The organism is Kocuria sp. CPCC 204721 (genome assembly GCF_040980945.1).
Taxonomy (GTDB): domain Bacteria; phylum Actinomycetota; class Actinomycetes; order Actinomycetales; family Micrococcaceae; genus Kocuria; species Kocuria marina.
Window position 1 is genome coordinate 114,843 of sequence record NZ_JAVKPO010000001.1, and the last position, 56,860, is coordinate 171,702.

The following is a 56,860-nucleotide window of genomic DNA, read 5'->3' on the forward strand; positions in this document are numbered from 1 at the left end:
CCCGGACATCCACTGGGTGCTCGCCCTGCGGTTCGTGCAGGGTCTCGCCGGGGCGGCGGGCGTGGTGATCGCCCGGGCCGTGGTCTCGGACATCGCCCACGGCCACCGCGCGGCCCAGCTGTACTCGGTGCTCGCACTCATCACGTCCCTGGCACCCGTGGTCGCACCGCTCGCGGGCGGTGTGATCGCGACCGTGGCCGACTGGCGCGTGGTGTTCTGGGTGCTCGCGATCTTCGGGGCCGTGATGCTCGCGTGCTCCGTGTTCATCGTGCCGGAGACCCTCCCGCCGGGGCAACGCTCGCGGGGCGGGCTGGGGCGCATCCTGCGCAACGCCCGGCAGATGATCAGTGATCGGCACTTCACGCTCTACGCCCTGAGCTTCGCCTTCGCGTTCGGTGCGCTGTTCTCCTACATCTCCGCGTCCTCGTTCGTGATCCAGAACGTGCTGGGCTTCAGCGCCCTGGTCTACTCCGTGATCTTCGCGATCAACGCGTGCGGTTCGATCACCATGGGAGTGGTCAACACCAAGCTCGTGGGCAGTCGGGACCCCTCCTTCCTGTTGCTCGTGGGGGTCACGGGACTCGCAACCTTCTCCGTGCTCAACATGGTCCTGGTGGTGCTGGGCGTGATCGGAACGATCACCCTGGTGCTGTTGTTCCTGGCCCAGTCCTGCATGGGACTCGTCCTGGGCAACGCCGTGGCCATGGCCCAGCGCCAGGCCCAACGGCTGCACCTCTCCGGCACAGGTTCTGCCGTGGTGGGCATGGCCCAGTTCATCCTGGCCGGGCTCGTCACGCCCCTCACGGGCCTCGGCGGGGAGTACACCGCGGTGCCCATGGTGCTGAGCATGGCGGCGTGCGCCATGATCTCCGTGGGGCTGGTCCTCACGGCGCGCCGGCAGGGGACGCCCGTCGGGTGAATCACCCGGCGCTGCAACGTCGTTCGTCGGGCGGACGTCCCGGCCGCGTCGTCCGGAGGGCGAATGTCCCGACCCGGCGGTGTCGCCCGTCGGGTGAATGCCCGGACCCGGCGGCGTCGTCCCGCGAGCCGTGCGACATGGCCCCCGCTCCGCGCGCCGACGGGCCCGGAACCGCGCGGGATGTGGTTCACTGTCCGGGACAGTGACATTGTTCACACACCGTCCGTGGCATCCTGCCCCAGTTGAACGAGAGACACCTTCATGCTCGATTCGCTCCAATCCATTCTCGACACGATCGGCGGGTTCGTGTGGGGGCCGTTCCTCCTGATCCCGCTGCTGCTCGGAACGGGCATCTACCTGACCATCCGGCTGTCCGGACTGCAGATCACCAAGTTGATCCCCGCACTGCGCCTCGCGTTGTTCGAACGCAAGGACAAGGACGCCCCCGGCGGTGACGTCTCCCAGTTCCAGGCATTGACCACGGCGCTCGCCGCGACCGTGGGTACCGGCAACATCGTGGGCGTGGCCACGGCCATCTCGATCGGCGGCCCCGGCGCCCTGTTCTGGATGTGGGTCACGGGCGTGCTGGGCATGGCGTCCAAGTACTCGGAGGCCTTCCTGGGCGTGCGGTTCCGCACCCGAGACGCCAAGGGCGAGATCTCCGGCGGTCCGCAGTACTACCTGTTCCGCGGGATCCCCAACGGTTTCGGCAAGTTCCTCTCCCTGTTCTTCGCGATCGCCGCGGTGCTCGCGTCCTTCGGGATCGGCAACATGACCCAGGGCAACTCCATCTCCGCGAACGTGGAGTCCTCCTTCGGTGTGCCCGTGTGGGTCACGGGCCTCGTGCTCGCGGCGCTGACGCTGCTCGTGCTCGTGGGCGGGATCAAGTCCATCGGCAAGGTCACCGCCGCGCTCGTGCCTATCATGATTGTCTTCTACGTCCTGGGCGCGCTCTACATCCTGGCGGTCAACATCGAGTCCGTTCCCGCGGCGTTCGGGAGCATCTTCAGCACGGCCTTCACGGGGCACTCCGCGGTGGGCGGCTTCGCCGGATCCGCGATCATCCTGGTGGTGCAGATGGGTGTGGCCCGCGGCATCTTCTCCAACGAGTCCGGCATGGGGTCCGCGGCCATCGCCGCAGCGGCCGCGCAGACCACTCACCCCGTCCGTCAGGGTCTGGTGTCCATGACCCAGACGTTCATCGACACCATCATCGTGGTGACCTGCACGGGCCTCGTGATCGTGACCACCGGCGTGTGGGACCAGGGCAAGGACTTCGCGGCCACCATGACCGGGGACGCCTTCAGCCATGGGCTGCCCGGCGGGTGGGGCCACCTGATCGTGACCCTGGGCCTGATCCTCTTCGCGTACTCCACGATCCTGGGCTGGGCCTACTACGGCGAGCGCTGCATGGAGCGCCTGTTCGGCCGCAGGTCCGTGATGCCGTACCGCGTGTTCTTCTCGCTGATCGTGTTCGTGGGCTGCAGCGTGCCGTTGGCCATCGTGTGGTCCTTCGCGGACCTCATGAACGGGCTCATGGCGCTGCCCAACCTGCTGGGTCTGCTCATCCTCTCCGGGCTGATCGCCCGCGAGACCAAGCACTACCTGCGCAACGACCCGCAGTTGCGCGCGGACAAGCTGCAGATCGACGGGTTCATGGAGGGCCGCCCCGGGGCCATCGACAGCTACGTCTCCACCGACTCCGGACGCCCGGACCGGGCGCAGCGCGTGCGTTGACCGCCGCTCCGCCCGCTCGCCGAGCTTGTCGGGGCCCTCGGTCCCGACGGCGCTGAACAGCCAGGGCCCGAAACGGCATGTGATCCGCGGATCACCTGCCGTTTCGGGCCTCAGCTGTTCCCGACACCCGGGCGCAGGCCCCGCTACGGTTGGGCGCCCGCCCGGGAGTACCCTCTGACTCCATGACGAACAGCTCCACCGCGGTGTCGCCGCCGCACACGCACTCCGAGCCCAGCAGGGGCCTGAGCAATCGACACATCCAACTGATCGCGATCGGCGGTGCGATCGGCACCGGGTTGTTCATGGGATCGGGGCGCACCATCTCCCTGGCGGGCCCGGCCGTGGTGTTCATCTACGTGGTGATCGGTTTCTTCCTCTTCTTCATGATGCGCGCCATGGGCGAGCTGCTGCTGTCCAATCTGCGCTACAAGACCTTCGCGGACTTCGCCGCCGATCTGATCGGCCCGTGGGCGGGGTTCTTCGTGGGTTGGTCCTACTGGTTCTGCTGGATCGTCACGGCGGTCGCCGAGCTCGTGGCCATCACGGGCTACGTCCAGTTCTGGTGGGCGGCCGTCCCGCTGTGGCTGCCCACCGTCCTCGTGGTCCTCATCGTGTTCCTGCTCAACGCCGTGAGCGTGAAGAACTTCGGGGAGATGGAGTTCTGGTTCGCGCTCATCAAGATCGTGGCCATCCTGGCCCTGATCGTGGTGGGCGCGATCATGGCGCTGACCCACTTCGCATCCCCGGACGGGCACACCGCCCAGCTCGCGAACCTGTGGAACGACGGCGGGTGGTTCCCGAACGGCGCCATGGGCGTGGTCGCGGGGTTCCAGATCGCGGTCTTCGCGTTCGTGGGCATCGAGCTCGTGGGCACCACCGCGGCCGAGGCCCGTGATCCCCGCACGACCCTTCCCCGGGCGATCAACTCCGTCCCGGTGCGCATCCTCATCTTCTACGTGGGATCCCTCCTGGCCATCCTGGTGGTCACCCCGTGGCGCTCGATCAACCCCGAGCAGTCCCCGTTCGTGGCCATGTTCGCGCTGGCCGGGCTCGCGGGCGCCGCGTCCGTGGTGAACTTCGTGGTGCTGACCTCCGCGATGTCCTCGTCCAACTCCGGGGTGTTCTCCACGTCCCGGATGATGTTCGGTCTCTCCGCGGAGGGCAGCGCACCCGGGATCTTCAAGGGGCTCAACCGCGTGGGCGTACCCGTGCGGGCCCTGTACCTCACGGCGGGCATCCTGCTGCTGACCATCCCCGTGCTCTACGCGGGGGACTCGATCATCGAGGCGTTCACGCTGATCACGTCCGTGGCGTCCCTCTTGTTCGTGTTCGTGTGGTCCATGATCCTGACCTCCTACATCCGCTACCGCACGAAGTTCCCCGAGCGCCACGCCACCTCCGAGTACAAGATGCCCGGCGGCGTGGTGATGTGCGCTGTGGTGCTCGCGTTCTTCGTGTTCGTGGCGTGGGCGCTGAGCACGGATCCCCAGACCGCCACGGGGCTGGTCGCGGTGGCCGCGTGGCTCGTGGTGCTGGGAATCTCGTGGGCCTTCGTACGCCGCACGGAGTCCCACCGGCAGACCTTCGAGTGGTTCAAGCAGGAGATGGCCCGCCCCGTGGAGCATGAACACCCGTCCCGATAGAACACACCTGGCCCCCTGTTCAGCACGCACCCCATGCTTAAGCTGGGGACATGACTCGACTGCCGGAACCCCTGTCCCTGTCCTGCGCCGACGGCTCGGGATCCGTCCTGAGCTACGGCGCGCACGTGGTGTCGTGGGCACCGGAGGATCACGAGCCCGTGCTGTGGGTCTCTTCCCGTTCCTACAACGAGACGGGCAGAGCGGTCCGCGGCGGTGTCCCCATCTGCTTCCCGTGGTTCGGCCCCGGGCGCACGGGGGACATGGACCCCGCACACGGGTTCGCGCGGATCACCGAGTGGCAGCTCGCCGAGCAGGGGGAGGACACCGAGGGTCACGCCTACGCCGAGTTCACCCTCACGCCCGCGGACGTGGCCGAACACCTGCGCGAGACGTTCCCCCACGAGTTCGAGGCCCGGTTCCGGGTCACCGTGGGCGCCCGCTTGCGTATGGCGCTCACCGTGACGAATACCGGCACCGGGATCTTCGACTTCGAGGAGGCGTTGCACAGCTACCTCCACGTGGGCGATTCCCGGCGCGTGAGCGTGACCGGCCTCGACGGTGTCTCCTACTACCACAAGGTGGCCAAGGAGCAGCGGCGCCAGAGCGGGGAACTCACGATCACGGGCGAGACCGACGCCGTGTTCGCCCATCGCGGCGAGGTGCGGGTTTCCGACCCCGAGCTCGGTCGCACCCTCGTGATCACCAAGGAGGGCTCGGACAGCACCGTGGTGTGGAACCCCTGGGCGGACAAGTCCGTGGCCATGGCGGACTTCGCGGACGACGAGTGGCAGCAGATGCTGTGCGTGGAAGCGGGCAACGTGATGGGCTCCCCGGTCCGGCTCGCCGCCGGCGAGTCACACACCCTCGTGCAGAGCATCGAGGTGCAGGAGCTCACGGCGCAGGATCCCCTCGCCCACGACGCCTGAGCGGGCACCCGTCGCCCACGGCACCTGAGCGCGCTCTCGCCACGCGACGTCGCTGGCGCCCGCCGAGAGCGCCGCTCGGCCCGGCCCGCACCCCGCGGGGAACGCCCCGGTGTGGGAATGCCCCGGGGCGAAAGCCCCGGGGTGCGGGACCGTCAGTCGCGCTCGGCGGACGACGCCGCGGCGTCGCCCCCCGGTGCCGCACAGGTAGCGGCCCCGGCGCGCGGGGACTCGGCGGGCGGGACCACGGGCAGCGTACCCGTCTCCGACAGCGCCGGGTTGGCCGAGGAGAGGTCCACCGTGTGGTGGATCTGGGCGTCCAGGGCACCGGGGTGGGTGCCCATGAACGCGTCGATCTGATCGGTCGTGGCGTTGAACTTGGGATCGTTCTTCAGATACAGGTTGGTCTCCCGGACCACCAGGCCGGAGAGGATGATCAGCCCGATCAGGTTGGGGATGGCCATGAGCCCGTTCATGATGTCCGAGAAGGACCACACGAGCGTGAGCGGGGCGAGGGCGCCCAGACCGGCCGCGAGGGAGAAGATCACGCGGTACACGATGGCCGCTCGGGCCCCCGCGAGGCGTTCCACGTTGCGCTCGCCGTAGTACGCCCACCCCAGGACGGTGGAGTAACCCAGCAGCACCAGGCAGATGGTGACCACGATCCCGCCCCACGAACCGGGCAGGCCCGTGGAGAACGCCACGGAGGTCATGGTCGCGGTGTCCGCGCCGTTCCACACCCCGGTCGTGAGGATCACGAAACCGGTGATGGAGATGACCACCAGGGTGTCCACGAAGGTCTGGGTCATGGACACGAGACCCTGACGCACGGGGTGGCTCGTCTGCGCCACGGACGCGGCGATCGAGGCGGTGCCCATGCCGGACTCGTTGGAGAACAGGGAGCGGGCGGCACCCATCTGGATGGCCATGAGCACCGTGGAGCCCACGAAACCGCCGGCGGCACCCATGGGGGTGAACGCGCCGGTGAAGATGAGGCGCAGCGCCTCGGGGATTCCCTGGTAGTTCACGCCGATGATGTACAGCCCCGAACCGATGTAGAGCACGATCATGAGCGGGACCATGTATGTGGTGACCTTGGCGATCGACTGGATCCCGCCCAGCAGGGCGAGCCCGGTGCCCACGGCCAGGACCACGGCGGTGATCACGGGGGAGACGTTGAAGGTGTGTTCCAGGTTGGACGCGATCGCGTTGCCCTGGGTCATGTTGCCGATCCCGAACGTGGCTACCACGCAGCACACAGCGAACATCACGGACAGGAAGCGGCCGAACTTATTGGGGATGCCGCGGGCCAGGTATACCTGCGGTCCGCCGGTGAGCTGACCGGCGGTGTCCCGGGTGCGGAAGCGCACGCCCAGGAAGCACTCTGCGTACTTGGACGCCATGCCGAACAGCGCGGTGATCCACATCCAGAACAGGGCGCCGGGGCCGCCGATGGACATGGCCGCTGCCACACCCACGATGTTGCCCGTCCCCACCGTGGCGGCCAGCGCCGTGGACATCGCTGCGAAGGAGGAGATGTCGCCCTTCTCCCCGGTGGCCCGGGAACGGCGCCCGAATCCCAGGCTCATGGCCTTGGTGAAGAGTCGGAACTGGATGCCGCGCAAGCGGAACGTCAGGAATATCCCCGTTCCCAGCAGCAGGGGGATCAGGAGCCACGGCCCCCAGATCAGGTCACGAACGAAGTCCAGATTGTGTTGGAGGGTTTCCATGGGGGTACGGAGCTTTCCGTGAGCAACGGTGCGAATTGCTGACTAACGTAGCAGCTCGGCGCGCGTCCCGGGGGCGCGGTCCCGGCAGGGAAGACGACGACGCCGCAGTGGCGGACCACTGCGGCGTCGTCGGGAAAGCGTGGTGCTTGCGTTACTTCTGCAGCACGAGGGCCGCGCCGATGGCTGCCAGGAACGCGTCCTTGGACAGCGTCAGGCCCTGCTCGGACGGGCGGATGCCATCCTCCTGGGTCATGTCCGAGTTGCGGAAGTACATGCTCAGCAGCCCGGCGCTGAAGGCGAGCAGGCCCGCGCCGGCCAGGCGCTTGGACACGAACGGGGTCAGCAGGGCGGTGCCCAGGGCCAGTTCGGTGCCGGCGATGAACTTGGTGAAGGTCTGGGAGTCCCAGTCCGCGAACTGGGGGACACCGGTGGAGGCGAACTGCTTGAGGCCCTCGGCGGACTCGGCGTCCATGCCGAGCTTGCCGTAGCCGGACTGGAGCAGGAACGCGCCGGGGACACCGCGCAGAATGGCGTTGGAAATGCGCATGACTGAGCCTTTCGTCGGGAAGTGCGGTGGGGGCGGAGCAGGGCCCTGGGTACCCACCGGGGATCGCTGTTCATCCTAACAGCGGGCCTTTTCACGGCGGCGGGGTGGGTGCAACATGCCGACAGTGAACGCACGGACGCCGCCCACGGTGCGATGTCTACTGTGGTGCCACATCGCGCGCCCTCGGAAAGGAGAACCATGGACATCGAGACCATGAAGAAGATCCTCCTGGTGCTGACCAGCCAGGACACCCTGGGAGACACGGGGGAGGCCACCGGTTACAACGTGGCCGAGGCGTCCCACCCGTGGAAGGTCTTCCGGGACGCCGGCTATTTCGTGGACTTCGCCTCGATTGCCGGGGGTCAGCCCCCGCGTGACGAGGTCCAGGAGGACGACCCCGTCCAGGTGGAGTTCACGCAGGATGAGACCGTCAAGGCGTCCCTCTACAACACGCCGCGGGTCTCCGTGGTGGACCCCTCCCAGTATGACGCCGTCTACCTCGTGGGCGGGCACGGCACCATGTGGGACTTCACCGGGGACGCGGACCTGCAGAAGCTCATCGCGTCCGTCTACGACTCCGGTGGCGTGGTGGGCGCGGTGTGCCACGGCCCCTCCGGCCTCGTGGACGTGGAGCTCGGCACGGGCGTGGCGTTGCTGTCCGGGCGCAAGGTGGCCGCGTTCACCAATGCGGAGGAGAAAGCCGTGGGCAAGCAGGACGTGGTGCCGTACCTGCTCCAGGACAAGCTCGAGGAACAGGGTGCCACGGTCAAGCTCGCCGACAACTGGGAGGAGAACGTCCAGGTGGACGAGCGCCTCGTCACGGGGCAGAACCCCCAGTCCGCCGCGGGTGTGGCCAAGGAGATGACCAAGCTGCTCACCGAGGTCGTGCGCGAACAGAAGGCGGAGGAGGAAGAGGCCGCCCAGAAGCTGCGTGCGGAGCGGGACGCGGAGAAGGCCGCGGAGGACGACGAGTGACGGCGTCCTGACTCATTGCCGCACGCCCTGGTGGTCGGCGGCGACACGGGTGAGACTGGAAGCGGTCCCCATGGATTCGACGCCAGGAGTTGTCATGCCAGAGTTCACGTCCCGTGTCGCGCTGGTCACCGGCGCCGCCTCCGGTATCGGTGAGGCCATTGCCAAACACCTGGCCCGGCAGGGCGCCAAGGTGGTGGTCACGGACATCGATGCCACCGGGATCGACGACGTGGTCCAGGCCATCATGGCGGACGGCGGGGACGCCGCCGGGATCCGTCAGGACGTCTCCAAGCGCGAGGACGCCGTGGCCGCCGTCGACTTCGCGGTGCAGACCTACGGCGGACTGCACTACGCCGTCAACAATGCTGGCGTGGGCGGGCAGATGGAGGCCCTCGGGGAGACCGATATCGAGGCGTGGGAGCGCACGCTCGCGATCGATCTCACCGGCGTGGCCTACGGGATGCACGCCCAGCTGCCCGTGATCGAACAGCACGGGGGAGGGGCCATCGTGAACATCGGCTCCATCCATTCCACCGTGGCCACTGCCGTGGGCAACAGCGCGTACACCGCGGCCAAGCACGGTCTGGTGGGTCTCACCAAGCAGACGGGCGTGGACTACGCCCGACGCGGCGTACGCGTGAACGCGGTGGGTCCCGCCTACATCGACACCCCGCTGCTCAAGAACCTGCCCCCGCAGATGCTGTCGGAACTGATCGACAAGCACCCCATGGGGCGGCTGGGCACCTCGCAGGAAGTGGCTCAGCTGACCACGTTCCTGCTCTCGGACGGCGCGTCCTTCATCACCGGGGGCTACTTCCTGGTGGATGGCGGGTACACGGCGGTCTGAGTAGCGGCGACACCCGCGGGTCACGGGTGTTCCGGCACGCGTGTAGAATGGTCAGGTTCCCCCGTACACATTGCGGGGTAGAGGCGCGCCGGTCCGAGGCGCGCAGTTCGCGCCCCAACATGGCGCGTGCGCGCGGAATCGTTTCGCGCGGACCAACCTGAAAGACGTTCTTTGTCTCATTCCTTTGAAGACCTCGGTGTATCCGAGGCGCTTTCCGCTGACCTCGCCCGCGTGGGCATCACGGAAGCTTTCCCCATCCAAGAGAAAACTCTCCCCGATTCACTGTCCGGGCGTGACGTGCTCGGCCGCGGCCGCACCGGCTCGGGCAAGACGGTCGCGTTCGCGCTGCCGCTCGTGTCCCGGCTCGCGGGACTCGCCCCCGGTTCGTCCCGCGTGGCCCGCCGGGCGAACCGCCCCACCGGCCTGGTGCTGGCTCCCACGCGTGAGCTCGCGACCCAGATCGATCGCACCGTGGCCCCCCTGGCCAAGGCCGCGGGGCTGAACACCACCGTGATCTTCGGCGGTGTCTCCCAGAAGCACCAGGAGAAGGCGCTCGCGGGCGGTGTGGACATCGTCGTGGCCTGCCCGGGCCGGCTCGAGGACCTCATCAAGCAAGGTCTGCTCACGCTCGACGACGTCCGCGTGACCGTCCTGGACGAGGCCGACCACATGGCCGACATGGGCTTCCTGCCCGTGGTCACCCGGATCCTGTCCCGCACCCCCAAGGGCTCCCAGCGGTTGCTGTTCTCCGCGACGCTGGACAACGGCGTGGACATCCTGGTCAAGAAGTTCCTGAAGGACCCGGTGCTGCACTCGGCGGACAACGCCCAGGCCGCGGTGACCACCATGGACCACCACGTCCTGGTCACCGACAGCGATCACAAGCAAGCGCTGATCGAGACCCTCGCGTCGGGCACCGGTCGGCGGATGATGTTCACCCGCACCAAGTACCGCGCCAAGAAGATGGCCAAGAAGCTCAGTCAGGCCGGGATCCCCGCGGTGGACCTGCAGGGTAACCTGTCCCAGGGCGCGCGGGACCGCAATCTCGCCGCGTTCTCCGCGGGTGACGTGCGGGTCCTCGTGGCCACGGACGTGGCCGCGCGCGGTGTCCACGTGGACGACGTCGAACTCGTCGTGCACATCGACCCGCCCGCCGAGCACAAGTCCTACCTGCACCGTTCCGGCCGCACGGCGCGGGCCGGCGCCTCCGGGTCCGTGATCACGATCGCGACCACCGAGGAGCGCTCGGACGTCAACAAGCTCATGAAAAAGGCCGGTGTCACGCCCCGCGTGGACCAGGTCGCACCCGGTTCCGAGGTCGTGAAGGACCTCGTGGGCGAGCGCGCCGAGCGCGTTGCGCCGGGTGCCACCCCGACCGGCGCGACCGGTGGCTCGCCTTCCGCTTCCCGTTCCGGCGGGGGTGCCTCCGGGTCCCGCCGCGGTGGCCGTGGCGGTTCGGGCCGGGGCCGCGGTCGCGGTTCCGCTCAGGCCGCCGGACGCGGCAACGGTGCTCGTTCCGGCGACGCCGGTGCCGGGCGCGGTCCCTCGAACGGGCGTTCGCAGGCTCGCTCCAGTGAACGACGCCGCGGTGGCAGCGTCGATGGCGCGGCCTCCGGTAGCGCACGCCCCGGCGCGTCCCGCTCCGCCCGCGGTGGTTCCGCCCAGCGCGGCCACGGGGCGGACCGGGTTCCGGACCGCGCCACGGCGGCGGCGCAGCGGCGTCGTGAGAACAACCGGGCGGGTCAGCCCACTCGCTGATCGCTCGGCGAGGGTCGCCGCGAGCGCTGTCCCACCTCGACCCCGGGGTGGAACGGTGCTCGCGGAACTGCGCTTCCCAGTGGAGAACTCCCGGTCTGATGAGTCATCGGACCGGGAGTTCTCTATTGCTGGTTCGGGTCGGGGCGGTTCCGGCATCATGCCCGCGGGCCTACTCCGGAGGAGTGAGCGAGCGCAGGAAGTCCAGGGTGACGTCCTCGTGCGCGTTGACGAACACCCGGTGCGGGCCGTCGGGGACGGGCTTGTCACCCGGGACGACCACCACGGTCATGCCCGCGGCAACCGCACTGCGCACCCCCGGTTCCGAGTCCTCGATGGCCACGCAATTCCGCGGGGCGACCCCGAGCAGTTCGGCACCCGTGAGGTACGGTTCGGGATCCGGCTTGGGACGGGTCACGTCGTCCTGGGAGACGATCCGGGTGAGCACGTCCGGGGCACCAGCGGCGGTGGTCCCCGCGACCGAGCTCAGCGCGTTCGTGACGATCGCCGCCGGGATACCGGCCTCGCTCAGTTCGCTCAACAGCGAGCGCATGCCGGGCAGGAAGGGTACACGGTCGTCCATGCTGTCGATCACGTGCTCGGCGAGTTGCTGCGTGATGTCCTCGACGGAATCGGTGGCCCCGCGTTCCACGAATTTGCGGGCCGCATCCGGCACGGTCCCCCCGAGGGTCGCGTGATCGTCCTCCACGGTCCAGCTCTGGTCGTACCGCTGCGCGACCTTGCGCTTGGCGGCCGCCCATTGGGGCTCCGTGTCCACGAGGGTGCCGTCGTGATCGAAGAGCACAGCCAGGGGGTAGGTCATGGCCACCTTTCGGAAGCATCGGGGGTGGGATATGGGACCCCAGTTTACCGGCGAACCCCGGGGCCGGAGGCGGCGTCGTCGGGATGCCGCCGCGCTATGCAGGGGCCAGACCGCGCAGGAAGTCCAGGGTGAGCGCCGCGTGATCGGCCACGTGCACGATGCCGGGTCCGGGCAGGACCTGCTGCACCCCCGGGACCACGACCGTGGTGATCCCCGCGGCCACGCCGGACGCCGCGCCGGAGGGCGAATCCTCCACGACCACGCACGCCCCGGGCGCCACGCCCAGACGCCTGGCGGCCTCGAGGTACGCGTCCGGATCCGGTTTGGGCCTGACACCCTGGGCCACCTCCTGGTCCCCGATGATCACCCGGAACAGGTTGTCCGGGGCCAGGGACGCGGTGTAGCGGGCCACCTCGGAGGTCGCGTTCGTGACGATCGCCGCGGGGATCCCGGCACGGTCCAGGTCCTCCAGGAGAGGTACGACCCCGGGAATGAACGTGGGCGGGTTCTCCTCCAACACCGCCTGCAGCACCCCGTAGAACTCGCGGTAGACCTCGTCCAGCGACCCCGGTACGCCCAGCGCGCTCAACCGCTCCACGGTGGTCGCGAGCGGCCTGCCCAGGGTGTCCTGGGTGTCCCGCTCGGTCCATTCACCCCCGTGCGCGGCCACGATCCGCTGCTTGCCCAGTTCCCACAGCGGTTCGGTGTCCACCAGGGTGCCGTCATGGTCGAAGAGGACGGCCTGCGGGAAGTCGTGGGTGCTCATGACCCCACGGTACGTGCCCGCCCCGACACGGACCGCGCCCTACGATGGACGTATGAGTGCTTCCGATCCCGCGTCCGCCCATCACAGACCGGGATCCGCGCTGTCCGGCGCCTTCCCGGTAATCATGATCGCGGTGGCCGCGGCGTTGGCCCTGTGGGTCGGCTTCGGCCGGGGCGTCGCGGGTCTGCTCGGCTCCCTCACCCCGGTCTACGCGGCGGCGATCGGGCTGCCCATCCTGCTGTTACACGTCATCGCGGCGGCGCTGTTCCGTCGGGACGCACTCAGCTACCCGTCCCACGCCATGAGCCGGCGGGGCATGCTCACTGCGGTGGCCTCATGGGCGATCACGCTGTGCTTCGGGTTCTTCCTCCCGGATTCCACCGCCCACGGTATGCAGTCCCTGTTCACCCATGCGGTCGGGGCCGAGTACGTGGAGTTGAGTTACGGGTTTGTCAACATTTTCGGCGTGCTGTCCGTGGCGCTCGCGGTCGCCCTGGTGTTGCTCGCGCTCACGGATCTGCGCGTCACGGCGCGCCGGCTGCGCGGTGAGCCCCTCACGGAGGACGAGCGCCTGGACCGCCTTGAGGCGCACCCCCGCGGTCTCGACGCTGCCTCCGACGCCGACGCCGACGCCGACGCCGACGCCGACGCCGCCGGTGCCGGGCCCGCGCCGGCGAGCGCGACGTCGTCGTCCCGGGAACGACCGTGACGGTGCCGCTGCGCACGCCGCGACTCATGCTGCGTGCCTACCGCGCGGACGACGCCGCGTTCGTGCGTGACCTGTATGCACGCGCCGAGGTGCAGCGCTACATCGGGGACGGCACGCAGCGCGTGGGCTCGGACGGGCAGGCCCGGGAGAAGATCCGGGGCTGGGACCAGGGCTATGCGCACGAGCCGGTGCTCGGTGTGTGGGCTATCGTCGACCCGGTCGGCGCCCTCGCGGGGACCCTGCTGCTCAAGCCCATCCCCGATTCCGGCACGAACACCGCGACCGACGTGGAGGTCGGGTGGCATCTGCACCCGCGCGCGTGGGGACGCGGATACGCCACGGAGGCGGCCCGTGCCGTGCTGGCCCACGCCTTCGAGCACGGTCAGGACCGGGTGGTCGCCGTGACGCACCCAGCCAACCGGGCGTCGCAGGCCGTGTGTCGTCGCCTGGGCATGACCCACCGCGGTCTCAGCCGAGCGTACTACGACGCCGAGTGCGCACTCTTCGAGCTCCGGGCACCCACCGCGCACGAAGGGGAGGCAGCATGAGTGATCCCGATCTCGTGATCGGTGCGGACGGTCTCGCCCGGCCCAGATGGGCGGCCTCGGACCCACTGCTCAGGGAGTACTACGACCACGAGTGGGGCGTGCCGGTGCGGGACGAGACCAGGCTGTTCGAGCGCGTGACGCTCGAGGCGTTCCAATCCGGGCTGTCATGGCGCACGGTGCTCGCGAAACGGCCGGCGTTCCGGGAGGTCTTTCACGGCTTCGACCCGGAGGCCGTGGCGGCCATGGACGAACGGGACGTCGAGCGGCTCCTGGGGGATGCGCGGATCATCCGCAACCGGCGCAAGATCGAGGCGACCGTGACGAACGCGCGAGCCACCGTGGCTCTGCGCGAAGACGGCGGTCTGGCGGACCTCGTGTGGTCCTTCATGCCGAGCAGTACCCCGCATCCCGATCGCTTCGCGGACGTCCCGACCACCTCGGATGAGAGCAGGGCCCTGTCCCGCGAACTGAAGCGGCGCGGGTTCGTGTTCGTGGGCCCCACGACCATGTACGCGCTCATGGAAGCGATCGGGATGGTGGACACCCACTTGGTGGGCAGCCACCGCCGCAGGACCTCTGGGGTCTGGACGTGAGACCGGGTGCCGCGGGCGCTATCGATCACGACGGCGCAGATAGCTGCGGCCGTCGGAATCCCTGACCATCTCGTAGTCGTCCTGGAGGTTGCGGTACCAGTCCTGGGCCTCGGGGGTCATCTCGGTGTTGCCCCGCAGGTTCATGGAGCTGCGGTTGGCCGGTCCCACGAAGCGCATCACCACCTTGTTGAAACGCTGCAGCCGACTCGGCTTGCGCGGGGTGGTCTCATCGGACGGTGAATCGGTGTCCACGGCGGGTTCCTTTGGAGACTGCGGGTGGGGAGAGAACTCTGGGGAGCGCACGCGCGTCCCACCTCCATTATGCCCGACGCAGGGGTGAGAAAGGCCCGAGGGCCCCTGACCGTTCCCGGTCAGGGGCCCTAGGGTGCGATTACGAGCGGATCAGGCCCGCTGCGTGTCGTCCTTGACGTTTTTGGCGTGCTCCTGCGCGGAGCCCTTGAGCTGGCCGGCTTCCTGCTGACCCTGCTCCTTGACCTCCTGGGCGCCGGACTGCGCGGTCTGCTTGACCGACTCCGCAGCCTCCTTGGCCGGTTTTTTCAGGTCGTCCGCGATCTCCTGCGCGGCTTCCTTGGTGGAATCCATGGCGCTCTGCAGGTGCGGCTGGGCGCGGTCGGCGGCCTCGGCCACGAGCTCCTGCTCCTTCTGGCTCGAGGGCAGCAGGGAACCGATCAACCAACCGGCACCGAGGGCGATCAGGCCCGCGGCCATGGGGTTGCCACGGGTCTTGGCCCGGGCGGCCGCCGGGGCGTTGCTGATGGCCTCGCCGGCCTGGTCCATGCGGTGGGAGGCCTCGTCACGAAGGTCGCGGCCTGTGTCCCGGGCGTCCTCTGCGGAGCCCATGATGGACTCACGGACGTCCTGGATCTTGTGGCGGGCCTTGCTCTTCTGACGGTCGACCACCTTTTCCGGGGTCACCTTCTCCGCCACGGCGTCCACGTCCGCATTCAGGCGTGCACGGGTGGCTTCGATATCGGCGCGGATCTGATCAGGGTTCTGCTGGCTCATCGGGTCTCCTTGGAAGGCTTCACGGTATCCGGAATTTCGCTGACGGTTTCGCGGGTTCGGGGCAGCGGGTCCTTGGTGGCCTGGGCCATCTTGCGCTTGCCGCGGTCCAGGTTCTTCTTGCCCACCGCGGCGAGGATCGCGGCGATGATCGCCCAGATGACCGCCACGATCACGGCCGACCAGCCAAGACCCACCAGGTTGCCCAGGGCCCACATGAGGGCCAGGGATAGGAACAGGAGCACGAAGTGGCCGGCCACACCGGCGCCTCCCAACAGTCCCGCGCCCTTACCTGTGACCTTTACGGAGTCCGTGGCCTTCTGGATCGCCATGTTCGCCTCGGCCTTGGCCAGCGCGATCTCCTGCTGGATCAGGGTGGTCAGGTTGGTGCTCAGAGACTTGAACATCTCACCGAGCGACTCGTGCTCCGCCCGCTCTTCGGGTTCCGACGGGGGAATGGGGTGACTCATCGACGCTCACTGCCTTGTCCGGGGTAGGTGGTGCCGGGGACCTGGGTGTCGCCCTGACCGGGGTACGTGGTGCCGGGAACCTGCGCGTCGCGCTGATCCGGGTAGACCGTGCCGGGAACCCGGTCGGTGTAGGTGCGGGTGCCCTCGCCACGGGTGTCGTTGCGGTACGCGTACGTGTCACCCGTGCTGGGGGTGCCGTACGCGGGTGCCTGGGTGCGGGCGACGGTGTCGTGGTGGTCGTTGCCGATCTCGTCGCTGTCCTTGGCGCTGCGCGTGGCGCGCCCGGCGAGCAGACCGATGCCGGCCGCGATGGCCAGGAAGGTCCCGGGACGGCGGGCGGCGAAACGGCGTACGTCACCGAGCAGCTGCTGCGGGTCCTTGTTCTCCAGCGAGGACGCGAGGGAGTTCACGGTGCCCGAGGCGTTGCCGAGCAGGCCACTGACGTACTCGGTCTCCGGCTTCTTGCCCTGGGAGATGGCGTCCACCTCGTCGCTCACGGAGCGGACGGTCGATGCGAGGCGCTCCTGCTGCGGGCCCACGTAGCCCTGTAGGTCCTCCTTGAGGCGGCCCCACAGGTCGTGCGCCTGGCCCATGGCCTCGTCCTTGGCGGCGACGGCCTGCTCCTTGGCGGTCTCTTTCACGCGGCGGCCGGATCCAGCCGCCTCGTTCTTGAGCTGTTGCGCCTCGACCTTGCCGGATTCCGCGGCGACGTCCTTCTTGGACGGGACCTCGGTGGAACCCTGGGAGTGGGTCTGTTGACCAGCTCGACGCTGATCGTTGTTGTTGCTCATAGTGGCACCTTTCCTGCAGTATGTGGTCGATTTAATAAGGTTACATATTATCGAGGGCTCAGTATAGAGCATTCGATAATCCACTTCCACCCGAAGGGGCCGAAAATGCGGAATAAAAAATGAATTAACAAATCATTTCGCACTGAGCAGAATGTCGGGCTTCCCGTACCAAGTTGAGCGTGGTAGACTCAAGTTAACTGAAGTCAACGTCATCACTACTGTCGGAAGGAGCCGCCGTGGACACCAAGTTCACGACCAAGTCCCAAGAAGCCCTGAGCGCTGCAGCGTCGAACGCCGCGACCGCGGGCAACCCCAACATCGAGCCCGCCCACGTCCTCAAGGCGCTCATGGACCAGCGCGACGGCGTGGCCGTCGCCGTCCTACAGGCCACCGGTGCCAACGCGGACGCCGTGTCCATCAAGGCGAGCAACATCATCCACGAGATGCCCAGCGCATCCGGGACCTCCACGGCCCAGCCCCAGCTGAGCCGCACCGCGCTGCAGGCACTGCAGGCTGCGGAGAACTACGCGCGTGAACTCAAGGACGAGTACGTCTCCACCGAGCACCTGCTCTACGGTCTGGCCGCGGGACGCGACAAGACCGCCGAGGCGCTGCAGGCTGCGGGCGTGACCACGGAGGCGCTCGCACAGGCCATCCCGCAGGTGCGCGGTGACCGACGGGTCACCAGCCCGGACCCGGAGGGGACCTTCCAATCCCTCGAGAAGTTCGGCACGGACCTCACGGCGATCGCCCGCGAGGGGAAGCTCGATCCCGTGATCGGGCGTGACTCGGAGATCCGCCGCGTGGTCCAGGTGCTCTCGCGCCGAACCAAGAACAACCCCGTGCTGATCGGTGAGCCCGGTGTGGGTAAGACCGCCGTGGTCGAGGGTCTCGCCCAGCGCATGGTCGCAGGGGACGTACCCGAGTCGCTGCGCGGCAAGACGCTGATCTCCCTGGACCTGGGGTCCATGGTGGCCGGCGCCAAGTACCGCGGGGAGTTCGAGGAACGCCTCAAGGCCGTCCTGGACGAGATCAAGAAGTCCGAGGGTCAGATCGTCACCTTCATCGACGAGATCCACACGGTCGTGGGTGCGGGTGCGTCCGAGGGGTCCATGGACGCGGGCAACATGCTCAAGCCCATGCTGGCCCGCGGTGAGCTGCGCCTGATCGGTGCCACCACGCTGGACGAGTACCGCGAGAACATCGAGAAGGACGCCGCCCTGGAGCGTCGGTTCCAGCAGGTCTACGTAGGGGAACCCTCGGTCGAGGACACCGTGGCGATCCTGCGCGGGTTGAAGGAGCGTTACGAGGCGCACCACAAGGTGCAGATCGCGGATTCGGCCCTCGTTGCCGCCGCCCAACTGTCCCAGCGTTACATCCCCAGCCGTCAGCTCCCGGACAAGGCCATCGACCTGATTGACGAGGCCGCGTCCCGGTTGCGCATGGAGATCGATTCCGCCCCGGAGGAGATCGACGAGCTGCGCCGCTCCGTGGACCGCTTGACCATGGAGGAACTGGCCCTGGACGGGGAGACAGACCCCGCGTCCGTCGAACGTCTGGCCGCTCTGCGCCAGGACAAGGCGGACAAGGAGGCCGAGCTGGATGCCCTCAACGCGCGGTGGGAGGCCGAGAAGGCCGGACTCAACCGCGTGGGTGACCTCAAGGCGCAGATCGACGACCTGCGCTCGCAGGCCGAACGCGCCCAGCGCAACGGTGACCTGGGGGAGGCCTCCCGCTTGCTGTACGGCGAGATCCCGGCTCTGCAGAAGGACCTGGACGCCGCACAGGCGCAGGAGGAGGCCGGGGCCCGGCATGACACCATGGTCTCGGAGGAGGTTACCGCGGACGACATCGCCGAGGTGATCTCCGCGTGGACCGGTATCCCCGCGGGCAAGATGCTGCAGGGCGAGTCCGACAAGCTGCTGCACATGGAGCAGCTGCTGGGCAAGCGCCTGATCGGGCAGAAGCCGGCCGTGAGTGCGGTCGCGGACGCCGTACGGCGTTCCCGCGCGGGGATCTCGGACCCGGACCGCCCCATCGGCTCGTTCCTGTTCCTGGGTCCCACGGGCGTGGGCAAGACCGAGCTGGCCAAGTCCCTCGCGGACTTCCAGTTCGACGACGAGCGCGCCCTGATCCGCATCGACATGTCCGAGTACTCGGAGAAGCACTCTGTCTCACGCCTGGTCGGTGCCCCTCCGGGGTACGTGGGCTACGACGAGGGCGGGCAGCTGACCGAGGCCGTGCGGCGTCGTCCGTACTCGGTGGTGCTGCTCGACGAGGTCGAAAAGGCCCATCCCGAGGTCTTCGACATCCTGCTGCAGGTCCTGGACGACGGTCGCCTGACCGACGGGCAGGGCCGCACGGTGGACTTCCGCAACGTGATCCTGATCCTGACCTCGAACATGGGCAGCCAGTTCCTGGTGGATCCCACCATGGACGAGGAGGCCAAGAAGAACGCCGTGATGGGCGTGGTCAACGCCTCGTTCAAGCCGGAGTTCCTCAACCGGTTGGACGACATCATCATGTTCGACCCGCTGAGCACCGAGGACCTGGCCAAGATCGTGGACATCCAGGTGGCCCAGCTCGCGCACCGTCTCGAGCAGCGGCGCCTGTCCTTGGAGGTCACGCCCGGGGCTAGCGAGTGGCTGGGTATCACGGGCTACGACCCCGCCTACGGTGCCCGCCCGCTGCGTCGGCTCGTGCAGCGCGAGATCGGTGACCGCTTGGCGCGCGGGCTGCTCTCCGGCGCCATCACGGACGGGGACACCGTGCTCGTGGACGTCAACCCGGACGTCGCCCAGGACGGCCTGACTGTCACCGCTTCGCACGGCGACGACCCGCAGGACGACGACGCCGCGCACGCCCACGACGCCGCGGCGCGGGACAGCGGCGACGACGTCGTCGACGCGGAGATCATCGACGAGTGACACCCCGGTCACCGCGGATGCGTCCGCGGTGACCGCGACCGCCCGAGGAGCCTAGTGCTGCTCGGGCGGTCGTCCGTTCCGGGGCGACCGCTCATCCACGGTGGGCCTCTCGCCCGCGGCCGGCCGCTCGTCCACGTAGGTGTCCTGACGGTAGTCGTACTCCACGGGCTGACCGTTCTCGTCGGTGCGCTGGTACCACGAACTCATGCGCTCCCCCGTGGAGTCCACGTCGTGACCGGCCGCGGCGGGGCCCTCCTGGTGGCGGACCTCCAGGGCGAAATCGTCCCCGTGCTCGTCCATGCCCTGGCGTACCGCGTTGTCGAGCGCCGTGCGCGCGTAGTGGTGGCGCAGACTCATGGGATCGGTGGAGAGGTCCCGCAGGAACGCCGGGATCAGGGCCAGCAGGATCACCGCGAACGGCAGCGCCGCCACGGTCACGAGGTCCTGCAGACCCTGCAGGGCGTTCGCCCCGCCCACCGCGAGCATCACGGAGGACACCCCGGCCAGGGCCACACCCCAGAAGATGATGATCTTCCGGTCCGGTTCGGGCTTGCCCTGCTGGGACATGGACGCCATCACGAGCGTCGCGGAGTCCGCGGACGTAATGAAGAAGACGGCCAGCAGCACGATGATCGCAATGGGCGTGATCTGCGCGAACGGCAGGGCGTCCAGGACGCGGAAGAGCATGTCCTCGGGGGACGCGGCACCCGCGATGTCCACGCCGTCGCGCTGCAACCAGATGGCGGTGCCGCCGAAGACCGAGAACGCGAGCACACAGATCACGGTGGGTGCCAGCAGTACCACGCTCACATACTGGCGCAGGGTGCGCCCGCGGGAGATGCGGGCCACGAACACGCCCACGAACGGCGCCCACGAGACCCACCATGCCCAGTAGAACAGGGTCCACGAGCGCATGAATTCCTCGGCCTCCGTGCCCCAGGACGCGGAGAGGGACAGCATCTGGAACATCTCACCGAAGTACGTGCCCACGACCGAGGGGATGAAGTTCAGCAGGAACACGGTCGGGCCCGCCACGAACAGGAAGAACGCGACCACGGCCGCGAGCACCATGTTGAAGTTCGAGAGCCTGCGGATCCCCTTGGCCACGCCGGAGACCGCGGAGATCAGGAACACGCACGTGAGCACCGCGATGATCGCGATCAGCACCGCGTTGCCCACCTCACCGAGACCGGTGATGATCTGCAGACCGCGGCCGATCTGCAGCGTGCCCAATCCCAGGGAGGCGGAGGTCGCGAAGAGGATGCCCACGATCGCGAACATGTCGATGAGCCGCCCGCCCACGCTCAGGTGCGCGCCCTGGCCGAAGATCGCGGACATCAGCAGGGGCCGCCCACGGCGATAGCCCGCGTAGCCCACGGCCGCCCCCACGAGCGCGTAGATGGCCCACGCCTGCAGTCCCCAGTGGAAGATGGTCTGTGCGAGTGCGGAATGCATCGCGTGGTAGCTCTCCGCCGCGGCGCGTCCCGGGGGAGGGGTCATGTAGTACGTGACGGGTTCGTAGATACCGAAGAAGATGAGCCCCACGCCCATCCCCGCCGCGAAGAGCATGGCGATCCACGACCCCATGGAGTAGGCCGGTTCCTCGCCGTCCTTGCCCAGGGGGATCCGGCCGTAGCGTGAGAACCCCACGAAGAGCAGGAACAACAGCATCACGGCGGCCAACAGGGTGAAGACCCATCCGCCGTAGGTCACCACCGCGTTCAGTGCACCCTTGGACACCGTGGTGAGCGATTCGGTGGAGACCGCACCCCACACCACGAACCCCACGATCAGTGCTCCGGCGACCCCGAACGTGATCTTGTCCGTGCGGTAGCGCACCCGCTGCTCCTCCACCGAGACCCCGGGGACCAGGCCCGGGTGGGTATCATGGGGATACGGACTCTCGGAGGGCGGGACCCTCCGCGGGGATGAACTCATGGCGAACCTGCTCTGGTGCGGGGAATGTGCGGACTGCGCCGCCGGGGCCGTTTCACTGTACCGGCCGGATTCGCCCCGCGAGTTTCCTCGAACGACGCCGTGAGGGCCCGGGATTCGCCCGGGGTGGACGCACGGGGTGCGGGTGCGCGAGAAGCGTACAAAACATGTACCCTGGACACACGAAAAACTGACAAGACACTCCGGGGCCGTACTGTGTGCTCAACACGGTACCGCCGATCGGACACGAGACGCAGAGGGGGTCACGCCATGGGGCGCGGCCGTCAAAAGGCGAAGGCGACACGACAGGCGCGGGAGATGAAGTACTTCAGCCCGCAGACCGACTATTCGGCGTTGCAGCGGGAGTTGCGCAGCAGCAAACCGTCCTCCCGAGCCATGGATCACGAGGAACGTCCCGAGGATGAGGACGACTACTCGACCTACGCGGAGAAGTACTCGGACTACGACTGATCCGCTCGCCGCGCCACCGCGGCGGCGTCGTCATCGTGACCAGCAGAGCAAGGAACCGCCCACACGAGCGTGTGGGCGGTTCCTTGCGTGCCCGTCGCGTCGCGGGCGCTCGGTGCGCGTTCAGAGGGCGTAGTCACCTGTCATGAGCACGCCGCCGCCGGCCACGCCCTTGGCGCCTTGCACCCAGTCACTGCCGTGGCGGGAGGCATCCGGGTCCACGGGACCCACGCGGCCCATGATCCAGGACGGCAGCCCGCGTTCGGTGAGGTGGGCCACGGCGGCGTCGGCCACGGCGGGGTCCACGATCGCGACCATGCCCACGCCCAGGTTGAGCGTGCGCTCGAGGTCCGCCAGGGGCACCTGACCGAGCTGCGCCACGAGCTGGAACACGGGCGGCAGGGACCACGTGGAGCGCTCCACCGTGGCCTGCAGGTCCGCGGGCAGAACACGCGCCAGGTTGGCCGCGAGACCACCGCCGGTCACGTGGGAGAAGCCGCGCACGCCGTGGCCCGTGGTGCCGTCCGGACCGTTCACGGGGAACGCCCGCGCGAGGTCCAGGACGTCCGCGGCGTAGACGCGCGTGGGTTCGAGCAATTCCTCGCCCAGGGTCCGGCCCAGTTCGCTGACCTGGCGGTCCAGCTGCCAACCGGCCACGTTGATGACCCGGCGCACCAGGGAGTACCCGTTGGAGTGCAGCCCGGAGGACGCCATGCCGATCACGACGTCCCCGTCACGCACGCGCTGCGGGCCGAGCAGTTCGTCCGCCTCGATCACGCCGGTGGCCGCACCGGCGACGTCGTACTCGTCCACGCCCAGCAGCCCGGGGTGCTCGGCGGTCTCTCCGCCCACGAGGGCGGTGCCCGCGGCCTCGCACGCCGCGGCGATGCCCCGCACGATGTCCGCAATGCGTTCCGGGACCACCTTGCCGGTCGCGATGTAGTCGGTCATGAACAGCGGCTTGGCGCCCACGACCACGATGTCGTCCACGACCATGCCCACGAGGTCCCACCCGATGGTGTCGTGGACGTCCAGGGACTGGGCGATCGCGACCTTGGTGCCCACGCCGTCCGTGGACGTGGCCAGGTAGGGCTTGCGGTAGCCGGTGAGCTCGGAGACGTCGAAGAGCCCGGCGAAGCCGCCCACGCCGCCCACCACGCCGGACGTGTGGGTCGCCTTCACGGCGGACTTCATGAGTTCGACGGCGCGGTCCCCGGCCTCGACGTCCACCCCCGCGCTCGCGTAGGTGACGGCTTCCGTGCCGTGGGCTCGGGACTGGCTCATGCGGTGGTCTCCTCGTGGGCGGTGTCGGTGCGCGGTGCTGGGTCCACGAGGTCCTCAGAGGGTTCCGCGTGAGCCCCGGGGGATTCCAGCACGGACTTGCCGAGCCGGTCCGCCTTGGGCAGGGCCGTGGGGTAATCACCCGAGAAGCACGCGGTGCACAGGGTGGAACGGGGGCGGGCGGTGGCCTCGATCATCCCCTCCTCGGAGATGTACCCCAGGGAATCGGCGCCCAGGGAGGCGCGGACGTCCTCCACGGCGAGCCCGTTGGCGATCAGCTCCGCGGGGGACGCGAAGTCGATGCCGTAGAAGCACGGCCACTTGATGGGCGGGGAGGAGATCCGCACGTGGATCTCCGCCGCCCCCGCTTCACGCAGCATGCGCACGAGGGCCCGCTGGGTGTTGCCGCGCACGATCGAGTCGTCCACGACCACCAGGCGCTTGCCCGCCACGATCGAACGCAGGGGGTTGAGCTTGAGCCGGATCCCGAGCTGACGGATGGTGTCCGAGGGCTCGATGAACGTGCGGCCCACGTAGGAGTTCTTCACGAGTCCGTGTCCGAACGGGATGCCCGAGGCCTCCGCGTATCCGATCGCGGCGGGGGTCCCGGACTCGGGGGTGGGCATCACGAGGTCCGCGTTCACGGCGTGCTCGCGCGCGAGTTGTCGGCCCATCTCCACGCGGGACTCGTACACGGAGCGCCCGGCGATCGTGGTGTCGGGGCGGGCCAGGTACACGTACTCGAACACGCACCCCGCGGGCTTCGCCTCCGCGAAACGGCGCGAACGCAGGCCGTTCTCGTCGATTGCGATGAACTCACCGGGTTCCACCTCGCGCACGAGGGAGGCGCCCACGATGTCCAGCGCAGCGGTCTCGGAGGCCACGACCCAGCCGCGTTCCAGTCGGCCCAGCACGAGGGGACGCACGCCCAGGGGATCGCGCGCGGCGTAGAGTGTGGCCTCGTCCATGAACGTGAGACAGAAGGACCCCACGAGCCGGGGCAGCAGCATCATGGCCGCCTCTTCGAGCGAGTTCAGGGGGTGCTCCGCGAGCAGCGCGGTGATCAACGCGGTGTCCGTGGTGTTGCCCCGGGCGATCTCACCGCGGGACGGGAACCCGGACTTGTCGAGCAGCAGGTCGTAGAGCTCGGCGGAGTTGGTCAGGTTGCCGTTGTGCGCGAGCGCGAGCGTGCCGTGCGGGGTGGCACCCAGGGTGGGCTGGGCATTGGCCCAGTGGGACGCACCCGTGGTGGAGTAGCGCGCATGTCCCACGGCCAGGTACCCCTTGAGGGTGTTGAGCGTGGTCTCGTCGAAGACCTGGGACACGAGCCCCATGTCCTTGTAGACCGAGATCCGTTCCCCGTCGGACGTCGCGATGCCCGCGGACTCCTGCCCGCGGTGCTGCAGCGCGTACAGGCCGTAGTACGTCAGTTTGGCGACGTCCTCGCCCGGGGCCCACACGCCGAACACGCCGCACGCGTCCTGGGGGCCTTTTTCTCCGGGCAAGAGGTCGTGAGAGAGTTTTCCGTCAGCTCGAACCACGCAGACAGTGTCTCATGTGCCGGGGCGCTCGTCCGCCCCGTGAAGATCCTGGACCTCCGCGCTCACGTGCCGGGAGCGTTTGAGGGAGATCCGGTCCAGGACGAGTGCCACCACGGCGCCCACGGTCGCACCCACGATCAGGAACGTCATGAGGAAGAACCCGATGATGGCCCCGCGGGTGTAGGCGAGCGATCCGGGGCCCAGCGCCCCCACGAGCAGTCCCGCGATGGCCCCGACGGCCGCGCCCGTGATGAGGAACGCGACCATGTTGGGGGCGCGGCGCACCGTCATCCGTTCGGTGGCGGAACCGGGCTGCGGGGCGGGCGCGGGCGTCTCGGGATCGGCGGCACTCATGGTTTCCAGGTTATCGCGCATCCGGGCGTGCGCGGGCCACGCGATGTCGTCGGTGGGGCGTGGGTGCTGCCTCAGCTGAACAGCGGGAGCCACGCGCTGAGGTCGGTGCGCGTCCCGGACGCCGCGACGCTGCCCTCGCGGACGCTGTCGGTCCACCGTGCGCGTCCGGTCGCGAGCGCGAGCCACGTGGTGGCGTCGGTCTCCACCACGTTGGGTGGGGTGCCGCGCGTGTGGCGCGGACCGGGGACGCACTGGGTCACGCCGAAGGGCGGCACGCGCACCTCCACGGAATTGCCCTCCGCGCGACTCGCGAGTTCCTCGAGGCAGTAGCGCACCGCGGTGGCCGTGGTGCGGCGGTCGGCCTCGTCAGGGGATTGGCGCCAGCGCGCGAGCGCGAGGCTGCCGTCCGCCGGATCGACCTTGCGTCGGATCGTCATGGCCCACCTCTGGGATCGTGGATCTCGGATTGAGGATCGGGGGGGCCGGTCAGCCCAGGAGTTCCCGCAGCGGCTCGGCGAGCTCGATGGCACCCACGGGCCGCCCGGCCCCGGTGATCGGGTGCGTGACGCGTTCGAGGACGCGATCGGCGTCGGCCCGGGAAATGGCACCCGCGTGCGCGAGCAGCGTGAGGCCCACGAGTGAGTTGGCGCGCGAGGAACCGTCCAGCATCTTGATGGCCACGGACCACCCGGAACGGGTGCCCAGCCCCAGCACGCCCTCCGCGCCGAGCTTGGTGATCACGTCCAGCTCCTCCATGATCACGGTGTTCGAACGCCCCGGGCCCTGGACGTACTCGGGGTAGTCGAGCATGGACGTGGCCACGGTCGCGGCGCGGGCGTCAGCCTGGACGTTGCGTGCGGCGCGCCCCAGCGTGGAGTACATGCGGGCTAGGCCGGTGAGGGTGATCGCCGTGAGCGGTGCACCGCAGCCGTCCACGCCCACGTGCTGGGCGCGCTCGCCGGAGAACTCCTCGATGGTCTCGATCACGAGCTGCTGCAGCGGGTGCTCGGGATTCAGGTAGGAGTCGATGGGCCACCCGTTGGTCACGCACGCGAGCAGGAACGCCGCGTGCTTGCCCGAACAGTTCATGCACATGCGGTTGCGGCCGCGTTCGGTGCGGATCAACCACGCGCGCGTGTCCTCGTCCTGGGGCCAGTCCGGCGGGCACTGCAGCGCCTCGGGGCCCAGCTCGGCCGCCTTGAGGATCGAGTTGACCGCGTCCAGGTGGTCGAACGTGGCGGTGTGCGACGCCGCCGCGATCGCCACCTGCTCGCCGCGCAGCGGGGCCCCGGCCTTCATCGCGGCGATCGCCTGGAACGGCTTGAGGGTCGAGCGCGGGAAGATCGCCTCGTCCGGAGCGCCCACGGAGAACGCCACGGATCCGTCAGGTGCCAGCACCACGGCGGATCCGCTGTGCCGGGACTCCACGAAGCCGCTGCGTTGCACCACGGCGAGTTCCACGGCCTGGTCCGAGCTGAAGGTCTGCATACCTTCCAGTATGGCAGCGTGGCCCGCGCAATCGTTGCCCGGGCGGGGGCTGTGGCCGATACGCTGAGCGCGTGAAGGTTTTGGTGGTGGGCCCAGGGGGCCGCGAACACGCGATGATCACGTCCCTGTTACGGGACCCGCACGTCAGCGAGGTGCACAGCGCACCCGGTAACCAGGGGATCGCCCAGGACGTCCCGGTACATCCCCTCAACGCGCAGGACCCGGAGGCCGTGGTCGCGCTGGCTCGGGAGTTGGACGCGGATCTCGTGGTCGTGGGACCGGAGGCACCGCTCGTCGCCGGTGTCGCAGACGCCCTCACTCGTGCGGGCATCCCCGTGTTCGGTCCGTCCGCACAGGCCGCGCGGATCGAGGGCTCCAAGGCGTTCGCCAAGGAGATCATGGCGGCGGCGGGTGTCCCCACCGCGCGATCGGTGGCCACGACGGATCTCGCGGACGTGCGGGCGGCCTTCGAGCGTTTCGGTGCGCCCTACGTGGTTAAGGACGACGGGTTGGCTGCGGGCAAGGGCGTGGTGGTCACGCCGGACCGGGACCGTGCCGAGGCCCACGCGCGCGAATGCCTGGACGCGGGCGGTGCCGTGGTCGTCGAGGAGTTCCTGGACGGCCCGGAAGTGTCCCTGTTCGTGCTCAGCGACGGCGAGAACGTGGTCCCACTGCAACCGGCCCAGGACTTCAAGCGCGTCCGCGACGGTGACCAGGGCCCCAACACGGGTGGCATGGGTGCCTACACGCCACTCGAGTGGCTGCCCGAGGGGTTCACGGACGAGGTCGTGCGCCGCGTGGCCCGCCCCGTGATCGACGAACTACGACGCCGCGGCACCCCCTTCGTGGGGGTGCTCTACTGCGGTCTCGCCGTGACCGAGCGCGGCATCCAGGTCATCGAGTTCAACGCGCGCTTCGGCGATCCCGAGACCCAGTCCGTCCTGGCGGTGCTCGAAACCCCGCTGGGCGAACTGCTGCTCGACGCCGCGCAGGGCCGGTTGTCCGAGCGCGAGGAGCTTCAGTGGGCCTCCGGCGCGTCCGTGACCATCGTGCTCGCGGCCCACAACTACCCGGGCGCCCCGCGCAAGGGAGACGTGATCACGGGGCTGGCCGAGGCTGCCCAGGACCCGGACACATGGGTCATCCACGCCGGCACAGACCGCAACGCCGCCGGGGAGATCGTCTCGGCGGGCGGGCGCGTGCTCGCCGTCGTCTCCCGCGGGGCGGACCTGCGGGAAGCGCGCGAGCGTGGCTATCGTGGGATGGAGCGCATCACCCTTCCCGGATCGCACTACCGCACCGACATCGCACTGGCCGCGTCCGAGGGACGGATCACGGCCCCCGGGGGCCAACCGGGTCCCGGCACCACGGACGCCCCGGGCGGGACGCCGGGTCGCACCGGGGCGCCCACCGCGACCACAGCAGAGGAGCAGGCATGAGCGAGCACGGCACACCCCTCGAGATCCCGGGCTGGAAGCACGTCTACTCCGGCAAGGTCCGGGAACTCTACGTCCCGGACGAGTCCCGCCTCAGTGCCACGGGTGTGGCGATCCACGACGACGCCGAGTACCGGGCCGGTGCCGTGCTCGTGGTCGCGAGCGACCGGATCTCCGCGTTCGACCAGGTGCTGCCCACCACCATCCCGGACAAGGGCGTCATCCTCACCCAGTTGTCCCTGTGGTGGTTCCAGCAGTTGGACGGGATCGCGAACCACATCCTGACCACGGACGTTCACGAGTCCGTGCGCGGTCGCGCGGTCGTGTGCAAGAACCTGTCCATGTTTCCCGTGGAGAACATCGTGCGCGGGTATCTCACCGGCTCCGGGCTCAAGGACTACCGCGCCACCGGGTCGGTGTGCGGGATCGAGCTGCCGGAGGGCCTCGAGGACGGCGACCGGCTGGAGCAGCCCATCTTCACCCCCACGGGCAAGGCCGAACTGGGGGAGCACGACGAGCCCATCACATATCAGGAAATGGCGAACGTGGTGGGCAATTCCGTGGCGGACCGGTTGCGGGAGCTGTCCCTGAAGATCTACTCGAGCGCCGAGCGGATCGCCCGGGAGCGGGGGATCATCGTGGCGGACACCAAGGTGGAGTTCGGCCTGGACTCCTACCGCGGGGCCATCACCCTGGGGGACGAGGTGCTCACCCCGGACTCCTCACGGTTCTGGGACCTGGAGACCTACAAGCCGGGCCGCCCGCAACCGTCCTTCGACAAACAGTACGTGCGGGACTGGTTGCGCTCGGACGCCTCCGGATGGGACGGCCAGGGCCCCGTGCCCGAGCTGCCCGAGGAGGTCGTGGCCAAGACACGCGAGCGCTACGTGGAAGCGTACGAGCGGCTCACCGGTCGGGTGTTTGACGCCCGCGGCCCGTTCTTCGAGGTCGCCGGCCCGCCCGAGTACTGATCCGGCCGAGTACGGATCCTGCCCGGCGCTAGGTCGGCGGCAGCGCGGGTCCTACTTCGTCGAGACTGATGCCTCGGCGCGCTCACGCGCCGGTGCTCACCGGCCGTCCCAGCGTCCGGTGCGCATATCCACGCGGACCCAATGGGCGTCGGTCTCGCGCAGGGGCGTGCCCTCGCGTTCGTAGTGTTCCCGCGCAGTGATCTGCAGGTGGTCGGGCAGCGTGCCGTCCGCGCGCACCACACGCCACCACGGGACGTCCGTCCCGGCCAGGCCCATGGCCATGATCCGCGCCGCGAGCCGCGGGGTGCTCAACCATGCGAGTTCCGCCACGTCCCCGTAGCTGAGCACCGCGCCCGGTGGGATCGTGACGACGACGCCGCGCACGGCCTCGACCGCGTCCGTCCCGGTCCTCGGGGCGTCCGGGGTGTCACTCACGCGACCGGGATCCGCACGTCCAGGTGCCACACGGCATTGCGCGGACCGTACTCCACCTGACCGTTGAGCAGGGCGACCCGTTCCTGGATGCCGCGCAGCCCGAACGCGGAGGTCAGTTCCCTGCGCCCGGAGTCGGTGCCGGCACCCCGGCGGATCTGGTTCTCGGCGTGGACGTGCACGGCGCCGTCCCGGACGAACACCCGCAGGGCGCACCGGGAACCCGTGGGCGCGTACTTGATCATGTTGGTCGAGGCCTCCTGCAGCACCCGGGCCGCGGTGCCGCGGATGGACGTGGGGATCTCGTCCAGGCCGTCACCCAGTTCGAGCTCCGGCACGAGTGCGGCGCGTTCGAGGCTCGCCGCGAGTGCCCGGGCCACGCCGTACAGGGACCCCGTGGTGAGCCCGGAACTGCTGTCCCGCTCGTCCGGGGCGCCGGGGGAGTCCCGCAGGATGTGCAGCAGCGTGCGCAGCTCATGCAGCCCGGAGCGGGCGGCGGAGTCCATCATGTCGATCGTGCGGTGCAGTTCCCCGGGGTCCTGCTGCCGGTGGGACCCCGCAGCCTGCATGGTCACGAGGGTCAGTTCGTGCGCGACCACGTCGTGCAGGTCCCGGGCCAGGGCGAGCCGTTCCTGCTCCCGCAGCCGCTGGTGGGTGACCTCCAGAACCGCGAGGCGGCGGGTGTTGAGCCGGTACTGGGTCACGAAGAACCGCACGGCCGCACCGATCAGCGCGGACACACCCAGGGGGATGCCCACGGTCCACACGAAATCGGAATTGCGCAGCACCCCCGCAGACACGACTATCCACGTGGCGGTGACCGCGAGGTGGGCCAGCGCGGTCCCGCGGGAGAGCATCGCGAGCACCGCGACCATCACGACGCACCCGCACAACAGGGCCAGGGCGTAGTCGTGCAAGACCGTGGCCAACACGTACGACAGCGTGATGGCCACGGCGCTCGCGAGGGGCGACCATGCGAGCAGCGCCACGGCCCCGTAGCTCAGGACCAGGAAACTGCTCGAGAGCACGGCGGGTGCCGGGGGCATGAACGACCACGGCATGGACCGCAGGTCGTCGAGCAGTGCCACCGCGGCGAAGAGCACCACGACGACACGCAGCCAGCTCGGCATACCGCCGGATCGAGGGGCGGGGTCCACCCCGATAGCAGTACCCCCCGGGATCACCGGTTGGGGCAGAGAACGGGCCAGTAGTGGCAGATCACGTTCGTGGGGCCGCGCGGGACCGTGGGGGACGCGGCGTGCGCCGGCGCCGCGCTGAGGATGAGGGCTCCGCTCAGCAGGGCCGCGGTGGCGGTGCGCACCCAGCGTGTGCGGGTGGAAGTGGTGGTGGTCACGGGGGACGAGTGCTCAGTCATGCGCTCAGTTTATGATCAGGCCATGGATTTGTGCAGGCTTCTCTTGGTGGACGATCATCCGCTCATGCGTGACGCCCTCGCGAACCTGTTCCGCGCGGAGCCGGGTTTCGAGGTCGCGGGGGAGGCCTCGGACGGCGCGGAGGCCGTGGCCACGTGCCTGGAACTGCGCCCTGACGTGGTGCTCATGGACATCCGTATGCCGGGGATGGACGGGATCGAGGCCACCGGGGAGATCGTGCAGCGCTGCCCGGAGACCAAGGTGCTCGCGCTGACCACGTTCTCGACCCTCGAGTACGTGGTCCCCGCTCTGCGCGCGGGGGCCTCCGGGTACCTCGTCAAGGACGCCCGGCACGACGAGATCGTCTCCGCCGTGAGCCTGATCCGCGAGGACGAACTCGCGCTGTCCCCGTCCGTGGCCAGCTCGCTGGCCAACAACGTGTTGGGGGACGTCCCGGTGCCCTCCGTGCGCCGCGGTCACCTGCGCGCGGCGGCGGCCGGCGCCGTCGAACCCGCATCCCGGGGACCCCACCCGGACGCGCCCAAGCTCTCGCCGCGCGAACTCGAAACGCTCGAGTGGATCGCCAAGGGGCTCAACAACAATGAGATCGCCGAGCGCATGTCCGTCTCGCACGGCAGTGTGAAGGCCTACGTGTCCCATCTGTGCGAGAAACTCGCGGTGCGGGATCGGGTCCAGGTGCTCATCTCGGGCATCCAGTGGGGCCTTGTGCATCCCGAGCTGGACGACGAGCGGTACCCCGCCTGACCTGATTCCCAGGTTACCTTCAGGTTCACGCTCGAAGACTGGCCGAATGGCCATGGTGGCGCGGGTCCCCGGTACGGCACAGTTAGTGGTGGACATCGGAAGAGATGTCCACCGCTCCACGGGGGTCGAGCGAGTGTACGGCGTGCGGCCCCGAGTAGGAGCGGACCGCTGAACTCGCGGCGGGGGTCCTCGTACCCCCTTGTGACAGAGCTCCGCGAGGCCTGGATCACCTCGCGTGCAGTTCCGAGGTCCTCCGTCGCGTCAGCGGGCCAGGGCGGATGCAAGCCTGACCCCGGCGCCTCCCGGCCAGGAGGCGCCGGGGGTTTTTCCTTTGTCAGGGGAGTGCCGGGGAGTTTTCGACGTGCGGGTCAACGGCGCCCCTTCATCGATCCGACGCTGACGCCCGGGTCGGTCGTAGCCGGTCCCGGGACCGTTCGCTGCCGGGTCGTTCAGTCCCGTTCGGCTCGGTTTCTACCCGGCTCAGTCCCGTCCAGCTCAGTCCTGCCGGGCCCGGTCCTGTTCGGCGCGGTCGTGGTTGGCTCGGTGCTAGTCGGCCGTGCCGGTCGCACCCGGCACGAAGCCGTAGAACCACATGATGTGCTCGCGCAGCAGGCGCGCGGTCAGGGCGCCGTCGCGTTCGGTGGTCGCGCGCAGGATTGCGCGGTGCTGTTGCTGCAGGTGCGCGCGGATCTCCGGCCAGCCCGTGACCTTCGCGACCGTCTCCTGGACGTACCCGATCGTGGCCTCGCGCAGGGACGCCATGATCGTCTCGAGCACCACATTCCCGCTCAGGGATGCGAGGCGCACGTGGAACTGCGCGTCCAGCGCGTGGAACTCGGCGTCGCTCACCTCGGGGTCGTCCATGCGGTCGAGCAGTTCGCCGGCCTGCGCAAGGATCTCGTCCCGGTGCGGATCGGTCGACGACGCCGCCTCAAGACTCGCATGGCTCTCCAGCAGCACCCGTGTGCCCACCACGTCCGCGACCGGCAAGGAACGGGTGGCAATGTGCATCCGCAGGGCCCAGCCGAGCGCCGCGGAAGGGTCCGAGATCACGGAGGCCCCGGACTGCGGGCCCGAGCCCGTGGCCGTCCGTACGAGCCCCATGGCCGCGAGGATCCGCACGGCCTCCCGTACCGACGCCCGGGAGATGCCGAAGTCCTCGGCGAGCGCGCGTTCGGCGGGGAGCTTGTCGCCCACGTGCAGCCCGCCCGTGCGCAACTGGTGTTCGAGCCAGTCCAGCACGAGGGTGTAGGCGGGGGTGGTGCTCATTGATTCCTCTCGGGGCGGGTCCGTGGTCCGTTGCGGCGAGGTGCCGCCGGACCGGTCTCCTCACGGTGCCCACAGGGTTGCGGGTGCCATGGCGTGCTGAGCCCCATGGCGCTCGGCGTCCCCGGGGTGCCCGCAGCTCCGCGGCGCCCGGACGGTCTGGTATCTCAGGAGTGCTCAGGCGGCGGGCAGCATCCATGCGAGCACGTTGGACTGCAGGAACACCAGGCAGCACAGCACCAGCAGCATGCCCAGGGACCACGGGACCACGGAGCGGAAGATCTGAGACTCCTTGCCCTGCATGCCCACCGCTGAGGACGCAATGGCCAGTGACTGCGGCGAGATCATCTTGCCCACCACACCGCCGGACGTGTTCGCGGCGGTCATCAGGTACGGATCCAGCCCAGACCCCAGGGCCGCGGTCTTCTGCAGGTTGGCGAACAGTGCGTTGGCGGACGTGTCCGAACCGGTGACCGCGGTGCCCACCCAGCCCAGCACGGGGGAGAAGAACGCGAACGCCGCGCCAAGACCGGCCACGAACGTGCCGATCGCCAGGGTCTGGCCGGAGAAGTTCATCACGTAGGCCAGTGCCAGCACGGACATGATGGTCAGGGCGGAGAAACGCATCTTCCAGAAGCTGCGTCCGATTTCGGCAAGGGCATCCGCGATCGAGAGTCGGAACATCCCGTGGTGGTTGAACAGGGCGTAGATCACGGCCACCAGCAGGCCGGTGATGAGCAGCAGCGTGCCGGGGCTGGAGAGCCACTGGAAAGAGTAGACCGTGCCCGAAATGGCTTCGCCCTTGGCATTGAGCAGGTGCCCGTTCAGGCCGGGCCACGGGATCTTGACGTCCGTGGACGCCAGCGCCTTGGGCACATTGACCCCGGCGGTCCAGAGCTTGGCGACGCCGAAGACGGCCACCACCAGCAGGTAGGGCAGCACTGCCATCCACACGCGCCCGGCCGTGAGCACCGCAGCATCCTCCGGGCGGGAGACGCCCAGGTCCGCGCGCACGGCCTCGGCGCCCTTGGGACGCCAGAAGCGCATGAGGATCACCACACCGGCGAGCCCGGCGAGGGACGCCACCACGTCGGTGAGCTCGTACGAGAAGTGCGTGGCGCACCACCACTGGGCGATCGCGAAGCTGCCGCCCACCACGAGGGCGGCGGGCCAGGCCTGCTTGAGACCGCGGGCGCCGTCGACGATCAGCAGCAGGAAGAAGGGGACCACGAACGCGAAGAACGGGGCCTGGTGACCCACCACGGCACCGATGTGGGCCGGGTCGAGGTCCGTGAGCGTGCCCGCGGTGGTGATGGGGATCGCGATCGCGCCGAAGGCCACGGGGGCGGTGTTGGCGATCAGCACCAGCGTGGCCGTCTTGAGAGGCTTGAGCCCAAGGGCCAGGATCATCGTGGCGGTGATCGCCACGGGTGCGCCGAAGCCTGCGAGAGCCTCGAGCAGACCGCCGAAGCAGAACGCGATGAGCATGGCCTGGATGCGCAGGTCACCGCCCCCGATGGTGTCGAAGATGGTGCGCAGGTCCTCGAAACGCCCGGAGAGCACGGTCACCTGGTAGAACCACAGGGCCATGACCACGATCCACACGATCGGGAACAGTCCGTAGACGGCGCCCTGGGTGGCGGTCAGTGCGGCGAGGTGCGCTGGCATGCCGAAGCCCAGGGTGGCCACCAGCAGGGCCACGGCGAGGGACGTGAGACCCGCCACGTAGGCGCTGGCCTTGAAGGCCAGCAGCATCACGAAGAAGGTCAGCAGGGGCAGGCAGCCGACTAGGGCGGACAGCCCGACGCTGCCTCCCACGGCGTCGGTCGCGGCGGTAAAGGTATTCACGCGTTCTCCAAGGGGTGGGGCCGGATCGGGACCGTGGTTCCCGGATCGAGAGTGTGGTCTCGGCGGGGCGGTGTGCGCCACGTCCGGGCAAGTCGTACGATGAGTGGTCAGACCACATTGGTCCTACCGCACAGCGTACATGATGCAGGTCACATGGTGAACACCTCGCTCCCCGCCGCGGGGAGCCCGCGCGGCCTTTCATGCCTGTCCCATGCCACGCCGTACGTTGTTGTGACCGGGCTCACGGGCGTAGCCTGGTATGGCCACAGAGTATGGACCGGGGCAGACGGTTAGGAGACCACACACATGAAAATCGCGCTCTTCGCCACATGCATTGTGGATGCCATGTATCCCAAGGTGGCGCTGGCCACCGTGCGGATCCTCGAGCGGCTGGGACACGAGGTCGTGTTTCCCCAGGGGCAGGGCTGCTGTTCCCAGATGCACGTCAACAGCGGGTACTTCCAGGACGCTGTGCCGGTGATCCGCAACCACGTGCGCGCGTTCACGAGTGTGGACTACGACGTCGCCGTGGCCCCCTCCGGCTCCTGTGTGGCCTCCCTGGGGCATCAGCAGCCGATGGTTGCGCGCCAGTGCGGCGAGGACGCCCTGGCCGAGGATGCCGCCATGGTGGCCAAGAACACCTACGAGCTCTCCGAGCTGCTCGTGGACGTGCTGGGCGTGACGGACGCCGCCGAGCAGCTCGGCTCCTGGTTCCCGCACCCGGTGACCTACCACCCCTCGTGCCACGGCATGCGTCTGCTGGGACTCGGGGATCGCCAGAAGGACCTCGTGCGCTCCGTGGCGGACATCGAGTTCCATGAGCTACCCGACGCCGAGGAGTGCTGCGGCTTCGGCGGCACGTTCTCCTTCAAGAATCCGGACGTCTCCGGTGCCATGGCGGACGCCAAGCTCAACAACATCCGCAGCTCGGGCGCCTCGCTGTGCACCGGCGGGGATGCCTCGTGCCTGCTGCACCTGGGCGGAGCCGCATCCAAGCGGAACGTGGACGTCCAGACCGTCCACTTCGCGGAAATCCTCGCCTCCACCCGGGCCAACCCGCTGCAGGTAGAGGGCCCCGTTGAACTGTCCATCCCCCAACCCGGCCGTCGCGCGGCGAGCCCGGCCACCACTGCAGGAGCAACTCGATGAGCGTCACGTCCCTCGGCATGCCCGCCGTGCGTCCCGTGCACGGGCAGGGCAACCTGCACGCGCAGGTCGCCTTCCCCAAGGCCGCCAAGAAAGAGCTGCAGAACAAGCAGATGCGCGCCAACATCCGGCACGCCACCCACACCATCCGCGCCAAGCGCGCCGGCGTGGTGGGGGAAGTCCCGGACTGGAGCGAGCTGCGCGACGCCGGCTCCGCCATCAAGGAGACCGTGATGGCGGAGCTGCCCGAGCTGCTCGAGCTGTTCGAGGCGAACGTGACGGCGCGCGGCGGCGTCGTCCACTGGGCCCGGGACGCGGACGAGGCGAACGCCATCGTGACCCGCCTGGTCCAGGAGCAGGACACCACGGACGTGATCAAGGTGAAGTCCATGGCCACCCAGGAGATCGGGCTGGACGAGCACCTCTCCGAGCACGGGATCACCGCCACGGAGACGGACCTCGCCGAGCTCATCGTGCAGCTGGGGCGGGACAAGCCCTCCCACATCCTGGTGCCCGCGATCCACAAGAACCGCGAGGAGATCCGCGAGATCTTCAGCCGCGAGATGCCCGGCGTCACCGAGGAGCTCACGAGCGAGCCCCGAGTGCTCGCGGAGGCAGCGCGGCAGCACCTGCGGGAGAAGTTCCTCACCTCCAAGGTGGCCATCAGCGGCGCGAACTTCGGCATCGCGGACACTGGCACCCTGTCCGTGGTGGAGTCCGAGGGCAACGGGCGCATGTGCCTGACCCTGCCCGAGACCCTGATCACCGTGATGGGCATCGAGAAACTATTGCCCACCTACCAGGACCTCGAGGTGTTCTTCCAGCTCTTGCCGCGCTCCTCCACTGGCGAACGCATGAACCCGTACACCTCCCTGTGGACCGGCGTGACGCCCGGGGACGGCCCCAAGAACTTCCACGTGGTGCTCCTGGACAACGGGCGCTCCGCGGTGCTCGCGGACCCGCAGGGTCGCTCCGCACTGCACTGCATCCGGTGTTCCGCGTGCCTGAACGTGTGCCCCGTGTACGAGCACGCGGGCGGGCACTCCTACGGCTCCACCTACCCCGGTCCCATCGGGGCGATCCTCTCGCCGCAGCTCACGGGCATCACGTCCGAGAAGAATGCCTCCCTGCCGTACGCGTCCTCCCTGTGCGGGGCGTGCTACCAGGTGTGTCCCGTGAAGATCAACATCCCCGAGATCCTCGTGCATCTGCGGGACGAGGACATCCGCACCCAGCACGGGCAACGCGCGGACCACGCCCACCCTGCACCGGTCTCCAAGGACCCGGCGGTGGGCGGGGACGACAACTGGCGCGAGGAGAAGTCCCTGACCGCGGACGAGGGCCGGGGTGGGCAGGACACTGCCCCCCAGAAGGGCACCCTCCAGGAGCTCGGTTCTCGGGCGCGTCGCGCAGGACGCCGCATCCGAGGAGCCGTGCCTTCCCGCGGTGTGCCCACGCAGATGGACGCCATGATGAAGGGCGCTTCCTTCGTGATGTCCTCTGGTCAGCGGATGTCCTTGGCGGAGCGCGGGCTACCCATGGGCCGTGTCATCGCCGGCCGCGACCGCGCCATCGGTTGGCTGCCCGGCATGGTGGGCGGCTGGACCGCCGAGCGCGACATCCCCGAGCCCCCCAAGGAGTCCTTCCGCAACTGGTGGAAGAAGCACGAGGGGGAGACCGGGGAACGACTCGAGCGCGACGGCGTCACTGCGGCGTCGGGAACCGCGCGCACCGGTGCGGGGCCCGCGGAGGACCACCCGGCGTCGTCCGTCGAGGTGGCACCCACCCAGGGCCCGCACGGCGAGTCCAAGGCAGCCCGGACCGAGGAGACCGCGGCCGGCACCGGCCAGGACGCCGCCACCCCGGGTGCCGGCGCGGATGCCGTGGCCGGGGCGTACAGTGCTGCCACGGGCGACCCCCACGAGGACAACATCGCACCCCGCAACGGCCACGCAGGCCGCGGGAACCAGGACGGAGAGCCGGCATGAGCGCCGACGCCAAGACCGAAATCCTCGAGCGGCTCAACGGTGCGATCGCGGACCACCCGCGGGCACCCCACGTGCCCCGCGACTACCGGCACACCTCGGACCTCGGGCGGGACGAGATCATCGACATGCTCGAGGACCGGTTGCTGGATTACAAGGCCAACGTCTACAGGGAGACCGCGCAGACCGTGGCGCAGCGCGTCGCCACCCAGCTTGGGACCTCCGCGCGCTACGTGATCCCCGAGGGCCTCGACACCGCGTGGTTGCCCGAGGAGACTGCCGCCCGCCGGGCCATCGTGGACCCCAATGACGGTCGCAAGGCCTCCGCGCTGACCGTGCGGGACCTCAACCAGGTGGATGCCGTGGTGACCTCCTCCACGGTCTCGTGCGCGCAGACGGGCACCATCTTCCTGTCCGGGCGCCCGGACGAGGGTCGGCGCGCCATCACCCTGGTGCCGGACCACCACATCTGCATCGTGCCGCTGGAGTCCGTGGTGGAGCTCATCCCGGAGGCCATGGCCCGTGTGGAGCCCACTGCGCCCACCACCATGATCTCGGGGCCCTCGGCCACCTCGGACATCGAGCTCGAACGCGTGGAGGGTGTCCACGGTCCGCGCACGCTGGACGTGATCCTGCTGGGTTGAGGCCGCGCGGTCCTGTCCCGCATACTTGCGAGAAAGGTCCCCGTCGCCCGCGTTACCGCGGTGACGGGGACCTTCGCGTTCACACGTTGCTCACCAGCAGTGATCGCTCACGAGGAGCTGCTGCGCGCTACAAGCGATCAGTCAGTCCGACGGCTATTCACCACGAACCGCTGGACCTCATGGTGACACACACGCGGAAACCGCTCCTTGAGGAGGAGCTGTGATCGAACGGGTCAGTAGCGCGGCAGCGCCGGGTCCACCCGGTCGATCCACGCGAGCACCCCGCCGTCCAGGTGCTTCACGGTGTCCTCCCGCAGGGCGTAGTCCCTGCGCAGTGCCGCGAGGGCCTGGGCGGAACGGGCACCGGCCTTGCAGTGCAGGATCACGGTGCCCTCCGCCTCATCCGGAAGAGCCGTGACACCCCGGTCCAGGACGTCCTGCAGCGGCACGTGCACGGATCCGGGGATGGCCACGAGTTTGCGCTCCCAGTCCTCGCGCACGTCCACGAGCGTGAAGGACGTCTCCCCGAGGGACCGGGCGGTCAGTAGCTCGGCCAGCTCCGGGGCGGTGACGGTCTCGTGGGGGGCGGGAGCGGCGTCGTCGTCGGAGGGCAGACCGCACGCGAGCGCCACCCGTGAGAGATCCGTGACGGGCGGGCGGTGCGGGTCCGGCAGGACCGTGAGCTCGCGCCACGTCTGGGCCAGGGCGTCGTGGATGAGGACCCTGCCGAGCAGGGGACGGCCGATGCCCGTGATGAGTTTGAGCGCCTCGGTGACCATGACCGAGCCGATCGTGGCCGGGAGCATGCCCAGCACACCGCCCTCGGCGCACGAGGGGACCTGGCCCGGCGCGGGCGCTTCCGGGAACAGGTCGCGGTACACGGGGCCGTGACCGGACCAGAACACGGAGACCTGGCCGTCGAAACGCAGGATGGAGCCCCACACCACGGGGATGCCGGTGAGTTCGGCGGCGTCCGAGACCAGGAAGCGTGTGCCGAAGTTGTCTGTGCCGTCCATGATCAGGTCGTAGCCGGAGAAGATCTCCAGGGCGTTGTCGGTGCTCAGCCGCTCGGGATGGCGGTGCACGGTGACCAGGGGGTTGAGCCGGGCCACGGCATCCGCGGCGGAATCGACCTTGGGCCGGCCGATGTCGGCCATCCCATGGACCACCTGGCGTTGCAGGTTGGACACGGATACGACGTCGTCGTCGACCACGCCGATGGTCCCCACCCCGGCGGCCGCGAGGTACTGCAGCGCGGGAGCGCCGAGCCCGCCCGCGCCGATCACCAGGACGCGTGCGTTCTTGAGCCGACGCTGCCCCTCCTCGCCCAGTTGCGGCAACGTGAGGTGGCGTGAATAGCGTTCGAGTTCCTCGCGACTCAGATCGGAGGCGGGGGCCACGAGAGGTGGTAGTGGGGTGCTCATGAAACCTGCGATTCCAGCTGTGGGGTGGTGGATGAAGGCGCGGGCCAGTCCCCGCGGGGCGCGTCGGCGGTGTCGATGCGCCCGGCCATGGGCGAGGACGCCACGGCGTGCGTGCGCCGCGCGATCCGCCCCGCGCCGCGGGCCAGGTGCCCCGCGAGCACGGCGTGCTTCATGGCGCTGGCCATGGCCACGGGATCCTGCGCGCGGGTCACGGCGGACGCGAGCAGGACGGCGTCGCACCCGAGTTCCATGGCCAGGGCCGCCTCGGACGCCGTGCCGATCCCGGCATCCAGCACCACGGGCACGGACGCGCGGGACGCGATGAGTTCGATGTTGTGCGGGTTGAGGATCCCCAGACCCGTGCCGATGGGAGCACCGAGGGGCATCACGGCCACGGCCCCGGCGTCCTCGAGCCGCAGCGCGAGCACGGGGTCGTCGGACGTGTACGCGAAGACCTTGAAACCGCGCCGAGCGAGTTTCTCGGTCGCGTCCAGCAGCTCCACACCGTCCGGGAGCAGGGTGTCCTCGTCCGCGATGATTTCGAGCTTGACCCAGTCCGTCTCCAGCGCCTCGCGCCCCAGTTCAGCGGTCAGCAGGGCGTCCCGCGCGGTGTAGCACCCCGCGGTGTTGGGCAGCACCCGGATGTCGTTGCGGCGCAGCAGCCCGTACAAGCTGTCCTGCGGTGTCCCGGTCGACGACGCCGCTGCGCCACCTCCCGCGCGACCGCTCGCCCGGTTCGCCGTGCCGGATGCTTGCGCGCCCGCTGGCGAGGCGGGGCCGGGCGCGAAGCGGCGCAGGGCCACCGTGGTCAGTTCCGTCCCGGAGGCCAGCAGGGCCCGTTCGAGCATCGCGAAATCGGTGAGGCCCCCGGTGCCCATGATCAGCCGGGACGAGAGCTCCACCCCGGCCACGGTCAGGGGGGTTCCGTGCGTGGTCATGTTCAGCCTCCCTGCACCGCGGTGACGATCTCCACGGATTGACCCGCTTCCACGGGGGTCGTGGCCCACAGGGAGCGGGGGATTACGGCGTCGTCCACCGCCACGGCGATCCCCAGGGGATGGCCGTCCGCGGCGGCGCCCTCGGGTGTGATCTCGCGGCCTGTGAGGTCGACGACGGCGCTCGCGACCGTCAACCCCGGGGTCACCGCCACGGGGGAGCCGTTCACGACGGCCGTGGAGGAATTGTCTGTAGTCTCGGGCGCGATCATTCGAGTCCTCCATGCATCTGGGGATAGCTCTCGGGTGTGGTGAACGGGGCCTCGGGGGCGGGGTTCGAGTGCCGGGCCGGGTCGGTGTCGGCGAGGAACGCGGCGTCGGACCCGTGGTCCGCGAGCGGGTCCAGGACGCCGGTCACGAGCTCCGCCGCGAGCCGGGACGCCACGGGGGTCAGCAGGATGCCGTGACGGAAGTGACCCGTGCTGATCACGAGCCCGGCCACCGAGGTCTTCCCCACGTACGGCAGGTCGTCGGAGGTTCCCGGGCGGGCGCGGGCCATCATCTCCAGGACGTCGCAGTCGTCGATCGCGGGGACCACGGTGCGCGCGTCCCGCAGCAGTTGGTGCACGCCACCGGCCAGCACGGATTCGCGCCCGTCCTCGCGGCTCGTGGCGCCCAGCACCAGGGTCCGGTCCTCGCGGGGGACCATGTACACGGGCCGACCCAGGACCTGGGCGCGCACCGTGCGCGTGAGCAAATGCGATTCCCCGGGGGCCAGGGCGGTCTCGGGGACCCGCAACCGCAGGATGTCCCCGAACACCGGGCGCAATCGGAGGTCGAGTCCCTCGGGCAGCCCGCCCATGGTGTTGGCGGTCAGCCCGGTGGCCACGACCACGGCGTCCGCGGGGATCACCTCACCGGAGTCCACCTGCACGCCCGTGGCCTGCCGGGGTTCCCTGCGGGACGTCAGCACGGTGTCCACGCGGGAGGTCAGCCACTGCGCCGGTCCGGCGTCGGGGACGTCCCCGATGGTGGTCAGGTGCGGGCAGTTCAGGGTCTCCACCAGGGCGGCCGCGAGCATCCGGGGGTCCACCTGGCGGTCGGAGACGATCCGTACCGCACCGCTCAACCGCGGCGCAAGAGCCGGTTCCAGGTGCCGAGCCTCCCGCGTGGAGATCTCCTGCACGTCCATCCCGGAGGCGATCTGGTGTGAGGCGAGGTCGGAGAGGGATTGGGCGTCCGCGGCATCGGCGGCCACCACGAGCGTCTCCTCGGTGCGGTAGCCCGTGGGCAGGCCCGTGGCCGCGGTGACGCGCTCCACGAAGTCCGGGTACTCCGCGGCGGAGGCCCGCATGAGGGGGTAGAGGCGTTCCTGGCCGTACTGGGTCTCGGCGATCGGTGCGAGCATGCCCGCGGCCGCGCGGGTGGCGCCCCACGCCGGGCGGGGATCGACGACGGTCACGGCGGCCCCGCGGCGTCGTAGTTCGAAGGCCGTGGCCAGGCCCACGAGACCAGCTCCGGCCACGACCACGTGGTCACCGAGGTGCTCGGGCATTGTTCCTCCCTCCGGCGGCATGATCCGCATCAGGTGATCCGGTCGGCGGCTCACGCCCTCTCAGCCCGCTGCGGTGGTTGTTGCCAACGTGTGCGGACTCCCGTGGAGTTCGTCGAACGGCGACGAACGGCCCTGCCAGTCTAATCACCCCTAGCTGTGGAACGCAGGGGGACTTCGCGGCGGGCTGATCGGGCGAGGTGTCCGCGGGCGCGCGGTTCGTGCCACGATGGCCGCATGGGACACACGAGCCAGACGGGTACCGGGCGCCGCGCCGCCCTCGAGAACGCGCGACTGTACGTGTGCGTCACGGCGCGCCGCGAGCGCGGTGACCTGCGCGAATTTCTGCACGCCGCGTACGAGGGCGGGGTGGACATCATCCAGTTGCGGGACAAATCCCTCGAGGCTGCCGCGGAGATCGAGGCCATCGAGGTGCTCGCCGACGTCGCCCGTGAGCACGGCGCACTCTTCGCCGTCAACGACCGCGCGGACGTCGCGCTGCTCACCGGCGCGGACGTGTTCCACGTGGGCCAGGGCGATCTCACCACCGCGCAGGCTCGGCGGGTCCTGGGGGACGACGCGGTGATCGGGCGGTCCTGTCACTCCCCGGCCCAGGTGGACGCCGCCGTGGCCGACGCCGGGCTCGACTACTTCTGCACCGGGCCCGTGTGGGAGACCCCCACGAAGCCGGGTCGCGCGGCCGTGGGGCTCGAGCTGCCGCGCTACGCCGCTCAGCACGCGGGGGACAAGCCCTTCTTCGCGATCGGCGGGGTCGACACCGCGCGGTTGCCGTCCGTGCTCGACACGGGTGCCTCGCGCATCGTGGTCGTGCGGGCCGTGACCGATGCGCAGGACGTCACCGCGGCGGCGCGGGCGCTGCGGGACACGCTGCCCGGGTGAGACCCGATCTTTGAACGCGGTGTAGCGGCGGCGCCGCGGTGGGATGGCACCGCTCGGGTGGCGACGTGTTCGGTGGGGTGGTGCGCGTCGGGGCGGAGTCATGGAGTCATGGCGCCGCAGTGTCTTGGCGTCGCGCGGGTGGCACGGCTCGCTCGGTACGCGGAGCGGAACCGTTACGGGGTCCCGCACCGCCCGGGGTGCTGCTGGCACCACGGGGTGACACCGGGGAACTTTCCCCGGTGATCGGCCACCCACCGGTACACGCGGTCCTGGACCCACCGCACGGGCGGTAACCGGTAGAACGGCTCGAACACCCGGATGCCCAGGGCGGTGTCCAGGGTCACGGCCACCGCGTGCGCCCCCGAGGATCGCTCACCGGAACGGGATAGGACGGCCCACACCGACGCGCTGCCCTCCGCATTCGTCAGTCCGAACCGCTCCAGTACGCCGGGGATCTGGTAGGCGTGCAGGGCGATCCGGTCATGGCGGTCCAGTGTCCGGGCCCATCCCACGCAGCGCGTGCAGAACCCGCAGTTGCCGTCGAAGACCAGGTGCAGGGACGCGCCCTGCTCGGTGCCCGGGGGGTTCACAGCAGCACCGTCCCGTCGATGCACGCGGTGCAGTGTCCGCCCACGAACACGTGGTCCCCGTCCGACGTCACGGTCACGAGGCCGCTGCGTCCCATGAGGGTGCCCTGTCGGGCGATGTAGTTCGCGGGCGCCCGGTCCGTACGGATGAGCCACTGGGCCAGGCTCGCGTTGAGGCTTCCCGTGACGGGGTCCTCGTACCCGCCGGTCCCACCCACGAAGGCGCGGACCTCGAACTGGTGCGGGCTGCTCTGCGGGTGGGGACCCACCACGCCGATCTTGGCGCCGTGGAGAGCGGGAAGGTCGGGCTCGATCGCCAGGACGTCCTCGGCGCCAGCCAGAAGCAGCGCGGCCCAGCCGGGGCCGTTGTCGACCCACTGATGGGCAACGACCTGCTCGTCCCGCAGGCCCAGGGCCGCGGTTACGCCCCCGAGCAATTCCGGGCCCAGGTCTCCCGTGCGGTCGGTGGGTGGGGCCTCGAAGGTCAGTGCGCCGTCGTCGGACGGGCGGATCCGCACGAGGCCCGCGGCGCATTCCTGGACGATGACGTCCTTGGCACGCGCGGTGTTGCCCGCGGTGAGCCATGCGTGGGCCGAGCCCAGGGTGGGGTGACCGGCGAACGGCAGCTCACGGTCCGGGGTCCAGATGCGCAGCCGGTAGTCGGCGTCCGGGTCCGTGGGTGGGAGCACGAACGTGGTCTCGGACAGGTTGGTCCAGCGCGCGAAGCGGGCCATGGCGTCGTCGGTGAGATCGGTGCCATCCAGGATGACCGCCACCGGGTTGCCCAGATAGGGCTCCCGGGAGAAGACGTCGACCTGGGTGAACGGGCGCGGACGAGGTATTGGGCTCATGGGGTGATTCCATCACGATGCGCCGACGGGGTGTCATCTCGCGCCCGGGTCTCACACGGCGCGGCCAGAGACAACATGTCCGGCGCACACGCGTGCCGGACGGGCGTCCGGCACGCGATGCCCCGCACCCCCGGTGGGCTCACCCCCGCCGCAGCACCACCCCGCGGCGGGGCTGCAGCACCAGGTGGGACCCCGCCGCCCGACCCCGGACGTCGACCATGCCGCGCGGCACCCGGACGCGGCGGCGTCGTCGGCGGTCGGCGTTGAAGTTCACCGCGGCCCAGCCGTGCGTGAACTCGCGCCACCACGTGTGACCGCGGCGCACGGGGTCCTGCACCGGCGCGCCGAGATCCCAATCGAGCTGCGCGGTGTGCTGGGTGCGGCTGTAGTCGTCGTGCGCCGTGGCCGCGTACGCGCCGCGGCCCGCCCCGAAGATCCAGAACGCGGCCAGACCGTACTCGACATTGGGGTGGTCGTCGTCGCCGTCCGTGGGCACCCGCAGGATGCTGAGGCCCGGCCCGTCCGCCTGGGGCAGCTGCGCCTCGGTGGTCTGCGGGTCGAACAGGTCCACCGGGCTGAAACCCAGCCATACCTCCTCGAATCCGCCGCCGTAGGCCGCGTGGCTCGCCCAGCGGCCGGGCTCGCGCCGCGATTCCGCGATGTTCGGGACCAGGATCTTACCGACCTTGTTCAGGGCCGTGCCCGCGGCATGCACCAATTCGCCCGCACCGTCGCGGAAATCCGCCATCGTCCGGGCATGACGGATGGGCAGGTCCAGGCCGTAGTAGTCGTCGAACACGTCGTTGTCCGCCATCACGCCGTCGAACGGCGAATCCCGCAGCTCGGCGACGACGTTGCGCACCCAGCGCTCGCGGTACTCGGGCGACCACACGGTCATCTGCCAGTGTCCGCCGTAGCGGGCCCACTCGATGCGTTCACCGTCCAGGCGCCGCGCGAACCACCGGTCCGGGGCCTCGGCGTACGAGACCCCGGAACTGTGGATCGGGCCCGGTTCGTAACTGCGGGTCGAGGACAGGCACTTGTAGCACAGCACCGTCATGTCCGGGCGGCGCCGCTTGAGGTCCGCGGCCGCCGCCGTCTCCCACGGCTGCAGGATCGCCGCCCGGTAGTGCTGCGCGGCGAAGTCGAGCTGCTCGGGGCTGATCGGGCCCCCGTACCGGATCCAGGCGCCGACGCCGCTCACTCGCCCGCGCCCGCCAACGGCGCCTCGAGCGCCGGTTGACGCTGGTCCGAGTACTCGAAGTTGCGCTTCTCACCCATGTTGCCGAGCATCCGGTAGATCTTGTTGTAGGAGGACATGACCTCGTGGAGTTGGAAGAAGTCCTCCACGCGGCCGCGGGCGTTGGTGCTGTAGGAGCGGTAACGATCCACGTTCCCGATCACGGCCTGGACCTTGTCCGCCATGGCCACGATGTCACCGGGTGCGAGCAGTTCACCGCACGGTCCCCACGTGCGGCCGTCGGGGGTCACCAGGTCGTCGCCCACGAGCTGGCTCATGCCACCCACGTCCGAACCCACTGTGGGGATGCCCGCGGCCATGGCCTCGAGCACCACGATCGGCTGGCCCTCGTTGTAGCTCGGGAGCACCAGCAGGTCGAACTGGTCGAGCATGTCCCGCACGTTCACGGTCCCGTGGATGGTCACGAGGTCGTGGAGGCCCAGGGCCTCGATCTTCTCGAGGCACGCCTCGTAGTACTCGGGCACATGCTCGGTGGGGCCCAGGACGTCCAGGTGGATGTTGGGGTACCCGCGATCCCGCAGGATGTCCATGCTGGAGAGCAGATCCATGAGTCCCTTGATGGGCACCACGCGGGCGATGTACACGAGTCGCCAGGTGTGCTCCTCCGGGGACTGCGCAATGCGCTCCACCGCGGCTTGGCGGGCGTGGTACTTCTCCTCGAACTCCTCGATGATCATGCCGTTGGGCAGCACCACGGACTTGTCCACGTCCGCGCCCAGGCTCGCGGCCTCCGTGATGGCCGTGGGGTAGAGGTAGGTCACGAGCTCGGCGCTCGGGTAGCAGAAGTGCCCGATCTCGATCCACCACGCCATCCACGCCCGGTCCTCGGCACTGACGTCAAACGTGCGGTAGTCCTCGGACGTGATCGACAGCGCCATGTTGCGGTCGAGCAGGGTGTTCACGGTGTCGCGCACGTACAGGTTGTGCTCGGTGAGCAGGAACGACGTGCCGTGATCGCGCGCGGCCGCGGCACCCAGCAGGGACGCGTAGCCGGTCGTGTGCGCGTGGTACACCCGGGCCCGGGGCATGGTCTCGCCCAGGATCGCGTGGGCCAGGGAGAAGAATCCGCGCAGCAACCAGAACGATTCGGACAGGGAGAGCCCGAGCTGCGGCATCCGCTCCGTCAGCGCATGCAGGAACTCGCGAGAGCCCAGGACGGCCCACAGCGGGTACTGCCGGGTGCGTTCATTGAGCCCCTCGTCGATGAGCTCCCACAGTGGCTCGGTGTCCCGGGCACCGGCCAGGGCGTAGATCGCGTCGAAGATCCGGTGGGACAGCACCGTGCGCTGCTCAGCGGTCATGCCCAGATCCTTGGGGCGCACGGACATGAAGTCGTCCCGGTGCTCCTGCATGCTCAGGTAGACCACGCGGACCCATTTCACGTTCTCGGGCATGGAGTAGAGGTCCTCCTGGGGTGCCTCGGAGTCCCAGGAGATGTGGATGATCCCATAGCTCAGGTCGGGGTTACCCGTGACGATGTCGTGGACGACCGCCGAGACCCCGCCCTTGAGGAAGGGGTAGGTGGATTCCACGACGATGGCGACGTCCACGTCCTCGTACTGCTTCTGGCGCTGTTGCGCGGCGGGGGACAGACGGGTGGGTTCCGCGACGGCCACGGACTTGGTGGCGCGGTGCTTGGCGTGTGAGCGCGTGAAAGGGTACATGTCAACTATTCCTCACGGGATGAAAGGGTCCGGGGTCGCAATGTGGCGACCAGCAGGGACGTGCAGTGGGGGCCGGGACCGGGCAGGACTGCGCCCGGGCGCGGCGGATGCGCTTGATAGGAAGCGCTTACGTGGACTGCGTTACCAGGACGTGGCGTGGCGCCAGAAGAGGGTGTACTCGGGCTGGGCCCAGTGACGCTTGTACAGTGCCCAGGCACCGGCGACCAGCACCAGGTCCGCGAGCAACAGGAGGGCGTACGCCCCGTTGGTGGAGAACACCGCGAACGCGAGGACGCTCACGACCAGGTGCACCGCACCCAGGGCCTGGGCCGTGACCTTCTCCCCGATGTAGTCCAGTTCGTAGCTCAACAGCGTGAGCATCATGAACGTCCAGGACGCCACGGCCACGGTCACCGCGAGGAGGACATGGTTGGGCTGCAGTCCGCCCAGCAGCAGCGCGGCCGCCAGCGTCAGCACCATGCCCACCGCGCCGGTGCGCAGGACGGAGCGGTCCACCACGTAGCTGAGCAGCGTGGAGCGGGAGGCCAGCACGGGCAATGTTTCCTTCTCGATGGCCCGGTGCAGTCCGCTGACGGCGCGGTCCACGTGCGGGGCCATGTTGACGAAGTAGAAGTTGTAGGCGAGCACCGCGGGGAGCATGGCCATGAACACCACGATCACCTGGAAGGTCCCGTTCGTGGCCAGGGACAGCACGAACTTGTCCGCCCACAACACCGATCCGAGCAGCAGTCCGCGCAGGGCGTCCGCGGCGAAGTTGCGGTGGTCCAGGCGTTCGAAGACCCGCACGTGGGACAGCTGACGGCCCATTGCCGCGATCTGGGTGGCCGCGGCGACCAGGGGCGGAAGGATCCATACGGTGGGAACCACGGCCAGGGCCAGGGCGTAGGCGCCCCATGCCACGGCCCACAGGCCGCGGCGTTCTCCCACGTTGGCGAGGACCAGGGACTGTACGAACAGCACGTGCGCGCCCAGCAACAGCAGGTAGGCACCCATGGCCTGCCAGGACCAGCCGGTGGCCAGCCACAGCGGCAGTGCGAACAGCCCGGCGAGCGGGAGGGTCTGCAGAAACATGGCCGGCCACACCTCGCAGAAGCACCGGGTGATCTTCTGCATGTCCCGCTCGGCCATGAGTTCACCGATCGCGCGGTACGCGGGCATGCACGCGGCCTGCGCCAGCCAGGGCACGGTGATGGAAGAGGCCAGGACCACGTGGGTCAGCTGGACGCCGCCCACGGTCGCCTCCGCCATGCGCGGGCTCACGAGCGGGAAGACGATGTTCAGGAAGATCACCGGCGAGAGGTAGAGCAACAGCTCCACCCCGCCGCGGGAGCTCACGGCGGTTTCCGATGCGTGCTCGGTGTCCGCCGGACGGGAGCCACGCAGCACTAGGAACGCGGTGAGCAACACCAGCAGTCCGCCAGCGATGACCAGGACCTCGGCGTGTGAGCCCAGGAGTTCGAGCACCACGGGGACCAGCCCCGTGAGCAATAGGGCCACGACGATCGTGGCGGTACGAGTGCGACTGAAAGAATCGTGCACCAAAGTTCTCAGAGCTGTCACAGCTGTCCCCCGGGGATCCTGGCGCTTCCCGTCAGCCCCCGCTGACGAGAATTCCCCCATGCAAATGATGTGAAGGCGATGAGGCCAGTTCCGCTGTCGCCGCAGCGAATATATACAGTTTATGTGTGCACTAGCAAACACGGAGATGAATTGTGTCTGAACGGGACGCACTGGCTGTCAGTGCTTGTCAGCTTGCAATTCATCGGTATGCACGGGAATCCGTGCCGAAACGCCGGCCGACCCCGTCAGCGTGAGCCGAATGCATATCGGTTCAGACAATGAATGATTATGCATAGGCTTCTCTGTGCCGCTGCCGAGTATCGCCGGGCCGGAACATGTCCCGGGAAGAGGCTCGGAATGGATTTCCGGGATCCGGGTCCATGGGGAAATGCAGAACACCCGGACCCACGAATCGTGGGTCCGGGTGTTCATGTGGTCGAGATCCTGCCGGAGTACTCAAGGGTCGCCCGCCACTATTTGCCGATGGTCGATGCACTGCGGAGAGCTCAAGCATCCACTACTCATCGCCCCGAGTTTGACTCCTCCGGTACCCCTGTGAAGGCCTCTCGTAGGGCATTGGATCTACGCCTCGACCCCGACCAACTGGACGCCATCGTGGCCAGATACGAGGCAGGGGAGACCACCACGGCGCTTGCTCGCGAGTACGCCATCTCGCACTCCTCAATCCTGCGACTGTTCAGTCAGCGGGGCGTTCGGACACGTACTCGTGGCCTCACGCCAGAAAAGGAGCGTGCAGTGCTGCGGTTGCGTGCCCAGGGGCTCAATATCCGAGACGTAGCTAAGCGGGTTGGATGCAGTTATGATACTACGAGAAAATTTATACTTGCGAGCCGTTCTGAGTGATTCCTTCCCATATTCGGGAAAAGACTATTGTTCTCCCGGTGCCGCACCATTTGTGGATGTAGCGTCATCCGCTAGCTGATCAGTTCTGGAAGTTGCTTGCCGTGCCGTCCATAGGTCAAAGTCAAAATCGTCTCGACCCAGTGCGAGAGCTGTATCGACAACGAAGCGGAAGCAACGAGAGAACACCTCCTCGTCAATTTGAATCGCTTCTCTGTGATTCGTGAAGTGATTACCTCCAAGCGCATAGCTAATTGAGGGAGTGTGAGCATCAAAATAAGCGAAGCGTCGCATGTCTACGCCTAGCGCTGTATGGCGAACCCACTTGTCTATATTGTCGAGCCATTCATCTATTTTTTCGAGCCCCGCATATTTGATGTCGCGTCGAGATGGATAGAACGAAGGCTTTGTAGTAAACAAGCTCTTACCTGGATGCCAGACTTTACGATTTGTATAATCCTTTATAAGGGTATCAAATGCTAAGCGGAGAGCCTCCGTGGAAGCGTCTTGCTTACCTGCGCCCCAAGCTTCTTGAGCATCTCTAAGGTGTGATCGCACGTATTCATTTTTGATAAACACCAACAAGCTTACTTCATTGAGTTCTATGTCTAGTACTTGCTTAAACAGTTCGCGTACGAAGTCATTGGTGCGTTCCCAGTGGCGACGTATAGTACCCTCAGCAGGACTGTTTCCGTGATGCTTGAAGCTAACCCGTGCATTATTCATAGCTTGAATAGCTGGACGGAAAGCCCTTAGTCCTGATTCATCTACCCCGTGAGTGATAGCTGCATCAAAAAGCTGCATGAAATCAGGACGAGCCTTCATATCACCCCCTTTTTCTTGCACGACCAGACTAAGCGCGGACTCAGTAGCATCTTGCATGGTATTAATAGCTAATACGCTGAGTGGTGCGGGCTGTGTAGATTGTTCCTGAGCTACAAGCAGTTGATATCTGATTAAGCTGGCCCATTCAATAGTCGACTCAGAGTGTACATCATATTCTTTCATATCCTTCATTGTCTCATGGAGGTAAAAAACTAGCCAGTAAGCAGGGACTGCTGCACGGTTAGGTGACAGGTAAAGTCACGCCGCCAGTGCGACGGTCGTGTTCATGGTGGTCTCGAACTCGATGGGCGTCAAACGCCCGAGTCGGACCTGTCGGCGCCGGCGGTGGTAGGTGCGCTCGATCCAGGTCAGGATCGCGATACGCAGCTGGTCCCGTGTCCTCCAGGAACGGCGGTCGAGGACGTTCTTCTGCAGGAGTGCGAAGAAAGATTCCATGGCCGCGTTGTCGCCGCTCGAGCCGACTCTGCCCATGGATCCGACCATGCGGTGACGGGTCAGTGCGCGCAGGAACTTCCGGCTTCGAAATTGAGATCCTCGGTCCGAATGGACCACGCAACCGGCGACGTCGCCGCGCATCTGCACGGCGTTCTCGAGGGCCTGGACAGCCAGACGAGATTTCATCCGGGAGTCGATCGAGTACCCGACGATCCGGCCACTGAATACGTCCTTGATCGCGCAGCAGTACAGCTTGCCTTCCGCGGTCTTGTGCTCCGTGATGTCCACGAGCCAGAGCTCGTTCGGAGCATCGGCCACGAACACGTGCCGCGTCCTGCCGTGCTCGTCGACCACGGCGCAGAGGTCGTCGTGCACAGGCGGACCGGGCTTGCGGCCGTTGCGGCCCCGCTTCTTCCCCAACGCGCTCCACCAGCCGTTGCTCGCGGCGATCCGCCACGCGGTCCGGTCCGACATCGCCTCGCCGGCGTCGCGGGCTTCGTCGGGGAGGAGCCGGTGTCCGAACTCGGGATCGTCACGGTGGGCGTCGAACAATGCGTTCGCGCGATACGCCTCCACCACCTCACTCGGCGTGATGGGGGGTCGCCAGCCACCGGTAGTAGGGCTGGCGGGAGAGCTTGAGCACCCGACACGTCACCGTCACAGGGATCCCTGCGGCGGCGAGCTCCGTTACGAGCGGGTAGAACCTTTTCCCGGCAGGTTCGCCTGCGACAGATACGCCGCCGCGCGGCGGAGCACCTCGTTCTCCTGCTCCAGCAGCCGGTTGCGCTTCTTCAGCTCCCGGATCTCGGCAGCCTCGGTCCGAGACTGGCCGGGCTTGGCGCCTTCGTCGATGTCGGCACGGCGCGGCCACTTCCGGAGTGTCATCGGGTGGACACCGAAGTCTTTCGCGATCTGCTCGATGGTCACGCCGGCCTCGCGGCCTCGGGCGACGCGCACGACGTCGTCACGGAACTCGGACGGGTAGGGCTTGGGCACAGCAACATCCTTCCAGGCCCACCCCCTCAGGCAAGCCAGATCAGATGTCACCTATTCGTGCAGCAGTCCCGATCCTGCCGATCGACAAGGTGCGCCAGCTCTCGAACGAGTACCGGGTGCAGAGGGCGCGGATCGAGGAGCAGCTTGCAACGACCAATGACCGGCTGGAGCTGGGGACGAAGGTGATTACTCAGGCGCTGGTGCAGCTGGAAAGCCCTCGCCAAAGCTACGAGCGCACCACGGACCGCGTTCGCCGGCTGATGAACGAAGCCTTCTTCCGTCGCTTCCACGTGGACGAACATGGTCCGGCTCAGGGTGTCCTCAATGATCCGTACGCGGACATCATGGCCGCCCAAATGGCCTTCCGGTCGTCCGTTGTGAATGAGGCGGCGTCACGGCCCACGTCGACGCCATCGTCCCGCCAGACGCCGATTTCGGACGTCCTGACGCGTCCTGGCCGGGGTGAGGCGGACATGAGAAATGCCCCTGATTTCTCAGGGGCACCTCTGTCACTGTCATTTGGGTCGATCTACTTGGACCATGGTTCAAGTAAAGCGACCTTGGTCGGGATGACAGGATTTGAACCTGCGACCTCGTCGTCCCGAACGACGCGCGCTACCAAGCTGCGCCACATCCCGATGTCACACGGCAGAGCCGCGAACAACTGCTCCAGCATAGCGGCAGCACGGGAGGAATGTGAAATCCCCGAGTCACCAAAAACGTCCGAGCGCGGTGTCAGCGGCTGACCCGCTCCAGCACCTGCAGGACGTGTTCGTAGGGTTTGCCCGTGGCCTCGGTCATGCCTTGCTCACACGTCCGATTCAAAGATGCATATGCATCAAAGTCTCCGGCCTGTACTTCCGCCGCCTCGGGAGCCGTGGCGGCCGCCGTGAGCTCGGGATGCAGCATGCCGCGGTCGCCCGCGTACCCGCAGCACCCCCACGCGAAAGGAACGGTGGCGTGCTCGGCGCATGCGCCAGCCACGCGCAGGAGGTGATCGTTGATCCCCAGTTGCACGGACGAGCACGTGGGGTGCACCGCGAGCGCGCCCACGGGCGAGGACACGGTCAGCCGGTCCAGCACGTTCTCGGCCACGAACTGCACCGCGTCCACGAACCGCAGTCCGGCGTACCGGGGCGAGTTCGCCGCCAGTTCTCGCATGGTGACGAGTCCCTCGGTGCACGAGGAGGCATCACACACCACCGGGAGTGTGCCGTGCTCGGAGGCCTCCCACAGGGTCTCGAGGGTCCGCCGGGACATGGTCTCGTATCCGGAGGGTAGGCCCTTGGACTTCCACGGTGTGCCACAGCACGTGGAGGTGATGCCCTCGGGAACATGTACGTCCACTCCGGCGCGCTCGCACAACATCAGGAACGCCTCGGACACCGACGGTCCCTCCCCGTGCACCGTGCCGAACATGGCCCCGATGCACGCGGGGAAGAACACGGCCCGGGCGCGGTCGGCAGGGACGTTCGCGGGCGCCGTCGTCAATCCGGCACGGGAGCGACCGCCCGCGGGCAGACGAGGGGAATAGCCGGGAACGGTGTCCGTCCCGAGCGCGGCGCGGGCCACCGACGTCGCACTGACCGGGAGTGCGGCGGGCATCCGCCGGGCCAGGGACAGCGCGAAGGCCGCACCAGGAACGGTCACGGGCCACGCCCGGGCGAGCCCCGCCCACACGAGGTCCGCCACGGCGGAACGGTTCTCCGCCCGCAGCCGACGCACCAGGTCACCCGTGTTGATGTCCACGGGGCACGCGGTCACGCACATGCCGTCCACCGCGCACGTCTGCAGCCCGTCGTAATCGAACTCGCGCCGCATCCGACCGGCCAGTTCGTGCTCACCGCGCGCTTCGGCGTCCGCGATCTCGCGGCGCCCCACGATGCGCTGGCGCGGCGTGAGCGTGAGATCCCGGGATGGGCACACCGGCTCGCAGTATCCGCATTCCACGCACCGGTCCACCTCCTCCTCCACGGCCGGCGCGGTCTTGAGATCGCGCAGGTACGCGCGCGGGTCCTCGGTGAGGATCACCCCGGGGTTGAAGCGGTTGCCGGGATCGATCAGGGCCTTCAGCTCCACCATCACCGAGTACAGCTCGTCCCCGTACTGCCGCCGCACGAACGGGGCCATGATCCGCCCGGTCCCGTGCTCGGCCTTGAGCGAGCCCCCGCGGCCCAGGATGAGCTCCACCATCTCCTCGGTGAACTGCTCGTAACGGCGTAGCGAAGCGGGATCATCGAACTGCTCGTTGAGCATGAAGTGGACGTTGCCGTCCTTGGCGTGGCCGAAGATCACCGAGTCCCGGTAGCCGTGGGCGTCGAAGAGTCCGGTGAGCTCCTCGCACGTGCCGCCCAGCTGGTCCACCGGCACCACCACGTCTTCGAGCAGCGCGTTGGTGCCCTGCGGTCGGTTGCCCGCCACGGTGGTGTAGAGCCCCTTGCGCACGGTCCACAGGCTCGCGCGCTCGCGGGGGTTGGTGGTCAGGGCCACCGGCCCGGCCAGCTCGAGCGCATCGAAGGTGGACGCCGCCGCCTCCGCCAGTTCCCGCACACCTGCCGCGGTGTCGTGCTGGTACTCCACGAGCAGTGCGGCCTGCTGGCCCACCGGGATGTCCATGATCGTGGGCGGCGCGAGTCCGGTGCGCTGCGAGACCGCCAGGGACGTGGCGTCCATCAGCTCCAGGGTGGCGCACTGCGAGCCCACCAGGTCCGGAACGGCACTCGTGGCGGCCACCACGGTGGGGAACACCAGCAGGCCGGTGGCCACGTGCGGGTGCACGGGCACGGTGCGCAGGGTCGCGCTCGCCACGAACCCCAGGGTGCCCTCCGAGCCGATCATGAGGTGCTCCAGGATGGCCACGGGGTCCTCGTGGTCCAGGAACGAGTTCAGCCCGTAGCCCATGGTGTTCTTCATGGCGAACAGTCGCTGGATGGTCCGCACGGACTCCGGATTGCCCCGCACGCGGTCCCGCAGCCGGAGCAGGCCCTCGAACAGGTCGGGCTCTCGGGCCCGCAGCTGCTCACCAGCATCCGGGGCGGCGGTGTCCAGTACCGTGCCGGAAGGCAACACGAGCACCATGGACTCCAGGGTGCGGTACGTGTTGAACTCGGTGCCGCACGCCATCCCGGAGGAGTTGTCGGCCACCACTCCGCCCAGCGTGCACGCGGACTCGCTGGCCGGATCCGGGCCCAGCGCCCGCCCGTGCGGAGCCAGCCGCGCATTGACCTGGCGCACGGTGACCCCCGGTTGCACGCGCACGCGGGCACCCCGATCCAGGACCTCCACGCTCTTGAAGTGGCGGCGGACGTCCACGAGGATCTGGTCCGTGACGGACTGCCCCGACAGGGACGTGCCGCCCGAGCGCAGGGTCAGGCCAGCGTCCGTGTCCGCGGCCGCGGCGAAGATCCGCCCCACCTCGTGCGTGTCCCGCGGGCGCAGCACCGCGCGGGGCTGCATCAGGTAGTGGGAGGCGTCGTGGGCCACCGCGCGCCGCTCCAGCTCCCCGGTGACGACGACGCCGCTGCCGCACTCCCGTTCGATCCTCGCCACCGCGCGGTCCAGCGGAGAGTCGCTGGGAGCCGGGGCGGCGTCGTCGGGTCGGCGCGTGGGGAGGGGGAGTCGAATCGGTGCCATGGGAAGAACCTTAGTCCGTGAGCGTAACCAGAACGGCCTGTGGTGGGCAGAAAAGCCGCACCGGGGCGAAGCGGGACTCGCCCAGGCCCTGGGAGATGTTCACCGGGACGCCCCTGTGGGAGATCAATCCCTTGCACATCGCGGGATCCAGGTCGCAATTGCTCACCAGCGCGCGGCCCCCGGGGAGGCAGACCTGACCGCCGTGGGTGTGACCCGCGAAGACGATGTCCGCACCGTGGGCGGCGAAACGGTCCAGCGTGCGCACGTACGGCGCATGCGCCACGCCGATGCGCACGTGGGCCGGCCCGTCCTGCTCACGCGGGAAGCCCGGGTGCCGGTCGAGGCGCAGGTGGGGGTCGTCCACGCCGGAGAAGTCGATGACAGTGTCGGCAATGTTGAGCCGCTCGGCGCGGTTGATGAGCCCGGTCCAGCCGCGTTCGTCGAACGCGCGGTGCATGTCCTCGGTGGGCAACCGCGGGGCCTCGTCCGATTTCTCGCCGCTCGTGGTGCGCCACAGGTAGCGCGCGGGATTCTTGGGCTGCGGCGCGAAGTAGCAGTTGGACCCCGGGACGTACACACCGGGGAACGCGAACAGCGGCTCCAGGATCTCGAGCAGATACGGCAGGGCGCGCAGGTGCGAGAGGTTGTCACCCGTGTCGATCACGAGGTCCGGGC

Annotated in this window: 51 protein-coding genes, 1 tRNA gene, 1 pseudogene and 1 riboswitch (2 of these 54 only partly in view); of the genes and pseudogenes, 20 read left to right on the forward strand and 33 right to left on the reverse strand. The window is 68.6% G+C overall.

Annotated elements, in window-relative coordinates; all coding sequences use genetic code 11:
- The 4 genes from RF637_RS00535 to RF637_RS00550 form a co-directional block, all read left to right on the forward strand.
- A protein-coding gene (locus tag RF637_RS00535; protein WP_368843877.1) for a multidrug effflux MFS transporter crosses the window boundary here: on the forward strand, window positions 1-919 show its 3' portion. 329 nt of this gene lie to the left of the window's left edge; only the last 919 of its 1,248 coding nucleotides appear in the window; the start codon falls outside the window, past its left edge; the stop codon is at window positions 917-919.
- A 261-nt stretch (window positions 920-1,180) separates the two neighbouring features.
- On the forward strand, window positions 1,181-2,656 hold the full coding sequence (locus tag RF637_RS00540) for a sodium:alanine symporter family protein (RefSeq protein WP_131332317.1): 1,476 nt from the start codon (window positions 1,181-1,183) through the stop codon (window positions 2,654-2,656).
- A 182-nt stretch (window positions 2,657-2,838) separates the two neighbouring features.
- A complete protein-coding gene (locus RF637_RS00545) occupies window positions 2,839-4,299 on the forward strand; it encodes an amino acid permease (protein WP_368843879.1) in 1,461 nt (486 codons plus the stop codon).
- A gap of 50 nt (window positions 4,300-4,349) precedes the next feature.
- Complete coding sequence (locus RF637_RS00550) at window positions 4,350-5,225, forward strand: D-hexose-6-phosphate mutarotase (RefSeq protein ID WP_368843880.1); 876 nt, start codon at window positions 4,350-4,352, stop codon at window positions 5,223-5,225.
- A 152-nt stretch (window positions 5,226-5,377) separates the two neighbouring features.
- On the opposite strand, the gene RF637_RS00555 is transcribed toward RF637_RS00550, so the two are convergent.
- Window positions 5,378-6,952: a sodium:alanine symporter family protein gene (locus RF637_RS00555; RefSeq protein WP_312794885.1), complete on the reverse strand. Its 1,575-nt coding sequence runs from the start codon at window positions 6,950-6,952 to the stop codon at window positions 5,378-5,380.
- A 151-nt stretch (window positions 6,953-7,103) separates the two neighbouring features.
- A complete protein-coding gene (locus RF637_RS00560) occupies window positions 7,104-7,499 on the reverse strand; it encodes a hypothetical protein (RefSeq protein ID WP_085106171.1) in 396 nt (131 codons plus the stop codon).
- Window positions 7,500-7,697: 198 nt separating this feature from the next.
- On the opposite strand from RF637_RS00560, the gene RF637_RS00565 reads away from it, so the two are divergent.
- From RF637_RS00565 to RF637_RS00575, 3 genes are all read left to right on the forward strand, one after another.
- Complete coding sequence (locus RF637_RS00565; RefSeq protein ID WP_144997267.1) at window positions 7,698-8,474, forward strand: type 1 glutamine amidotransferase domain-containing protein; 777 nt, start codon at window positions 7,698-7,700, stop codon at window positions 8,472-8,474.
- A 94-nt stretch (window positions 8,475-8,568) separates the two neighbouring features.
- Window positions 8,569-9,321 (forward strand): SDR family NAD(P)-dependent oxidoreductase, encoded by a 753-nt coding sequence (locus RF637_RS00570; RefSeq protein ID WP_368843881.1) that lies wholly within the window; start codon window positions 8,569-8,571, stop codon window positions 9,319-9,321.
- A 171-nt stretch (window positions 9,322-9,492) separates the two neighbouring features.
- On the forward strand, window positions 9,493-11,079 hold the full coding sequence (locus RF637_RS00575; RefSeq protein WP_368843882.1) for a DEAD/DEAH box helicase: 1,587 nt from the start codon (window positions 9,493-9,495) through the stop codon (window positions 11,077-11,079).
- Between the two features lie 169 nt (window positions 11,080-11,248).
- On the opposite strand, the gene RF637_RS00580 is transcribed toward RF637_RS00575, so the two are convergent.
- Together RF637_RS00580 and RF637_RS00585 are read right to left on the reverse strand one after the other, a co-directional pair.
- Window positions 11,249-11,899, reverse strand: a complete 651-nt coding sequence (locus RF637_RS00580; protein WP_064846343.1) for an HAD family phosphatase — start codon at window positions 11,897-11,899, stop codon at window positions 11,249-11,251.
- A 94-nt stretch (window positions 11,900-11,993) separates the two neighbouring features.
- A complete protein-coding gene (locus RF637_RS00585; protein WP_144997273.1) occupies window positions 11,994-12,665 on the reverse strand; it encodes an HAD family phosphatase in 672 nt (223 codons plus the stop codon).
- Window positions 12,666-12,717: 52 nt separating this feature from the next.
- Here RF637_RS00585 and RF637_RS00590 point away from each other — a divergent pair, with 52 nt between their 5' ends.
- From RF637_RS00590 to RF637_RS00600, 3 genes are read left to right on the forward strand one after another with little or no spacing between them, the layout of a single operon-like run.
- Window positions 12,718-13,374: a hypothetical protein gene (locus RF637_RS00590; protein WP_368843883.1), complete on the forward strand. Its 657-nt coding sequence runs from the start codon at window positions 12,718-12,720 to the stop codon at window positions 13,372-13,374.
- Window positions 13,371-13,922, forward strand: coding sequence for a GNAT family N-acetyltransferase (locus tag RF637_RS00595; RefSeq protein WP_368843884.1), 552 nt, complete (start codon window positions 13,371-13,373; stop codon window positions 13,920-13,922). Before RF637_RS00590 ends, RF637_RS00595 begins: the two co-directional genes overlap by 4 nt.
- A complete protein-coding gene (locus RF637_RS00600; RefSeq protein ID WP_368843885.1) occupies window positions 13,919-14,515 on the forward strand; it encodes a DNA-3-methyladenine glycosylase I in 597 nt (198 codons plus the stop codon). Before RF637_RS00595 ends, RF637_RS00600 begins: the two co-directional genes overlap by 4 nt.
- Before the next feature lie 18 nt (window positions 14,516-14,533).
- Here the strand turns inward: RF637_RS00600 and RF637_RS00605 are convergent, their stop codons facing one another.
- From RF637_RS00605 to RF637_RS00620, 4 genes are all read right to left on the reverse strand, one after another.
- On the reverse strand, window positions 14,534-14,767 hold the full coding sequence (locus RF637_RS00605) for a hypothetical protein (RefSeq protein WP_064846347.1): 234 nt from the start codon (window positions 14,765-14,767) through the stop codon (window positions 14,534-14,536).
- A gap of 150 nt (window positions 14,768-14,917) precedes the next feature.
- Window positions 14,918-15,541 (reverse strand): DUF3618 domain-containing protein, encoded by a 624-nt coding sequence (locus RF637_RS00610; RefSeq protein WP_368843886.1) that lies wholly within the window; start codon window positions 15,539-15,541, stop codon window positions 14,918-14,920.
- Window positions 15,538-16,008: a phage holin family protein gene (locus RF637_RS00615; protein WP_064846349.1), complete on the reverse strand. Its 471-nt coding sequence runs from the start codon at window positions 16,006-16,008 to the stop codon at window positions 15,538-15,540. The genes RF637_RS00610 and RF637_RS00615 overlap by 4 nt, the downstream gene beginning before the upstream one ends.
- Complete coding sequence (locus RF637_RS00620) at window positions 16,005-16,799, reverse strand: hypothetical protein (RefSeq protein ID WP_064846350.1); 795 nt, start codon at window positions 16,797-16,799, stop codon at window positions 16,005-16,007. The genes RF637_RS00615 and RF637_RS00620 overlap by 4 nt, the downstream gene beginning before the upstream one ends.
- A gap of 236 nt (window positions 16,800-17,035) precedes the next feature.
- Between RF637_RS00620 and clpB the strand changes: the two genes are divergently transcribed.
- Entirely contained in the window at window positions 17,036-19,726 is a 2,691-nt protein-coding gene (gene clpB, locus RF637_RS00625; protein ID WP_035964117.1) for an ATP-dependent chaperone ClpB, read from the forward strand.
- 51 nt (window positions 19,727-19,777) lie between these two features.
- On the opposite strand, the gene RF637_RS00630 is transcribed toward clpB, so the two are convergent.
- Window positions 19,778-21,664 (reverse strand): BCCT family transporter, encoded by a 1,887-nt coding sequence (locus tag RF637_RS00630; protein ID WP_368843887.1) that lies wholly within the window; start codon window positions 21,662-21,664, stop codon window positions 19,778-19,780.
- A gap of 267 nt (window positions 21,665-21,931) precedes the next feature.
- Between RF637_RS00630 and RF637_RS00635 the strand changes: the two genes are divergently transcribed.
- Window positions 21,932-22,132 carry a DUF3073 domain-containing protein gene (locus RF637_RS00635; protein ID WP_064846353.1) on the forward strand — a complete coding sequence of 67 codons (201 nt, stop codon included), beginning with the start codon at window positions 21,932-21,934 and terminating at the stop codon, window positions 22,130-22,132.
- A 120-nt stretch (window positions 22,133-22,252) separates the two neighbouring features.
- Here the strand turns inward: RF637_RS00635 and purM are convergent, their stop codons facing one another.
- From purM to RF637_RS00660, 5 genes are all read right to left on the reverse strand, one after another.
- Window positions 22,253-23,413 carry a phosphoribosylformylglycinamidine cyclo-ligase gene (gene purM, locus RF637_RS00640; RefSeq protein WP_064846354.1) on the reverse strand — a complete coding sequence of 387 codons (1,161 nt, stop codon included), beginning with the start codon at window positions 23,411-23,413 and terminating at the stop codon, window positions 22,253-22,255.
- Window positions 23,410-24,951 carry an amidophosphoribosyltransferase gene (gene purF, locus RF637_RS00645; protein WP_064846355.1) on the reverse strand — a complete coding sequence of 514 codons (1,542 nt, stop codon included), beginning with the start codon at window positions 24,949-24,951 and terminating at the stop codon, window positions 23,410-23,412. Before purF ends, purM begins: the two co-directional genes overlap by 4 nt.
- 12 nt (window positions 24,952-24,963) lie before the next feature.
- The gene (locus RF637_RS00650) at window positions 24,964-25,305 is read right to left on the reverse strand and encodes a hypothetical protein (RefSeq protein WP_206398633.1); all 342 of its coding nucleotides are present in this window, start codon (window positions 25,303-25,305) and stop codon (window positions 24,964-24,966) included.
- Window positions 25,306-25,376: 71 nt separating this feature from the next.
- Window positions 25,377-25,742: a sterol carrier family protein gene (locus tag RF637_RS00655; RefSeq protein ID WP_368835096.1), complete on the reverse strand. Its 366-nt coding sequence runs from the start codon at window positions 25,740-25,742 to the stop codon at window positions 25,377-25,379.
- 49 nt (window positions 25,743-25,791) lie between these two features.
- On the reverse strand, window positions 25,792-26,793 hold the full coding sequence (locus tag RF637_RS00660) for an asparaginase (protein WP_368843888.1): 1,002 nt from the start codon (window positions 26,791-26,793) through the stop codon (window positions 25,792-25,794).
- A gap of 71 nt (window positions 26,794-26,864) precedes the next feature.
- Between RF637_RS00660 and purD the strand changes: the two genes are divergently transcribed.
- Window positions 26,865-28,232 carry a phosphoribosylamine--glycine ligase gene (gene purD, locus RF637_RS00665; RefSeq protein WP_085106184.1) on the forward strand — a complete coding sequence of 456 codons (1,368 nt, stop codon included), beginning with the start codon at window positions 26,865-26,867 and terminating at the stop codon, window positions 28,230-28,232.
- Window positions 28,229-29,200, forward strand: a complete 972-nt coding sequence (locus RF637_RS00670) for a phosphoribosylaminoimidazolesuccinocarboxamide synthase (protein ID WP_085106185.1) — start codon at window positions 28,229-28,231, stop codon at window positions 29,198-29,200. Before purD ends, RF637_RS00670 begins: the two co-directional genes overlap by 4 nt.
- 96 nt (window positions 29,201-29,296) lie before the next feature.
- On the opposite strand, the gene RF637_RS00675 is transcribed toward RF637_RS00670, so the two are convergent.
- The 3 genes from RF637_RS00675 to RF637_RS00685 are packed head-to-tail and all read right to left on the reverse strand — an operon-like array spanning window position 29,297 to window position 31,007.
- Entirely contained in the window at window positions 29,297-29,635 is a 339-nt protein-coding gene (locus RF637_RS00675; RefSeq protein WP_260849355.1) for an MGMT family protein, read from the reverse strand.
- The gene (locus RF637_RS00680) at window positions 29,632-30,762 is read right to left on the reverse strand and encodes a sensor histidine kinase (RefSeq protein WP_144931717.1); all 1,131 of its coding nucleotides are present in this window, start codon (window positions 30,760-30,762) and stop codon (window positions 29,632-29,634) included. The genes RF637_RS00675 and RF637_RS00680 overlap by 4 nt, the downstream gene beginning before the upstream one ends.
- 50 nt (window positions 30,763-30,812) lie before the next feature.
- On the reverse strand, window positions 30,813-31,007 hold the full coding sequence (locus tag RF637_RS00685) for a hypothetical protein (protein ID WP_064846363.1): 195 nt from the start codon (window positions 31,005-31,007) through the stop codon (window positions 30,813-30,815).
- Between the two features lie 46 nt (window positions 31,008-31,053).
- Between RF637_RS00685 and RF637_RS00690 the strand changes: the two genes are divergently transcribed.
- Window positions 31,054-31,770 carry a response regulator gene (locus RF637_RS00690; protein WP_368843889.1) on the forward strand — a complete coding sequence of 239 codons (717 nt, stop codon included), beginning with the start codon at window positions 31,054-31,056 and terminating at the stop codon, window positions 31,768-31,770.
- Window positions 31,771-32,316: 546 nt separating this feature from the next.
- Here the strand turns inward: RF637_RS00690 and RF637_RS00695 are convergent.
- Both RF637_RS00695 and RF637_RS00700 read right to left on the reverse strand, forming a co-directional pair.
- On the reverse strand, window positions 32,317-33,039 hold the full coding sequence (locus RF637_RS00695) for a FadR/GntR family transcriptional regulator (RefSeq protein ID WP_144997295.1): 723 nt from the start codon (window positions 33,037-33,039) through the stop codon (window positions 32,317-32,319).
- A 174-nt stretch (window positions 33,040-33,213) separates the two neighbouring features.
- The gene (locus tag RF637_RS00700; protein ID WP_085106190.1) at window positions 33,214-34,884 is read right to left on the reverse strand and encodes an L-lactate permease; all 1,671 of its coding nucleotides are present in this window, start codon (window positions 34,882-34,884) and stop codon (window positions 33,214-33,216) included.
- 306 nt (window positions 34,885-35,190) lie between these two features.
- On the opposite strand from RF637_RS00700, the gene RF637_RS00705 reads away from it, so the two are divergent.
- The 3 genes from RF637_RS00705 to RF637_RS00715 are packed head-to-tail and all read left to right on the forward strand — an operon-like array spanning window position 35,191 to window position 38,659.
- Entirely contained in the window at window positions 35,191-36,033 is an 843-nt protein-coding gene (locus RF637_RS00705) for a (Fe-S)-binding protein (protein ID WP_144931716.1), read from the forward strand.
- A complete protein-coding gene (locus RF637_RS00710; RefSeq protein ID WP_144997299.1) occupies window positions 36,030-38,018 on the forward strand; it encodes a LutB/LldF family L-lactate oxidation iron-sulfur protein in 1,989 nt (662 codons plus the stop codon). The genes RF637_RS00705 and RF637_RS00710 overlap by 4 nt, the downstream gene beginning before the upstream one ends.
- Window positions 38,015-38,659, forward strand: a complete 645-nt coding sequence (locus RF637_RS00715) for a lactate utilization protein C (RefSeq protein WP_368843890.1) — start codon at window positions 38,015-38,017, stop codon at window positions 38,657-38,659. Before RF637_RS00710 ends, RF637_RS00715 begins: the two co-directional genes overlap by 4 nt.
- Window positions 38,660-38,892: 233 nt before the next feature.
- Here the strand turns inward: RF637_RS00715 and moeB are convergent, their stop codons facing one another.
- The 4 genes from moeB to thiO form a co-directional block, all read right to left on the reverse strand.
- On the reverse strand, window positions 38,893-40,083 hold the full coding sequence (gene moeB / locus RF637_RS00720; protein WP_368843891.1) for a molybdopterin-synthase adenylyltransferase MoeB: 1,191 nt from the start codon (window positions 40,081-40,083) through the stop codon (window positions 38,893-38,895).
- Entirely contained in the window at window positions 40,080-41,021 is a 942-nt protein-coding gene (locus RF637_RS00725) for a thiazole synthase (RefSeq protein WP_052160824.1), read from the reverse strand. The genes moeB and RF637_RS00725 overlap by 4 nt, the downstream gene beginning before the upstream one ends.
- A gap of 2 nt (window positions 41,022-41,023) precedes the next feature.
- On the reverse strand, window positions 41,024-41,290 hold the full coding sequence (gene thiS / locus RF637_RS00730) for a sulfur carrier protein ThiS (protein WP_368843892.1): 267 nt from the start codon (window positions 41,288-41,290) through the stop codon (window positions 41,024-41,026).
- Window positions 41,287-42,573, reverse strand: coding sequence for a glycine oxidase ThiO (gene thiO / locus RF637_RS00735; protein ID WP_368843893.1), 1,287 nt, complete (start codon window positions 42,571-42,573; stop codon window positions 41,287-41,289). The genes thiS and thiO overlap by 4 nt, the downstream gene beginning before the upstream one ends.
- Window positions 42,563-42,687, reverse strand: a riboswitch (TPP riboswitch). (Overlaps the previous gene by 11 nt.)
- 120 nt (window positions 42,688-42,807) lie before the next feature.
- Between thiO and thiE the strand changes: the two genes are divergently transcribed.
- Window positions 42,808-43,470 (forward strand): thiamine phosphate synthase, encoded by a 663-nt coding sequence (gene thiE / locus RF637_RS00740; protein WP_368843894.1) that lies wholly within the window; start codon window positions 42,808-42,810, stop codon window positions 43,468-43,470.
- Between the two features lie 173 nt (window positions 43,471-43,643).
- On the opposite strand, the gene RF637_RS00745 is transcribed toward thiE, so the two are convergent.
- The 5 genes from RF637_RS00745 to RF637_RS00765 form a co-directional block, all read right to left on the reverse strand.
- Window positions 43,644-44,060 carry a thiol-disulfide oxidoreductase DCC family protein gene (locus RF637_RS00745; protein ID WP_368843895.1) on the reverse strand — a complete coding sequence of 139 codons (417 nt, stop codon included), beginning with the start codon at window positions 44,058-44,060 and terminating at the stop codon, window positions 43,644-43,646.
- Window positions 44,057-44,908, reverse strand: coding sequence for a PhzF family phenazine biosynthesis protein (locus tag RF637_RS00750; protein WP_368843896.1), 852 nt, complete (start codon window positions 44,906-44,908; stop codon window positions 44,057-44,059). The genes RF637_RS00745 and RF637_RS00750 overlap by 4 nt, the downstream gene beginning before the upstream one ends.
- Before the next feature lie 139 nt (window positions 44,909-45,047).
- On the reverse strand, window positions 45,048-46,112 hold the full coding sequence (locus RF637_RS00755) for a putative glycoside hydrolase (RefSeq protein WP_368843897.1): 1,065 nt from the start codon (window positions 46,110-46,112) through the stop codon (window positions 45,048-45,050).
- A complete protein-coding gene (gene pelF, locus RF637_RS00760; protein ID WP_368843898.1) occupies window positions 46,109-47,833 on the reverse strand; it encodes a GT4 family glycosyltransferase PelF in 1,725 nt (574 codons plus the stop codon). Before pelF ends, RF637_RS00755 begins: the two co-directional genes overlap by 4 nt.
- A 141-nt stretch (window positions 47,834-47,974) precedes the next feature.
- A complete protein-coding gene (locus tag RF637_RS00765) occupies window positions 47,975-49,393 on the reverse strand; it encodes a hypothetical protein (protein WP_368843899.1) in 1,419 nt (472 codons plus the stop codon).
- 504 nt (window positions 49,394-49,897) lie between these two features.
- On the opposite strand from RF637_RS00765, the gene RF637_RS00770 reads away from it, so the two are divergent.
- Window positions 49,898-50,278, forward strand: coding sequence for a helix-turn-helix domain-containing protein (locus RF637_RS00770; protein ID WP_368844084.1), 381 nt, complete (start codon window positions 49,898-49,900; stop codon window positions 50,276-50,278).
- A 24-nt stretch (window positions 50,279-50,302) separates the two neighbouring features.
- On the opposite strand, the gene RF637_RS00775 is transcribed toward RF637_RS00770, so the two are convergent.
- From RF637_RS00775 to RF637_RS00795, 5 genes and pseudogenes are all read right to left on the reverse strand, one after another.
- The gene (locus tag RF637_RS00775) at window positions 50,303-51,283 is read right to left on the reverse strand and encodes a hypothetical protein (RefSeq protein WP_368843900.1); all 981 of its coding nucleotides are present in this window, start codon (window positions 51,281-51,283) and stop codon (window positions 50,303-50,305) included.
- Window positions 51,284-51,358: 75 nt separating this feature from the next.
- Window positions 51,359-52,552 (reverse strand): annotated as a pseudogene (locus RF637_RS00780) (IS3 family transposase).
- 561 nt (window positions 52,553-53,113) lie between these two features.
- Window positions 53,114-53,190: transfer RNA gene (locus tag RF637_RS00785), tRNA-Pro, on the reverse strand.
- Window positions 53,191-53,287: 97 nt separating this feature from the next.
- Entirely contained in the window at window positions 53,288-56,185 is a 2,898-nt protein-coding gene (locus RF637_RS00790; RefSeq protein ID WP_368843901.1) for an FAD-binding and (Fe-S)-binding domain-containing protein, read from the reverse strand.
- Window positions 56,186-56,195: 10 nt separating this feature from the next.
- A protein-coding gene (locus RF637_RS00795; RefSeq protein WP_144932590.1) for a metallophosphoesterase crosses the window boundary here: on the reverse strand, window positions 56,196-56,860 show its 3' portion. The gene runs 253 nt beyond the window's last position; only the last 665 of its 918 coding nucleotides appear in the window; its start codon lies beyond the right edge, outside the window; the stop codon is at window positions 56,196-56,198.

What these genes read in the sequence shown, in the direction of transcription:
- RF637_RS00540 (WP_131332317.1), top strand. Translation starts at nt 1,181, where the DNA reads ATGCTCGATTCGCTCCAATCCATTCTCGACACGATCGGCGGGTTCGTG.
- RF637_RS00545 (WP_368843879.1), top strand. Translation starts at nt 2,839, where the DNA reads ATGACGAACAGCTCCACCGCGGTGTCGCCGCCGCACACGCACTCCGAG.
- RF637_RS00550 (WP_368843880.1), top strand. Translation starts at nt 4,350, where the DNA reads ATGACTCGACTGCCGGAACCCCTGTCCCTGTCCTGCGCCGACGGCTCG.
- RF637_RS00555 (WP_312794885.1), bottom strand. Translation starts at nt 6,952, where the DNA reads ATGGAAACCCTCCAACACAATCTGGACTTCGTTCGTGACCTGATCTGG.
- RF637_RS00560 (WP_085106171.1), bottom strand. Translation starts at nt 7,499, where the DNA reads ATGCGCATTTCCAACGCCATTCTGCGCGGTGTCCCCGGCGCGTTCCTG.
- RF637_RS00565 (WP_144997267.1), top strand. Translation starts at nt 7,698, where the DNA reads ATGGACATCGAGACCATGAAGAAGATCCTCCTGGTGCTGACCAGCCAG.
- RF637_RS00570 (WP_368843881.1), top strand. Translation starts at nt 8,569, where the DNA reads ATGCCAGAGTTCACGTCCCGTGTCGCGCTGGTCACCGGCGCCGCCTCC.
- RF637_RS00580 (WP_064846343.1), bottom strand. Translation starts at nt 11,899, where the DNA reads ATGACCTACCCCCTGGCTGTGCTCTTCGATCACGACGGCACCCTCGTG.
- RF637_RS00585 (WP_144997273.1), bottom strand. Translation starts at nt 12,665, where the DNA reads ATGAGCACCCACGACTTCCCGCAGGCCGTCCTCTTCGACCATGACGGC.
- RF637_RS00590 (WP_368843883.1), top strand. Translation starts at nt 12,718, where the DNA reads ATGAGTGCTTCCGATCCCGCGTCCGCCCATCACAGACCGGGATCCGCG.
- RF637_RS00600 (WP_368843885.1), top strand. Translation starts at nt 13,919, where the DNA reads ATGAGTGATCCCGATCTCGTGATCGGTGCGGACGGTCTCGCCCGGCCC.
- RF637_RS00610 (WP_368843886.1), bottom strand. Translation starts at nt 15,541, where the DNA reads ATGAGCCAGCAGAACCCTGATCAGATCCGCGCCGATATCGAAGCCACC.
- RF637_RS00615 (WP_064846349.1), bottom strand. Translation starts at nt 16,008, where the DNA reads ATGAGTCACCCCATTCCCCCGTCGGAACCCGAAGAGCGGGCGGAGCAC.
- RF637_RS00620 (WP_064846350.1), bottom strand. Translation starts at nt 16,799, where the DNA reads ATGAGCAACAACAACGATCAGCGTCGAGCTGGTCAACAGACCCACTCC.
- RF637_RS00630 (WP_368843887.1), bottom strand. Translation starts at nt 21,664, where the DNA reads ATGAGTTCATCCCCGCGGAGGGTCCCGCCCTCCGAGAGTCCGTATCCC.
- RF637_RS00635 (WP_064846353.1), top strand. Translation starts at nt 21,932, where the DNA reads ATGGGGCGCGGCCGTCAAAAGGCGAAGGCGACACGACAGGCGCGGGAG.
- purM (WP_064846354.1), bottom strand. Translation starts at nt 23,413, where the DNA reads ATGAGCCAGTCCCGAGCCCACGGCACGGAAGCCGTCACCTACGCGAGC.
- RF637_RS00650 (WP_206398633.1), bottom strand. Translation starts at nt 25,305, where the DNA reads ATGAGTGCCGCCGATCCCGAGACGCCCGCGCCCGCCCCGCAGCCCGGT.
- RF637_RS00655 (WP_368835096.1), bottom strand. Translation starts at nt 25,742, where the DNA reads ATGACGATCCGACGCAAGGTCGATCCGGCGGACGGCAGCCTCGCGCTC.
- RF637_RS00660 (WP_368843888.1), bottom strand. Translation starts at nt 26,793, where the DNA reads ATGCAGACCTTCAGCTCGGACCAGGCCGTGGAACTCGCCGTGGTGCAA.
- RF637_RS00670 (WP_085106185.1), top strand. Translation starts at nt 28,229, where the DNA reads ATGAGCGAGCACGGCACACCCCTCGAGATCCCGGGCTGGAAGCACGTC.
- RF637_RS00680 (WP_144931717.1), bottom strand. Translation starts at nt 30,762, where the DNA reads ATGCCGAGCTGGCTGCGTGTCGTCGTGGTGCTCTTCGCCGCGGTGGCA.
- RF637_RS00685 (WP_064846363.1), bottom strand. Translation starts at nt 31,007, where the DNA reads ATGACTGAGCACTCGTCCCCCGTGACCACCACCACTTCCACCCGCACA.
- RF637_RS00695 (WP_144997295.1), bottom strand. Translation starts at nt 33,039, where the DNA reads ATGAGCACCACCCCCGCCTACACCCTCGTGCTGGACTGGCTCGAACAC.
- RF637_RS00705 (WP_144931716.1), top strand. Translation starts at nt 35,191, where the DNA reads ATGAAAATCGCGCTCTTCGCCACATGCATTGTGGATGCCATGTATCCC.
- RF637_RS00710 (WP_144997299.1), top strand. Translation starts at nt 36,030, where the DNA reads ATGAGCGTCACGTCCCTCGGCATGCCCGCCGTGCGTCCCGTGCACGGG.
- RF637_RS00715 (WP_368843890.1), top strand. Translation starts at nt 38,015, where the DNA reads ATGAGCGCCGACGCCAAGACCGAAATCCTCGAGCGGCTCAACGGTGCG.
- moeB (WP_368843891.1), bottom strand. Translation starts at nt 40,083, where the DNA reads ATGAGCACCCCACTACCACCTCTCGTGGCCCCCGCCTCCGATCTGAGT.
- RF637_RS00725 (WP_052160824.1), bottom strand. Translation starts at nt 41,021, where the DNA reads ATGACCACGCACGGAACCCCCCTGACCGTGGCCGGGGTGGAGCTCTCG.
- thiS (WP_368843892.1), bottom strand. Translation starts at nt 41,290, where the DNA reads ATGATCGCGCCCGAGACTACAGACAATTCCTCCACGGCCGTCGTGAAC.
- thiO (WP_368843893.1), bottom strand. Translation starts at nt 42,573, where the DNA reads ATGCCCGAGCACCTCGGTGACCACGTGGTCGTGGCCGGAGCTGGTCTC.
- thiE (WP_368843894.1), top strand. Translation starts at nt 42,808, where the DNA reads ATGGGACACACGAGCCAGACGGGTACCGGGCGCCGCGCCGCCCTCGAG.
- RF637_RS00750 (WP_368843896.1), bottom strand. Translation starts at nt 44,908, where the DNA reads ATGAGCCCAATACCTCGTCCGCGCCCGTTCACCCAGGTCGACGTCTTC.
- pelF (WP_368843898.1), bottom strand. Translation starts at nt 47,833, where the DNA reads ATGTACCCTTTCACGCGCTCACACGCCAAGCACCGCGCCACCAAGTCC.
- RF637_RS00770 (WP_368844084.1), top strand. Translation starts at nt 49,898, where the DNA reads ATGGTCGATGCACTGCGGAGAGCTCAAGCATCCACTACTCATCGCCCC.
- RF637_RS00775 (WP_368843900.1), bottom strand. Translation starts at nt 51,283, where the DNA reads ATGAAAGAATATGATGTACACTCTGAGTCGACTATTGAATGGGCCAGC.
- RF637_RS00790 (WP_368843901.1), bottom strand. Translation starts at nt 56,185, where the DNA reads ATGGCACCGATTCGACTCCCCCTCCCCACGCGCCGACCCGACGACGCC.